Genomic DNA, 57,671 nt, shown 5'->3' on the forward strand with positions numbered 1-57,671 from the left:
GGCCTCCTCCAGCGTCTGCACGTACTCCGCGACCTCGCTGTCCTCCGCGGCCAGCTGGTCCACCCCGACCTGCCAGGCGCGCGCGTCCTCGGGCAGCTCGCCCAGCGGGATCCGCAGGTCGAGCAGGTCCTCCAGGCGGTTGAGCAGCGCCAGCGTGGCCTTCGGGTTGGGCGGCTGGGAGACGTAGTGCGGGACGGCCGCCCAGAGCGAGACCGCCGGGACGCCCGCGTGCGTGCACGCCTCCTGGAGGACGCCGACGATGCCCGTCGGGCCCTCGTACTTGGTCTCCTCCAGGTCCATCCGCTGCGCCAGGTCCGAGTCCGAGGTGACCCCGCTGACCGGCACCGGACGCGTGTGCGGGGTGTCACCGAGCAGCGCGCCCAGGACGACCACCAGCTCGACGCCCAGCTCGTGGGCGAAGCCCAGCAGCTCGTTGCAGAACGAGCGCCAGCGCATGGACGGCTCGATGCCTCTGACCAGCACCAGGTCCCGCGGCTTCTCGCCGCCGACGCGGACCACCGACAGCCGTGTCGTCGGCCAGGTGATCTTGCGCACGCCGCCGTCCATCCACACCGTGGGGCGGTTCACCTGGAAGTCGTAGTAGTCCTCGGCGTCGAGCGCCGCGAACACCTCGCCCTTCCACTCGCGCTCCAGATGCGCGACCGCGGTGGAGGCGGCGTCGCCGGCATCGTTCCAGCCTTCGAACGCGGCCACCATGACTGGGTCGATCAGCTCGGGAACCCCCTCCAGCTCGATCACCCAGTGCCTCCTTCCGACGTGCCCTCGCGTACGCCCCAACCTTACGGCGTGAGGCGGGGGCGCCCGCAGCCCCCTTGCACGGGGGAGTGAACGGATCACTGCCCCGTTCGCCGCCCTCGAACACCACCGGTTCCGGGAAGCGGGCAAGCGCTTCACAGGCTGCTGCGCAGCCACTGCTCGACGCTCGCGATGTGCACGGTCGCCCAGGACCGGGCCGCCTCCGCGTCCCGGTCGCGCAGCGCGGCCAGGATCGCCCGGTGCTCCCGCAGGGTCCGGGCGACCGCGTCCTCCTGGGTCAGGCCGCGCCAGATCCGCGCCCTGGTGGTCGGCCCCGACAGCCCGTCAAGCAGCGAGCACAGCACCGAGTTTCCCGAGCTCTGCACGATGCCGCGGTGGAACTCCAGATCGCAGGCGACCAGCTCCTCCACCGACGGCTCGACGCCGAGCGCGTCCAACTGGGCGTCCAGCGCATCCAGTTGCTGCTCGCTGATCCGGGAGGCCGCCATCGCGGTCGCGGCCGGCTCCAGGATCCGGCGCACCGCGAGGAACTCCAGGACCGTGTCGTCGCGGTGGAAGTCCACGACGAAGCTCATCGCCTCCAGCAGCAACTGGGGGTCCAGGCTGGTGACATACGTGCCGTCGCCCTGCCGGACGTCGAGGATCCGGATCAGCGACAGCGCCCGCACCGCCTCCCGCAACGAGTTGCGGGACAGGCCCAGTTCGGCGGCGAGTTCGCTCTCCTTGGGCAACCGCTCTCCGGGGCGCAGCGCACCGGAGACGATCATGTCCTTGATCTTCTCGATCGCCTCATCGGTGACTGCCATACCGGCCTCCCTGTCGCTCAGACATCCGATGTCTCGGTCACATTATGCGGCCTGGTCAGCCGTCCGCGGTCAGCCTTCGTCCCGGACCGCGGTACTTCGCGGCCCCGCTCAGACGAGCCTGTCGCCGCACTCCCTGACCGGCCCGCCCGGGCGCCGCGCGGCGAGCCGGGCGAGGACGAACCGCATCGCCAGCACGGACTTGCCCGAGCCCGGCCCGCCCAGGACCACCAGTCGGCGGCCGGGGAGGCCGGCGAACCACGCGGCCAGGTCCTCGACCCGCCACGCCCGTGGCGCCGGGAGCCGGCCGCCGCGCCCCACGTTCTCCGGATGGTCGGCGAGCCGCCGGTCCGCGGGCGCCCAGCCCACCTCGATCGGCTCCGGGTCCTGCAGCCGCCGCAGCCGGGCCTCCGCCGCCCACTGCTCCCGTACGGCCTCGGCCAGCGCGTCGGCGGCCCGGCACCGGTCCTCCTCGGCCGACCGCGGGGCCGGATCCGCGTCGCCGCGCAGTACGTCGGCCACGAGCGCGGCGACCGATACCAGGGTGCCGACGCCGAAACCAGGACGCCCTCGGTGGAGGCGTCGTCCCACGAGAACCGCAGCACGCCCGTGAGGGCGGCGAGCGCCGCGGCGCACGCCGATAACCCCAGGCGCCGCCGCACCCGGGCACTGTGCCATCCGCCGTGCATACGCCGGTCCCGGTTCGTGCCGTTACGGCACCGCCTGCCGTCGTGCCGTAACGCCCCGTTCCAGCCGCAGCACCTTTGATAAACCCGCTGTTCGAAACACGTGTGAGGGAGCGTGCGGGGGTGTTCGGGGGGCGGCTGGTGGTGCGATGTGCCGTGCGGGCAGTTACCGGAGGCACGAGGCGAGGGCATACCGCCTTTCCGGCGGGCATGCGAGAGGGGCGGCTCCCCAGGGGATGAGAGCCGCCCCTCTCGCATGCCCGCCCCCGGTACGGCGGGGCCGGGTCTTCAGCGGTTGCCGGGACGGTCAGGGGAGGACCCGGCAGCCGCCTGTTCCTGGTGTCACTTCTTGTCGAGCAGGTCCTGGACCCTGGCCCGGACGTCGTCCGTGGCCAGACCGCGGATGGTCAGGGTGGTACGGCGGCGCAGCACGTCGTCCGCGGTCTCGGCCCACTCGTGGTCGCGGGCCCAGACGACCTGCGCCCAGATCTCCGGGGCGTCCGGGTGGACGCGCTCGGCGAGCAGCGGGTCCTCGTTGGCGATGCGAGCGATGTCGAAGGCCAGCGAACCGTAGTGGGTGGCCAGGTGCTTCGCCGTGTCGGCGGCCATCCGGGGGCCCGGGGCCGGGTTGTCCACCAGCAGGCGGTGGGCGACGGCACGGGGGTTGGCGACGCCGGGCAGCGGCAGCTTCTTCGGCAGCGAGGCGATGGGCTCGAAGTCGTCGCCCAGCGGGTGGCCCGGCAGCGCCTCCAGCTTCTCCATCACGGTGCGGCCGATGTGCCGGAAGGTGGTCCACTTGCCGCCCGCGACGGACAGCATGCCGCCCCTGCCCTCGGTGACCACGGTCTCCCGCTTGGCCTTCGCGGTGTCGCCGGGGCCGCCCGGCAGCACCCGCAGACCGGCGAAGGCGTAGGTGATCAGGTCGCGCCGGAGCTGCTGGTCCCGGACGGAGAACGCGGCCTCGTCCAGGATCTGGGCTATGTCCTTCTCGGTGACGGAGACGTCCGCCGGGTCGCCCTCGTACTCCTCGTCGGTGGTGCCGAGCAGCAGCATGTCCTCCCAGGGGAGGGCGAAGGTGATGCGGTACTTGTCGATGGGGGTGGCCAGCGCGGCCTTCCAGGGGGAGGTGCGCTTCAGGACCAGGTGGGCGCCCTTGGAGAGACGGATGGACGGGGCCGCGTTCGGGTCCTCCATCCGGCGCAGGTGGTCGACCCACGGGCCGGTCGCGTTGAGCACCAGGCGGGCGTTGACGCCGAACTCCTCGCCGGAGACCGCGTCCTTCAGGTCGGCGCCGGTCACCCGGCCCCGGGTGAAGCGCAGCCCGGTGACCTGGGCGTGGTTGAGGACGACCGCGCCCGCCTCGACGGCCGCGCGGACCGTCATCAGCGCCATGCGCGCGTCGTTCATCTGGTCGTCGCCGTAGACCGCGACGGCCTTGAGGTTCTCGGTGCGCAGCTCCGGCACGTCCCGCTGGGCCCTTGCGGGGGAGAGCAGGTGGCCGACGCCGTCACCGAACGCGGAGAGCGCGGAGTAGGCGAACACGCCCGCCCCGAGCTTCGCGGCGCCGTGCGGACCGCCCTTGTACACGGGGAGGTAGAACGTGAGCGGGTTCGCCAGGTGGGGGGCCACCTGGCGGGAGACCGCACGGCGCTCGAAGTGGTTCTCCGCCACCAGCTTCACCGCGCCGGTCTGCAGGTAGCGCAGACCGCCGTGGAGGAGCTTGGAGGAGGCGGAGGAGGTGGCGCCGGCGAAGTCGCCGGCGTCGACCAGTGCCACCCTGAGCCCGGACTGCGCGGCGTGCCAGGCGGTGGAGATGCCCAGGATGCCGCCGCCGATCACGAGAAGGTCGTACGACGCCTTGGAGAGCTGCTCCCTGGTCTCGGCGCGGCTCGGCAGCGAGCCGGAGGCCGGGTGCGTCCCCAGGGCAGGTACGGACTGCAGGGTGGACTGACTGGTCATGTCGGGTTCTTACTCCTCGTCAGAGCTCGATCGTGAGAGCGGTGCACGCTCTCGTCAGCTCTCGTCGTCGATCCAGCCCATGGTCCGGTCGACGGCCTTGAGCCAGTTCTTGTACTCACGGTCGCGGGTCTCCGCGTCCATGCGGGGGGTCCACTCGGCGGCCCGGCGCCAGTTGGCGCGCAGTTCGTCGGTGCTGGACCAGAAGCCGACGGCGAGGCCGGCGGCGTAGGCGGCGCCGAGGCAGGTGGTCTCGGCGACCATCGGGCGCACCACGGGTGCGTCCAGGACGTCGGCGAGGGTCTGCATCAGCAGGTTGTTGGCGGTCATGCCACCGTCGACCTTGAGGGCCACCAGCTCGTCGCCGGAGTCCTTCACCATGGCGTCCGCGATCTCGCGGGTCTGCCAGGCGGTGGCCTCCAGGACGGCGCGGGCCAGGTGCGCCTTGGTGACGTACCGGGTCAGGCCGGCGATGACACCGCGGGCGTCGGAGCGCCAGTGCGGGGCGAACAGGCCGGAGAAGGCCGGCACGAAGTAGGCGCCGCCGTTGTCCTCGACCGAGAGCGCGAGCGTCTCGATCTCGGCCGCGGTGGAGATCAGGCCCATCTGGTCGCGCATCCACTGCACCAGCGAGCCGGTGACGGCGATCGAGCCCTCCAGCGCGTACTGGGTCGGCTGGTCGCCGATCTTGTAGCCGACCGTGGTCAGCAGGCCCGCGTAGGAGTTGATGATCTTGTCACCGGTGTTCATCACCATGAAGGTGCCGGTGCCGTAGGTGGACTTGACCTCGCCCTCGGAGAAGCAGCACTGGCCGAACAGGGCCGCCTGCTGGTCGCCGAGCGCGGAGGCGACCGGGATGCCGCCGAGCAGGTCGCCGAGCTTGCCGCCGGTGACCTCGCCGTAGACCTCGGCGGAGGACCGGATCTCGGGCAGGATCTGCAGGGGCACGCCGATGGACTCGGCGATCTTGTCGTCCCACTGCATGGTGTGCAGGTTCATGAGCAGAGTGCGGGAGGCGTTGGTCACGTCGGTGACGTGCTTGCCGCCGTTGACACCGCCGGTCAGGTTCCAGATGACCCAGGTGTCCATGGTGCCGAAGAGGATGTCGCCCGCCTCGGCGCGCTCCTTGAGGCCGTCGACGTGGTCGAGCAGCCAGCGGGCCTTGGGGCCGGCGAAGTAGGAGGCCAGCGGCAGGCCGGTCTCGCGGCGGAAGCGGTCCTGGCCGACGTTGCGGCCGAGCTCGCGGCAGAGGGCGTCGGTGCGGGTGTCCTGCCAGACGATGGCGTTGTGGACGGGCTCACCGGTGTTCTTGTCCCACAGCACGGTGGTCTCGCGCTGGTTGGTGATGCCGATGGCCTTGATGTCGTCGCGGGTGATGCCGGCCTTCTGGATGGCCCCGGCGACGACTTCCTGGACGTTGGTCCAGATCTCGTTGGCGTTGTGCTCGACCCAGCCCGGCTTCGGGAAGATCTGCTCGTGCTCCTTCTGGTCGACCGAGACGATACGGCCGTCCTTGTCGAAGACGATGCAGCGGCTGGAGGTCGTGCCCTGGTCGATCGCGGCGATGAAGGGGCCTGCGGTGTGAGCGTCGGTCACTGTGTGCTCCTCAAAGATCCGTGGTGTGTGGCGGTACGTCTGTCTCTTGGGCGAGGCCTGCCGCTCTAGGCGAAGGCGACGTTGTAGATACCCGCGGCTATGGCTCCGCCGATCAGCGGGCCGACGACCGGGATCCAGGCGTAGCTCCAGTCGGAACCACCCTTGTTGGGCAGGGGGAGGAGTGCGTGCACGATGCGCGGGCCCAGGTCACGGGCCGGGTTGATCGCGTAACCCGTCGGGCCGCCGAGCGACAGACCGATCGAGACGACCACCAGGGCGGTGATCAGGCCGCCCAGCACGCCGAGGCCGTTGCCCTTGTCGTTCAGGCCCTGGGTGAGGACCGCGAGGATCAGCACGACGGTGCCGATGATCTCCGTGGCGAGGTTCTGGACCGCGTTGCGGATCTCCGGACCGGTGGAGAAGATGCCGAGGACCGGTCCTGCGCCCTTCTCCTGGGCCTCGACGGCCTTGGCCGTGGTGGCCTGCGCGCCGGGGCCGCCGACGATCTCCTTGTCGGTGAGGTGCGCCTGGAACTGGCCGTAGTAGGCCACCCACACCAGGCTCGCGCCGATCATCGCGCCGAGCAGCTGTCCGGCGAAGTAGACCGGGACGTTGCTCCAGTCGCTGTTCTTGATGGCGAGAGCGACGGTGACGGCCGGGTTGAGGTGGGCACCGGACAGCGGTCCGGAGATGTAGACGGCCGTCAGGACGGCGAAGCCCCAACCGAAGGCGATGGCGAGCCAGCCGGCGTTACGGGCCTTGGAGGCCTTGAGCGTGACGGCGGCGCACACGCCGCCGCCGAGCAGGATGAGTATGGCGGTACCGATGGTCTCGCCGATGAAGATGTCGGAGCTGGACACCCGCGACTCCTTTGTCCTTCGTCCAGGGAAGCCGAACCCCGAGTCCCTTCGGGGTGTTGGCGCCCTCGGGGGTGAGAGCGATGTCGGCCTTTGGCGTTGTCACACTCTAGCGCGTATTGCCGGTAGGTGTTCGACAATGCCGACCGATGGACGGGAGTCTTGCTCCGGCGTTACGCGTGCGTCAAGAGTTCTGTTATCGAAAGCGCGATCGTTATTGATTGCTTCGGGTTATCGATGAGTCGGGTTGTCCGCCCGGGTGTCCTGCGTCAACTCCGCTGATCTGCCATTTTGCCCTGTTATGCCCATCTCAGGGTACGGCTGAGGCCGGTCCGCCACACGCGAACCGGCCTCGGTCGTCGATCAGGGGCGCGCCGTCAGAACCGGCCCGCGCCCAGGTCCCGCGACACCGCACGGGCGCAGTCCCGCACCGCCGCGATCAGGTCGGGCCGCAGCTCCCCGTCCTTGCAGAGCCGCTCCACCGCGCCCGTGATGCCCACCGCCCCCACCGGCATCCGGCGGCGGTCGTGGATCGGCGCCGCGACCGAGGCCACGCCCTCCCAGGTCTCCTCGACGTCGGCCGCGTAGCCGCGGGCCCGCGTGATGTCCAGGATGTGCTCGAAGGCGTCCAGGTCACAAGTGGTGCGGTCGGTGAAGGGCTTGCGGTCGGCCTCCAGCGCCTCGCTGTGCGCCACCGGGTCGTAGGCCGACAGCACCTTGCCGAGGGCCGTGGAGTGCAGCGGCTGCATGGCGCCGATCTCCAGCACCTGCCGGCTGTCGTCGGGCCGGAAGACGTGGTGCACGATCAGCACGCCCTGCTGGTGGAGCACGCCCAGGTAGACGCTCTCCCCGCTGGAGCGGGCCAGGTCGTCCGTCCATACCAGCGCCCGCGCCCGCAGCTCGTGGATGTCCAGGTAGGTGGTGCCCAGCCGGAGCAGCTCGGCGCCCAGTTGGTAGCGCCCCGAGACGTCGTCCTGCTCGACGAACCCCTCCTGTTGGAGGGTGCGGAGTATGCCGTGGGCGGTGCCCTTGGCGAGGCCCAGCGACGAGGCGATGTCCGACAGTCCGAGCCGTCGCTCGCCGCCCGCGAGCAGCCGCAGCATCGCGGCCGCCCGTTCGAGCGACTGGATGTTCCGTGCCATCGCCGTTCTGCCTCCGTCCCCTGTGACCCTCGCCGTCACGACGTCGTAACCATCGTTCGGCAATGCCGAACACTACCGGTCCATGCCGACTCACCGCTAATGGTCGGTCGACATCCGTTACTTCCCGCGTGGCCCACCCTTCGGTGTCCGGCCACACACATCCGCCCCGCACCATGACCTGTGAGCGGCCAAAACGCCATGGCCGGCGTCATACTGCCCGCCCCGCCGGTCACTCGTCCGCCACATGGACGCCCTGCCCATCCAAGCCCACTCCCGGTTACGCTGGCGCCGTGCGTCCATAGCCGGGTCCACCCGGGGAAACCGCATAGCCGACAGCCGTCGCATCCAAGGGAGCCCTTCATGGCCTCGTTGCCGCCGTCCCCTTCCGCCGACAGCCGGACCCGGGTGTCCGCGCTCCGGGAGGCGCTCGCCACACGCGTGGTGGTCGCCGACGGAGCCATGGGCACCATGCTCCAGGCGCAGGACCCCACCCTGGAGGACTTCGAGAATCTCGAGGGCTGCAACGAGATCCTCAACCTCACCCGCCCCGACATCGTCCGCTCGGTCCACGAGGCGTACTTCGACGTCGGCGTGGACTGCGTCGAGACCAACACCTTCGGGGCCAACCACGCCGCGATGGCCGAGTACGACATCGCCGACCGCGTCCACGAGCTCTCCGAGTCCGGTGCCCGCATCGCCCGCGAGGTCGCCGACGGCTACACCGCACGGGACGGCCGGCAGCGTTGGGTCCTCGGCTCCATCGGCCCCGGCACCAAGCTGCCCACCCTCGGCCACGTGCCGTACGCCACCATCCGCGACGGCTTCCAGCAGAACGCCGAGGGCCTGCTCACCGGCGGTGCCGACGCCCTGATCGTCGAGACCACCCAGGACCTCCTGCAGACCAAGGCCTCCGTCCTCGGCGCCCGCCGCGCCATGGAAGCCCTCGGTACCGAGGTCCCGCTCCTGGTCTCCATGGCCTTCGAGACCACCGGCACCATGCTGCTCGGCTCCGAGATCGGTGCCGCGCTCACCGCCCTGGAGCCGCTCGGCATCGACATGATCGGCCTGAACTGCTCGACCGGCCCCGCCGAGATGAGCGAGCACCTGCGCTACCTCACCCGGCATTCCCGCATCCCGCTGCTGTGCATGCCGAACGCCGGACTGCCGGTCCTCACCAAGGACGGCGCCCACTTCCCGCTCGGCCCGGAGGGCCTGGCCGAGGCCCAGGACAACTTCGTCCGCGACTACGGCCTCTCCCTCATCGGCGGCTGCTGCGGCACCACGCCCGAGCACCTGCGCCAGGTCGTGGAGAAGGTCCGGGGCGTCACCCCGCCCGAGCGCAGCCCGCGCCCCGAGCCCGGCGCCGCCTCCCTCTACCAGACGGTCCCGTTCCGCCAGGACACCTCCTACCTGGCCATCGGCGAGCGCACCAACGCCAACGGCTCCAAGAAGTTCCGCGAGGCCATGCTGGCGGCTCGCTGGGACGACTGTGTGGAGATGGCCCGCGAGCAGATCCGCGAGGGCGCCCACATGCTGGACCTCTGCGTGGACTACGTCGGCCGGGACGGCGTCGCCGACATGGAGGAACTGGCCGGCCGCTTCGCCACCGCCTCCACCCTGCCGATCGTCCTCGACTCCACCGAGGTCGAGGTCATCCGGGCCGGTCTGGAGAAGCTCGGCGGCCGCGCGGTCATCAACTCCGTCAACTACGAGGACGGCGACGGCCCGGAGTCCCGCTTCGCGAAGGTCACCGAGCTCGCCCGCGAGCACGGCGCGGCGCTGATCGCGTTGACCATCGACGAGGAGGGCCAGGCCCGCACCCCCGAGAAGAAGGTCGAGATCGCCGAACGGCTCATCGACGACCTCACCGGGAACTGGGGCATCCACGAGTCGGACATCCTCATCGACACCCTGACCTTCACGATCTGCACCGGCCAGGAGGAGTCCCGCAAGGACGGCATCGCCACCATCGAGGCGATCCGCGAGCTCAAGCGCCGCCACCCGGACGTCCAGACCACCCTCGGCCTGTCCAACATCTCCTTCGGCCTCAACCCGGCCGCCCGCATCCTGCTGAACTCCGTCTTCCTCGACGAATGCGTCAGGGCGGGCCTGGACTCGGCGATCGTGCACGCCAGCAAGATCCTGCCGATCGCCCGGTTCAGCGAGGAGGAGGTGCAGACCGCCCTCGACCTCATCCACGACCGCCGCGCCGAGGGCTACGACCCGCTCCAGAAGCTCATGCAGCTCTTCGAGGGCGCCACCGCCAAGTCCCTGAAGGCCGGCAAGGCCGAGGAACTGGCCGCCCTCCCGCTGGAGGAGCGCCTCAAGCGCCGCATCATCGACGGCGAGAAGAACGGTCTCGAAGCCGACCTCGACGAGGCGCTCCAGACCCGCGCCGCCCTGGACATCGTCAACGAGACCCTCCTGGACGGCATGAAGGTCGTCGGCGAGCTGTTCGGCTCCGGCCAGATGCAGCTGCCGTTCGTCCTCCAGTCCGCCGAGGTCATGAAGGCCGCGGTCGCCCACCTCGAACCGCACATGGAGAAGTCGGACGCCGAGGGCAAGGGCACCATCGTGCTCGCCACCGTGCGCGGCGACGTCCACGACATCGGCAAGAACCTCGTCGACATCATCCTGTCCAACAACGGCTACAACGTCGTCAACCTCGGCATCAAGCAGCCCGTCTCCGCGATCCTGGAGGCCGCCGACGAGCACAGGGCCGACGTCATCGGCATGTCCGGCCTGCTCGTCAAGTCCACGGTGATCATGAAGGAGAACCTGGAGGAGCTCAATCAGCGCGGCCTCGCCGCCACCTACCCGGTCATCCTCGGCGGCGCCGCCCTCACCCGTGCCTACGTCGAGCAGGACCTGCACGAGCTCTACGAGGGCGAGGTCCGCTACGCCCGCGACGCCTTCGAGGGCCTGCGCCTCATGGACGCCCTCATCGGCGTCAAGCGCGGCCTGCCCGGCGCCGTCCTGCCGGAACTGAAGCAGCGCCGGGTCCGGCAGGCGGCCGCCGTCGAGGTCGAGGAGCGGCCGGAGGAGGGCCATGTCCGCTCCGACGTCGCCGTCGACAACCCGGTGCCCACCCCGCCGTTCTGGGACACCCGCGTCATCAAGGGCATCCAGCTCAAGGAGTACGCCAGCTGGCTCGACGAGGGCGCCCTCTTCAAGGGCCAGTGGGGCCTCAAGCAGGCCCGCACCGGCGAGGGACCGTCGTACGAGGAACTCGTCGAGACCGAGGGCCGGCCCCGGCTGCGCGGCCTCCTCGACAAGCTCCAGACGGAGAACCTGCTCGAAGCCGCCGTCGTCTACGGCTACTTCCCCTGCGTCTCCAAGGACGACGACCTGATCATCCTGGACGAACAGGGCAACGAGCGCACCCGGTTCACCTTCCCGCGCCAGCGCCGCGGCCGCCGGCTCTGCCTCGCCGACTTCTTCCGTCCGGAGGAGTCCGGCGAGACGGACGTGGTCGGCCTCCAGGTCGTCACCGTCGGCTCCCGCATCGGCGAGCAGACCGCCAAGCTGTTCGAGGCCAACTCCTACCGCGACTACCTCGAACTGCACGGCCTGTCCGTCCAGCTGGCCGAGGCCCTCGCCGAGTACTGGCACGCACGCGTGCGCTCCGAACTCGGCTTCGCCGGCGAGGATCCGGCCGACGTCGAGGACATGTTCGCCCTGAAGTACCGGGGCGCCCGCTTCTCCCTCGGCTACGGCGCCTGCCCCGACCTGGAGGACCGCGCCAAGATCGCCGACCTGCTCCGGCCCGAGCGGATCGGCGTCCACCTGTCCGAGGAGTTCCAGCTGCACCCCGAGCAGTCCACGGACGCCATCGTGATCCACCACCCGGAGGCGAAGTACTTCAACGCCCGGTGAGCCGTGTGGCACGCCGAGACGCGTGCCACACAGCACACTGATCGGATAAGTCGTACACTGGTCGGTCCACAGCAGGCCGGTTCCCCGCATGGGAACCGGCCTGGTCGTCCCTCAAGGAGGTGTGTGGATTGACCAGCACGGTCCCCGCGCTCGGAACCCGTACGGCGGAAGGCTCGGCCCTCCAGGCGGTGCTCCTCGACATGGACGGCACCCTGGTGGACACCGAGGGCTTCTGGTGGGACGTCGAGGTCGAGATCTTCGCCCGCCTCGGCCACACCCTCGACGACTCCTGGCGCCATGTCGTGGTCGGCGGCCCCATGACCCGCAGCGCCGGGTTCCTCATCGAGGCCACCGGCGCCGCCATCACGCTCGCCGAGGTCAGCGTGCTGCTCAACGAGGGCTTCGAGGCGCGCATCGGCACCGCCCTGCCGCTGATGCCGGGCGCACAGCGGCTGCTCGCCGAGCTGTACGAGCAGCAGATCCCCACCGCCCTGGTCTCCGCCTCGCACCGGCGCATCATCGACCGTGTCCTGACCTCGCTGGGCCCCCAGCACTTCAGCCTGTCCGTCGCCGGCGACGAGGTCTCGCGCACCAAGCCCTACCCGGACCCGTACCTGCTCGCCGCCGCCGGGCTGGGGGTGGACCCGGCCCGATGCGCGGTCGTCGAGGACACCGCGACCGGCGTCGCCGCCGCCGAGGCGGCCGGCTGCCAGGTCGTCGCCGTCCCGTCGGTCGCGCCGATCGCCCCGGCCGCACGGCGTACCGTGGTGACCTCCCTGGAAGAGGTCGACCTGGCTTTTCTGCGCGGCCTGATGACGGAAATGGGCTAGCCGTTCACCCAGCGTACAAAGTCCATTGGACGAAATCCCGGCGCCTGTCATTCAACGGAATTCGCAACTGTTCAACCGGCTGAATTCCGATAGCCCATCACATAAATGCACGTGTGACGTTCCTCACGTGCAGGACGCTCGACAACGTTGCCCGACTGTGCAGCCCACCCCCGTTCGGGGGGGAACGGGGTGACCTTGTGTCCCGATTGGGGAGACGCTGCACTAATCCTGCCGCTGTCGGGTTTTCGGTCCGTCCACAACCGGTTCCCCTGCGTGATGGCCCCTCAACTCACGCCGCTGCCAACCGTCCTGCGGCCGCGGACTAATCTCGTCGCGAGAACATCGCCGTAACCCCCGTGATCCGCTTCGACACCCCATGTATGCGGGATACACGGACACGAACAGCTCTGGAGAACTTCGAGCATGAACCGTAAGACTTTGGTGCTGCCGGCCGTGGTCGGCCTGCTCACTCCGGTGCTCGCCGCGTGCGGTGGGTCCGACAGTGGGAGCAGCAGCAGCGACGCGATCGTCGTCGGCACCACCGACGGGTTCACTGCCACGAAGGACGCCCCCGCGCCGATCGACCCCGCGTACTCCTACGACGTCGGCGGCTGGAACATCCTGCGCCAGACCGTGCAGACCCTCATGTCCCAGCCCAAGGGCGAGGGCGACCCGGTTCCCGACGCCGCAGAGAGCTGCTCCTTCACCGACAGCGGCAGCGAGCGCTACGCCTGCAAGCTGCGCGAGGGCCTGAAGTTCTCCGACGGCAACGCCGTCACCGCCGAGGACGTCAAGTGGTCCATCGAGCGCGCCCTGCGCATCAAGTCGGACACCGGCGTCTATGCCCTCCTCTCGAACATCGACACCATCGAGACCCAGGGCGACCGCGAGGTCATCTTCCACCTCAAGACCGCCGACGCCACCTTCCCGTACAAGCTGTCCACTCCGGTCGCGGGCATCGTGAACCCGAAGGACTACGAGAAGGACAAGCTCCGCGACGGCTTCGACATCGACGGCTCCGGCCCCTACACCTTCAAGGCCGACGTCAAGAACGACGAACTCGTCTCCGCCACCTTCACCAAGAACCCGAACTACAAGGGCAGCGTGAAGGTGAACAACGAGCAGGTCGTCCTGCGCTCGTACAAGGACGCCGACGCCATGGGCGAGGCGATCGACAAGGGCGACATCGACGTCATGACCCGCACCATGTCGCCGGCCCAGATCAACAAGCTCGACGCCGGCACCGACAAGAACGTCGACCTCGTCGAGATGTCCGGCCTGGAGATCCGCTACCTCGGCTTCAACACCGACGCGCCGACCGTCAAGGCCAAGGCCGTCCGCCAGGCCATGGCCCAGGTCATCAACCGCGACGAACTCGTCGCCAAGGTGTACGGCTCCCAGGCCGAGCCGCTGTACTCGCTGGTCCCGGCCTCCATCACCGGCCACTCCAACTCGTTCTTCAACAAGTACGGCGACCCCAGCGTCACCAAGGCCAAGAGCCTGCTGACCGCGGCGAACATCACCACCCCGGTGAAGCTCACCCTGCACTACACGACCGACCACTACGGTCCGGCCACCAAGCAGGAGTTCGAGGTCCTCAAGCAGCAGCTCAACGACAGCGGCCTGTTCGACGTCAGCATCGAGGGCACCCCCTGGTCGTCCTACCAGACCAACGAGCGCAAGGGCGACTACGACGTCTACGGCATGGGCTGGTTCCCCGACTTCCCCGACGCCGACAACTTCCTCGCGCCGTTCCTCGACAAGGACAACTTCCTCAAGTCGCCCTACCTCAACAACCGGATCATCAACACCCTGATCCCCGAATCCCGCCGCGAGGCCGACCGCGCCAGCGCCACCGGCAGCCTGACCGAGATCCAGGACGACGTCGCCAACGACGTCCCGGTGCTGCCCCTGTGGCAGGGCAAGCAGTACGTCGCCGCCCGCAGCGACATCACGGGCGTCGCCTACGCCCTCAACTCCTCCGCCAGCCTCCAGCTGTGGGAGCTCGGCCGCGGCTCCAGCAGCTGACACCCGGTCGTACGACAGGAAGGGCGCCCCGCTCCACGAGCAGGGCGCCCTTCCCGTCGTACCGCCCGCCTACTGCGCGCCCGGGCGCACCAGGCCACTCTCGTACGCGTACACCGCGGCCTGCACCCGGTCCCGCAGCCCCAGCTTGGTCAGCACATGCCCCACATGCGTCTTCACCGTGGTCTCGCTGACGAACAGGTCGGCCGCGATCTCCGCGTTCGACAGCCCGCGCGCCACCAGCTTCAGCACCTCCACCTCACGGTCGGTGAGGGTGTGCAGGGTGTCCGGCACCGGCTCCTCACCGGACGGCAGATGCGTCGCGTACTTGTCCAGCAGCCGGCGCGTGATGCTCGGCGCCAGCATCGCCTCGCCGTTCGCCACCACCCGGATCGCCTGCACCAGCTCGTTGGCCGGCGCGTCCTTCAGCAGGAAGCCGCTGGCCCCCGCGCGCAGCGCCTCCACCACGTACTCGTCCAGATCGAACGTGGTCAGCACCAGCACCTTCGCCGGGCCGTCCCGGCCGGGGCCGGTGATCTGCCGGGTCGCCTCCACGCCGTCCATCCGCGGCATCCGGATGTCCATCAGCACGACGTCGGGCTGGAGGGCGCGCACCTGGTCGAGTGCCTGCAGGCCGTCTCCGGCCTCGCCCACGACCGCGATGTCCTGCTCGGCCTCCAGAATCATCCGGAACCCGGTACGCAGCAGCGGCTGGTCGTCGACCAGTAGGACGCGGATGGCCACGGTGAGTCTCCTTCTGCTAGTCCGCGCCCATTCTGCCCTGCGCCACGCCCCCGGACCCGGCCGACCTCACCGGCAGCGGATACGGCGGGGGAGTACCGCCGAACTCCGGGCAGTGCGCCTGGTGGTCGCACCAGCCGCACAGCTTCGTCGGACGCGGCCGCCACTCACCCGACTCCGTCGCCTCCCGGATCGCCTCCCACAGCGCGAGCAGCTTGCGTTCCACCCGCTGGAGATCGGCGAGGACCGGGTCGTACGTCAGCACGTCACCGCTGCCGAGATAGACCAGCTGCAGCCGCCTCGGCACCACGTTCTTCAGCCGCCACACCACCAGCGCGTAGAACTTCATCTGGAACAGCGCACCCTCGGCGTACTCCGGCCGCGGTGCCTTGCCCGTCTTGTAGTCGACGATCCGCACCTCACCCGTCGCGGCCACGTCGACCCGGTCGATGATCCCGCGCAGCCGCAGCCCCGACTCCAGCTCCGTCTCCACGAACAGCTCCCGCTCCACGGGCTCCAGCCGGACCGGATCCTCCAGCGTGAACCAGCGCTCGACCAGCTGCTCCGCCTCACCCAGCCAGCGCGCCAGCCGCTCGCCCCGCGGATCCTCCGCGAACAACTCCCCGAGCTCCGGCCTGGACTCCCGCAGCCGGTCCCACTGCCCCGGGATCAGCGACTTGGCCCGCGGCGCCGTCCGCTCCACCGCGGGCGCGTCGAAGAGCCGCTCCAGAACCGCGTGCACCAGCGTCCCCCGCGTCGCCGCCTCGCTCGGCTTCTCCGGCAGCCGGTCGATCACCCGGAACCGGTACAGCAACGGACACTGCATGAAGTCACTGGCCCGCGAGGGCGACAGCGAGGCGGGCGGCGCCGCCGCCTTCCCCGCCACCCCGGTGACCGGCTCTTCCCCCTGCGCGACGACCGCGCCCCGATCCCGCGCGGCGTCCCCGATGCTGCTGTCCATGACCACAGACCATACGGCCCGCCACTGACAGTCACCCAACCCGCACCACGGCCCGGCCAACACAGGGGGTGCCGGGGCGGAACACGCCACGACGGCCGCATACCATCGACCGGAGAAGACGCATCTAACGAGGGGACACCGTGGACGTGAGCGGCGGCAGCGGGCAGCCCCGGTCGGACAACGCCGAACCGGCGCAGCAGACGACCGGCGAGGAGCCCGCGCCCCCGGCCCCGCAGACACCGGAGAAGCCGGACGAGCCGCAGACGACGCCGGCACCGGAGAAACCGGAGACCACCGGGGCACCGGAACCCGCCCCCGCACCGCACACCGACGCGACCCCCGAACCCGAAGAACCCCGACCGGCCCCCGCGCAGCCCGGTGCGGCCGGCATGGCCAAGGGACAGCCGCCGCAGCGGCCCAAGGAACCCGGCGGCGGACTGCTCATGGGCCGCCCCTTCGGCGTCCCCGTGTACGTCGCCCCCAGCTGGTTCGTCGTCGCCGCGCTGATCACCTGGGTCTTCGGCGGCCAGCTCGACCGCGTACTGCCCGAACTCGGCGCCGCCCGCTACCTCGTCTCCCTCTTCTTCGCCATCGCCTTCTACGCCTCCGTCCTGATCCACGAACTCGCCCACACGGTCGCCGCGATCCGCTTCAAACTCCCCGTCCGCCGCATCCAGCTCCAGTTCTTCGGCGGCGTCTCGGAGATCGAGAAGGAGGCGGAGACCCCCGGACGCGAATTCGTGCTGGCCTTCGTCGGCCCGCTGCTCTCCCTCGTCCTCTCCGGCCTCTTCTACCTCGCCATGCAGCCCGTCGAGCCCGGCACCGTCCCCGGCGTCCTGCTGGCCGGCCTGATGGTCTCCAACCTCATCGTCGCCGCCTTCAACCTGCTCCCCGGCCTCCCCCTCGACGGCGGCCGGATGCTCCGCGCCGTCGTATGGAAGATCACCGGCAGGCCCATGAGCGGCACCGTCGCCGCCGCCTGGGTCGGCCGCGCCCTCGCCGTCTCCGTCCTCATCGGCCTCCCCCTGCTCAACCACTGGGGCGCCTTCGGCGGCGGCACCGACGACAGCAGCGGCATGGACGCCGTCACCGACGCCCTGCTCGCCGCCATCCTCGCCGCGATCATCTGGACCGGCGCCGGCAACAGCCTGCGCATGGCCCGCCTCCGCGAACACCTCCCGGAACTGCGCGCCCGCACCCTCACCCGCCGCGCCGTCCCCGTCGAGACCGACACCCCGCTCTCCGAGGCCCTGCGCCGCGCCAACGCCGCCGGCGCCCGCGCCCTGGTCGTCGTCGACGCCGACGGCAACCCGCTCTCCCTCGTCCGCGAGGCCGCGATCGTCGGCGTACCGGAACACCGCCGCCCCTGGGTCGCCGTCAGCGGCCTCGCCCAGGACCTCACCGACGGCATGCGCGTCTCCGCGGAACTGGCCGGAGAAGACCTCCTCGACGTCCTGCGCGCCACCCCCGCCACCGAATACCTGGTCGTCGAGGAGACCGGCGAGATCTACGGCGTCCTGTCCGCAGCCGACGTCGAACGCGCCTTCGTCAGGGCAATGGCGAGGCCGGCCTGAGACGCCCCGGCCTGGAAGCACCCCGGCCCGGACGCGCCCCGTAAGGGGCGCTGGGGGTCCCCCCGGCCGAAGGCTGGGGGAGGAACTGCGCGAGCAACCACAACGCACCCGCACCGTTCCCACGACGGAAGGCGCCCTTTGTTGGTCCGAGCCGCCCGCAGGGCCCGGTAGGCTGTTCACATGTCCGAACCGACCGGTGCCGCCCGCAGGCGCGGGCCCTTCAAGGTCGGGGACCAGGTACAGCTGACCGACCCCAAGGGTCGCCACTACACGTTCACGCTCGAAGCCGGGAAGAACTTCCACACCCACAAGGGCTCCTTCCCGCACGACGAACTGATCGGCGCTCCCGAGGGCAGCGTTGTCCGCACCACCGGCAACGTCGCCTACCTCGCGCTGCGCCCCCTGCTCCCCGACTACGTCCTGTCCATGCCCCGCGGGGCAGCCGTCGTCTACCCCAAGGACGCGGGGCAGATCCTCTCCTTCGCCGACATCTTCCCCGGCGCCCGCGTCGTCGAAGCCGGCGTCGGCTCCGGCTCGCTCAGCAGCTTCCTGCTGCGCGCCATCGGCGACCAGGGCATGCTGCACAGCTACGAGCGCCGTGCGGACTTCGCCGAGATCGCCCAGCAGAACGTCGAGCGCTACTTCGGCGGCCCCCACCCGGCCTGGCAGCTCACCGTGGGCGACCTCCAGGACAACCTCTCGGACACCGACGTCGACCGCGTCATCCTCGACATGCTCGCCCCCTGGGAATGCCTGGAGGCCGTCTCCAAGGCCCTCGTCCCCGGCGGCATCCTGTGCTGCTACGTCGCCACCACCACCCAGCTCGCCCGGACCGTCGAGTCCATCCGCGAGATCGGCTGCTTCAACGAGCCGACCTCCTGGGAGACGATGATCCGCAACTGGCACGTGGAAGGCCTCGCCGTCCGCCCCGACCACCGGATGATCGGCCACACCGGCTTCCTGCTCACCGCCCGCCGCCTCGCCGACGGCGTCGAGCCGCCCATGCGCCGCCGCCGCCCCGCCAAGGGCGCCTACGGCGAGGACTACGACGGCCCCAACGCCGACGGCGGCGCCGGCCGCTGAGCCCCACCCCGCCGCCGCTTCAACGCACGAGCGCCGCGGCCGAGTTCCCGGACCCCACGGGAACTCGGCCGCGGCGCTCACCCGTTGACGCCGCCGACGCGGCGCGGCACCCCACCAGCCACGAAAGCCCACCCCCGCCGTTCCCTCCCGCTGTGACGTGTGGCACGATGCAGGCCACCCCCCCACCGGCACAGGCCTCACAGGAGACACTCCTAGTGCAGCAATCCGTGGTCCCGGAGCTCGCTCACACCGACACCCGCCCCATGCACTGGCTGGCCACCGCCGCTGCCGTGGCCGGCGTCGTCGCTCTGTCGTCCCTCTTCCAGCCGGGCTCGGCCAAAGCCGCCCAGTCCACCGCCGGAACCGCGACGAAGCCCGCCCCCGTGGCCGCCGCGCCGCCCAGCACCACCGGCGTGGACTTCCCCCTGGACTGCGGCCCCGTGAAGGAGCTGGTCGTCAAGAAGGCCTCCGGAGACCTCGACGGCGACGGCAGACCGGAAACCGTGGTGGTCGTCCACTGCGACTCGGCCATGGGCACCCCGCCCGACGGCGTCTACGTCCTAACCCAGGCCGCCGGCGCCACCAGCCCCCGCGTCGTCGCCACCCTGGTCGACCCCAAGGACCGGTACACCGTGACCGACTTCGCCGTCGGCGGCGGAGCGGTCACCGCCACCCTGCTCGGCTATTCCTCGGACAATGTGCCCAGTTGCTGCCCGGACCTGAAGTCCAACGCCAAGTGGCAGTGGAACGGCCACGCGTTCGTCCGCTCCACCCCCGCCGCCGCCCACAGCGTCTGACGGCCACACCGGCCGAGCCGGCCCGAGGGGCCGGCCGCCCACGCCACGCGGAGTGGCCGGAAGGTCACTCCGCGTCCGGCCCGTACACCTCGACACGGTCCGCGACCCGACGCACATGGATGCACTCGCCCGGACACTCCCGCGCCGAATCCACCACGTCCGTGAGCAACGGCAGCGGCACCGGCACCGTCGCCCCCTTCGCCTGCAGCAGCTCGTCGTCCGCGCCCTTCACATAGGCCAGGCCGTCGATGTCCAGCTCGAACACCTCGGGGGCGTACTGGGCACAGATCCCGTCACCCGTACACAGATCCTGGTCGATCCAGACCTCGAGCGCCTCACCGTCGGCCAGGGCCTCCTGCTGCACGGTCATCTCTCCTGCCGTCGAAAGCGCCGGACGGCCGGACCCGGGGGTCACCCGGTCCCGCCCCGGCGGGTGTTGAACGACTTCGACCCTACCTCCGGCCCGCAGCCACCCGCGCACCCTCCTCGCACACCCTCCGGGGCGCCCCCGCCCGCTCCCTCAGCCCGCGCGCACGGCGCCCGCACCGCGCGGCAAGGCGGCGTCCGGCCACCTGACCGATCGACTTGAGCCAACCCGCGCCCCGTGTCCGCGAACACGCACCACATCCGACCGGTCGCTCTGTGTAAGAGATCCGCCATCGGGGCACAACCCCTGAACCGGCACTGGAGCGGACAACTCCGGTCAGTCACGAAGGGTTTTGACCACTCCAGGCCTGGAACACGCCGCTTCTGAATCGCGTTGAGTGGGTATCCACCCGGCACGAGGGAGAACGCAATGGGTGACCGACGACACACCTTGACAGTCTTTGTGATCTAGGGGTTTCAATCGACACCCACCCAGGTAGGGTCTGGAAGCGTCCAGCTCCCCTTGGAGGAGGTGAGGACCGTGGCAGCCCACGACGACGACATGAACCGCGGCATCCGCCCGGGACGAGGGTCCGACGACCCGTCCGAGCAGATCGCCTATCTTGAGCAGGAGATCGCCGTCCTGCGACGCAAGCTCGCCGACTCTCCGCGACACACGAGGATTCTCGAAGAGCGGATCGTCGAGCTGCAGACGAACCTGGCCGGCGTGTCCGCCCAGAACGAGCGACTCGCGAACACCCTCCGCGAGGCCCGCGACCAGATCGTGGCCCTCAAGGAAGAAGTCGACCGACTCGCACAGCCGCCGGCCGGCTTCGGTGTCTTCCTCACAGCGAACGAGGACGGCACCGCCGACATCTTCACCGGCGGCCGCAAACTGCGGGTGAACGTCAGCCCAAGCGTTGACCTGGACGACCTCAGGCGCGGCCAGGAAGTCATGCTCAACGAAGCGCTCAACGTGGTCGAGGCCATGGAGTACGAGCGCGTCGGCGACATCGTCACCCTCAAGGAGATCCTCGAGGACGGCGAGCGCGCCCTCGTCCTGGGGCACACCGACGAAGAACGGGTGGTACGGCTCGCCGAACCCCTGCTCGACGTGAACATCCGCCCCGGCGACGCCCTGCTGCTCGAACCCCGCTCCGGCTACGTCTACGAGATCGTTCCCAAGAGCGAGGTCGAGGAACTCGTCCTCGAAGAGGTCCCCGACATCGGCTACGAGCAGATCGGCGGTCTCGGCGGCCAGATCGAGGCCATCCGCGACGCCGTCGAGCTCCCGTACCTCTACCCGGACCTGTTCAAGGAGCACGAACTGCGCCCGCCCAAGGGCGTCCTGCTCTACGGGCCCCCCGGATGCGGCAAGACACTCATCGCCAAGGCCGTCGCCAACTCGCTGGCCAAAAAGGTCGCCGAAGTCACCGGCCAGGCCGCCGGCAAGAGCTTCTTCCTCAACATCAAGGGCCCCGAGCTCCTGAACAAGTACGTCGGCGAGACCGAGCGGCAGATCCGCCTCGTCTTCCAGCGCGCCCGGGAGAAGGCCAGCGAGGGCACCCCCGTCATCGTCTTCTTCGACGAGATGGAATCCCTCTTCCGAACCCGCGGCTCCGGCGTCAGCTCGGACGTGGAGAACACCATCGTCCCCCAGCTGCTCGCCGAGATCGACGGTGTCGAAGGCCTCCAGAACGTGGTCGTCATCGGCGCCTCCAACCGCGAGGACATGATCGACCCCGCGATCCTCCGCCCCGGCCGCCTCGACGTGAAGATCAAGATCGAGCGTCCCGACGCCGAGGCAGCCAAGGACATCTTCGGCAAGTACCTCACCGAACGCCTCCCGCTCCACTCCGACGACCTCGGAGAACACGGCGGCAGCAAGGCCACCACCGTCGAAAGCATGATCCAGACGGCAGTGGAACACATGTACGCCGAATCCGAGGAAAACCGCTTCCTGGAAGTCACCTACGCCAACGGAGACAAGGAAGTCCTCTACTTCAAGGACTTCAACTCCGGCGCCATGATCGAAAACATCGTCGGACGCGCCAAGAAGATGGCCATCAAGGACTTCCTCGAGCACAACCAGAAGGGCCTCCGCGTCTCCCACCTCCTCCAGGCCTGCGTGGACGAGTTCAAGGAGAACGAGGACCTGCCCAACACCACCAACCCCGACGACTGGGCCCGGATCTCCGGAAAGAAGGGCGAACGGATCGTCTACATCCGTACCCTCATCACCGGAAAGCAGGGCGCGGACACCGGACGCTCCATCGACACGGTGGCAAACACCGGACAGTACCTGTAAAACACAGGGCGGCTGCGGGTGCCCTCACCGGGTACCCGCAGCCGACTGTTTTTCCGGCCAAAACCGGAACCGAGGCGAGCAAGGCAATGACGCAAATGATCTCCCCACCAGCGCAGAGGCGTTCTAGGCTCTTTCCTACCGCCGAGTCGCGCAGTGCGGGGACGGGCACCGCACACGCACCGGAGCGCCAGCGGTACGCGAGCGCAGCCCACGACCGAGGGCTCCGCCGGGCAAGGAGGGCCGCATGACCGTACGGCGAGTAATGGGCATCGAGACGGAGTACGGAATCTCCGTCCCCGGCCACCCCAACGCCAATGCCATGCTCACCTCGTCCCAGATCGTCAACGCCTACGCGGCGGCGATGCACCGGGCCCGCCGGGCCCGCTGGGACTTCGAGGAGGAGAACCCGCTGCGGGACGCCCGAGGCTTCGACCTCGCACGCGAGGCCGCCGACGCCAGCCAGCTCACCGACGAGGACATCGGCCTCGCCAACGTGATCCTCACCAACGGCGCCCGCCTCTACGTCGACCACGCACACCCCGAATACAGCGCCCCCGAGGTCACCAACCCCCGCGACGCCGTCCTCTGGGACAAGGCCGGCGAACGCATCATGGCCGAAGCCGCCGAACGAGCCGCCGCACTCCCCGGCGCCCAGCCCATCCACCTCTACAAGAACAACACCGACAACAAGGGCGCCTCCTACGGCACGCACGAGAACTACCTGATGAAGCGGGAAACCCCCTTCTCCGACATCGTGCGCCACCTCACCCCCTTCTTCGTCTCCCGTCAGGTCGTCACCGGCGCCGGCCGCGTCGGCATCGGCCAGGACGGCCACGAACACGGCTTCCAGCTCAGCCAGCGCGCCGACTACTTCGAGGTCGAGGTCGGCCTCGAGACCACCCTCAAACGGCCCATCATCAACACCCGCGACGAACCCCACGCCGACGCGGAGAAATACCGCCGCCTCCACGTGATCATCGGCGACGCGAACCTGTCGGAGATCTCGACCTACCTGAAGCTGGGCACGACGGCCCTGGTCCTGTCGATGATCGAAGACGGCTTCATCGCCGTCGACCTCGCCGTCGACCAGCCCGTACGCACCCTCCACCAGGTCTCCCACGACCCCACCCTCAAGCGCCTCGTCACCCTCCGCAGCGGACGCACACTCACCGCCGTCCAGCTCCAGATGGAGTACTACGAGCTGTCGCGCAAATACGTGGAGGAGCGGTACGGCGCCGACGCCGACGACCAGACCCGCGACGTCCTGCAGCGCTGGGAGGACACCCTCAACCGCCTGGAGAACGACCCCATGAGTCTCTCCGGCGAACTTGACTGGGTGGCCAAGAAGGAGCTCATGGAGGGCTACCGCCGCCGCGACGAGCTCGACTGGGACGCCGCCAAGCTGCACCTCCTCGACCTCCAGTACGCCGACGTACGGGCCGAGAAGGGCCTCTACAACCGCCTCGCCGCCCGCGGACGCATGAAGCGGCTCCTGGACGAGGCCGACGTGGAACGCGCCCGCACCAGCCCGCCAGAGGACACCCGGGCCTACTTCCGCGGCCGCTGCCTGGAGCAGTACGCCGACGACGTCGCCGCCGCGAGCTGGGACTCGGTCATCTTCGACCTCCCCGGCCGCGACAGCCTCCAGCGCGTCCCAACCCTGGAACCGCTACGCGGAACGCGAAATCACGTCAAGGCGCTCCTGGACCGCTGCCGTACCGCAGAAGACCTGGTCAGGGTCCTCTCCGGCGGCTGAACGGATACCCGGAGCACACCGGGCGGCCGGGGTCAAAACCCCGGTGCCCGGGAATCATCGAGGTGGCCCCCGTACGTTGGAGAAACTGCGGGGCCGATGTCGGACCCGGCTTGTAGGGTCTGATCATCACCGATCGGCAGGAAAGCCGACCTGTCGACCATGTCGGGCGAACTGAGCGGGGTGAGTGTCATGGCAACCAAGGACACCGGCGGCGGGCAGCAGAAGGCGACGCACTCCACCGAGGAGGTCGAGGAGCAGGCGGCAGAGTCGCAGGGCTCCGAGGACCTCAAGGAACGGCACGAGAAGCTGAGCGACGACGTCGACTCGGTTCTGGACGAGATTGACGATGTCCTCGAGGAGAATGCAGAGGACTTCGTGCGCTCATTCGTTCAGAAGGGCGGCGAATAGCCTTCGAATCGAAGGTGGTGGGGGCGTTTCGGGTGGCGAACGAAGAAAGTGTGAAGCGCTGCGTGCGGTGTGGGGAACATAAGCCGCACGCAGCGTTCGACAGCAAGCGGTCGAATCTCGATGGGTTGCAGCGCCATTGCCGGGGCTGCAGGACCAGGTACCGCTGCCGAGCCCCGGAACCGCCCGGCCGCGCACACGTGCCTGACGGATACAAGCGTTGCCGCGGGTGCGGTGAAGCGAAGCCACACAGCGAGTGGCACCGAAAGGGTAACGGCCTGGCCAGCCGCTGTAAGGCCTGTAGGGCAGCGGTGGGGCCCGCAGAGCATCTTCGACGCAAGTACGGGCTCACCGAATCCGAACGTGACGAGTTGATCGCCTCCCAAGGCGACGTCTGCTGTATCTGTCTATCCGCCCCCGCCGTGCATGTGGATCACTGCCACAAGACGGGTAGGGTCCGAGGCGTACTGTGCTTCAACTGCAATTCGGCCATCGGTCTGTTGAGGGACGACCCCGAGACGCTCAACCGAGCCGCCGACTACCTGGAAGGAAACGCGTGGAAGCCAACACTCGTAGCACCGGGCGTCTACCAGCTGCCTTCCTGACGCCTGGGTCCTCTTCGTTCATGGACTTTCTCGGTGAGCACCAGCCGGAGTTGCTGCCCGGCAGGCGGCAGTTGCCGCCGACGCAGGGGGTGATCGAGGCGCCGCACGGGACGACGATCGTGGCGGTGACGTTCCCCGGGGGCGTGGTGCTCGCCGGTGACCGTCGGGCCACGATGGGCAATGTGATCGCGCAGCGGGACATCGAGAAGGTGTTCCCGGCGGACGAGTACTCGGCCGTCGGTATCGCCGGCACCGCCGGTCTAGCCGTGGAGATGGTGAAGCTCTTCCAGCTGGAGCTGGAGCACTTCGAGAAGGTCGAGGGCGCCCAGCTGTCGCTGGAGGGCAAGGCGAACCGGCTGTCGACGATGATCAGGTCCAACCTGGGCATGGCCATGCAGGGGCTGGCCGTGGTCCCGCTGTTCGCCGGGTTCGACGTGGACCGGGAGAAGGGGCGGATCTTCTCGTACGACGTGACGGGCGGCCGTTCCGAGGAGCACCACTTCGCGGCCACGGGGTCCGGCTCGATCTTCGCGCGCGGTGCGATGAAGAAGCTGTTCCGTGACGACCTGTCCGAGGAGCAGGCGACCACACTGGTGGTGCAGGCTCTGTACGACGCGGCCGACGACGACTCCGCGACCGGTGGTCCGGATGTCGCCCGCCGGATCTACCCGATCATCACCGTGATCACCGACGGCGGTTTCCGCCGGCTCACCGACGACGAGTCCTCCGAGCTGGCCCGTGCGGTGCTGGCGCGCCGGCTGGAGGAGCCGGACGGTCCGCGCGCGGCGCTGCTGTAGGACGTCGGCGTTCTTATCAAGGTGATCCCAGTGACTTCGACGGAACCCTAAGGAAGGGGACGGATACCGGTGTCGACGCCGTTCTATGTCTCACCTCAGCAGGCGATGGCGGACCGTGCCGAGTACGCCCGCAAGGGCATCGCGCGTGGCCGCAGTCTGGTTGTGCTCCAGTACGCCGACGGCATCGTGTTCGTCGGTGAGAACCCGTCCCGTGCGCTGCACAAGTTCAGCGAGATCTATGACCGGATCGGTTTCGCGGCCGCCGGTAAGTACAACGAGTACGAGAATCTGCGGATCGGTGGGGTGCGGTACGCCGATCTGCGTGGTTACACCTATGACCGTGACGATGTGACGGCGCGGGGTCTTGCGAACGTGTACGCGCAGACGCTGGGCACGATCTTCTCGTCGGCGGCGGAGAAGCCGTACGAGGTGGAGCTGGTCGTGGCGGAGGTGGGGGAGACTCCGGAGGGTGACCAGATCTATCGGTTGCCGCATGATGGTTCGATCGTGGACGAGCACGGTTCGGTGGCGGTCGGTGGCAGTGCGGAGCAGATCAGTACGTATCTGGACCGTGAGCACCGGGAGGGTATGACCCTGGCGGAGGCTCTGAAGCTGGCTGTGACGGCGTTGTCGCGGGAGTCGAACGGTACGCAGCGGGAGATTCCGGCGGAGCGGCTGGAGGTCGCGGTGCTGGACCGGACGCGTCCGCAGCAGCGGAAGTTCAAGCGGATCGTCGGTCCGCAGTTGTCGCGGCTGCTGGAGTCGGGCGGTGCGGCCACGGCGGTGGAGGCTGACGAGGCCGAGGAGTCCGGCGGAGACGTCGAGTAGTCGTTCGTATCGGTCCCGCTCTGCGCGCCCCGTCCGGTGGTCACCGGACGGGGCGCGGGCGTTTGTGGTTGGGGGCTACGACGGCTGCGGGGGCGCTGTGGAGCCGCGTACGACCAGTTCGACGGGGATGTCTCCGTGTTCGGGTTCGCGGCCGTCGAGGACGGCGAGGAGGGCTTGCATGCCGCGTTCGCCGAAGAGTTCGGCGTCGAGGCGGACGGTGGTGAGTTCGGGGTCGATGGCGGTGGCGAGGGCGAGGTCGTCGAGGCCGGTGACGGAGATGTCGTCGGGGATGCGCAGGCCTTGGCGGCGGAGGGCTTTGTAGGCGCCGGCGGCGAGTTTGTCGTCGTCGCAGACGAGGGCGGTGGGGCGGGGGCCGGGTGCGGCGAGGGCGGTTTCGGTGGCGGTGTGGGCGTCCTCGATGGAGATCGGGGCGCGGACCGTGCGTACCGAGGTGCCGGGGACTCGCGCGGTGCGGGCGGCCAGTTCGCGTGCGCGTACTTCGAAGGTCCAGGAGGGGACGTCGGCGGCCAGGTGGAGGAAGTGGCGGTGGCCGAGGCCGAGGAGGTGGTCGGCGACCTGGCGTACGCCGTCGGCGATGTCGAGGTTGACGGTTGCGGCGCCGAGGCTGCCGTGGGGGTCGCTGTCGAGCATGACGAGGGGGAGTTGGTCGCCGCGGATGGCGGTGAGGGCGTCGGCTGCCATGGAGGAGGCGATGACGCCGTCGAGGGCGGCCTGGGCGGAGGCGAAGGGGTCGCGGGCGGGGCCGATGCCTTCGGGGGAGGGGTAGAGGACGACGCCGAAGCCGTGTGCGGAGGCGATGCGGGCGGCGCCGGTGTAGACGCCTGCGAAGAATTCGGTGGTGAGGGCGGGGACGACGAGGAGGACGGTGCGGGTGTGGCCGAGGCGGAGGTTGCGGGCGGCGAGGTTGGGGCGGTAGCCGAGGTCGCGGGCGGCTTCGCGGACGCGTTGGGCGGTGGTTTCGGAGACGCGGCCGCGCCATTTGTCGCCGAGCACGAGCGACACGGCTGCCTGGGAGACGCCGGCGGCTTGGGCGACGTCGCGGCTCGTGGGGCGCGTGCTGCTGGGTGGCACGGGGGGTGGGCTCCTTCGTCTGGACGTGTGAACAGCGCACATGGTACGTATGGGAGGCGAGGTTATACGTAAAACGTGGAGGTGGGACATGGCCGCGGGGTACCTGGAGATCCTCAGGGCGAGGCACGCGGCCCGGCTGCTGACGGGGACGCTGGTGGGACGGCTGCCGAACGCGACGGCCGCGATCGCGATCGTGCTGTTCGTGCGGGCGGAGGGCGGTACGTACAGCCTGGCGGGGGCGCTCGCGGCGGTGTACGGGGTGGCCAACGCGGTGGGGCAGCCGGTGCTGGGGCGGCTGGTGGACCTGTGCGGGCAGCCGCGGGTCCAGTTGCCCGCGGCGCTCGCGTCGGCCGTCGCGATGGCCGTGTTCGCCTTCGTGGGTACCGGGTCGCCGGCGGTCGCGTACGTGGCCGTGGCGGCGGCCGGGTTGTTCGCCCCGCCACTGGAGGGTGGTCTGCGAGCCCTGTGGCCGAGTGTCCTCGGTGCCGAGGAGCAGGTGCACACGGCGTATGCGATGGATGCGGTGGCGCAGGAAGTCATGTTCACGGTGGGGCCGTTGCTGGTGACGTTGTGCGTGTCGTTGTGGTCGGCGCAGGCGGCGCTGCTCGTCGTGAACGTGGTGGGGGTTCTGGGGGCGCTGTCGGTCGTGGTCTCGCCGCCGTCGAGGGCGTGGCGTTCGGCGCCGCGTGACGCGCACTGGCTGGGGGCGCTGCGTTCGTCCGGGCTGCTGGCGCTGCTGGCGGCGTTCCTGTTCGTGGGGATGGCGCTGGGTTCCATCACGGTGGCGTCGGTGCCGTACGCGGACGGCCACGGCGGTGACGCGGTGTACGGCTGGATGATGGCGGCTCTGGGGATGGGTGCGCTGCTGGGGGGCAGTGTCTACGGGGCGCGGCGGTGGGCGGGGGAGCCGGCGCGGCGACTGCGGGTGCTGGTGGCTCTTCTGGCGGTGTGTTATCTGCCGTTGATGCTGATGCCGGGAGCGTTGGCCATGGTGTTGCTCACGGTGTTGGCCGGGGTGTTCCTGGCGCCGGCGATCGCGTGTGCGTTCGTGCTGGTGGACCGGCATGCGCCGGTCGGTACGGTCACCGAGGCGTTCTCCTGGCTTGTGACGACGTTCACAGTGGGGGCGTCGGTGGGAACGGGCCTGGCGGGACCGGTGGTCGAGGCGGGCGGGGCCCTGTGGGGGTTCGCCGTGCCGGGTGCGGCGGGGGGTGTGTCGTTGCTGGTCCTGACGGTCACGGGGCGGGTCCTCGCAGCTCCCGGTGGGGGTGCGGTGGTTGCGGCCGGTTCGGAAAATGATCCAAATCGTGCTGCCGAACCCCGTTTCAGCTCAGGGGATCGGGCGTAATGTTCAGTCATGGACCGCCGCATTTTCGGGCTGGAGAACGAGTACGGCGTCACGTGCACGTTCAGGGGACAGCGCCGCCTGTCGCCTGACGAGGTGGCGCGGTACCTCTTCCGCCGTGTCGTGTCATGGGGCCGTAGCAGCAATGTCTTTCTGCGGAACGGCGCCCGGCTCTATCTCGACGTGGGCTCACATCCGGAATACGCGACACCCGAGTGTGACAATGTGACCGAACTGGTCACCCACGACAAGGCCGGCGAGCGCATTCTCGAAGGGCTGTTGGTGGACGCCGAACGACGCCTGCATGAGGAAGGAATCGCGGGCGACGTCTACCTTTTCAAGAACAACACGGACTCGGCGGGCAACTCCTACGGTTGCCACGAGAACTATCTGGTGGCGCGGCACGGGGAGTTCTCCCGGCTCGCGGACATCCTCATTCCGTTCCTGGTGACCCGGCAGCTGCTGTGCGGCGCCGGCAAGGTGCTGCAGACGCCGCGCGGTGCGGTGTACTGCGTGAGCCAGCGGGCGGAGCACATCTGGGAGGGCGTCTCCTCGGCGACGACGCGTTCCCGGCCGATCATCAACACGCGCGACGAGCCGCACGCGGACGCGGAGCGCTACCGCCGGCTGCATGTCATCGTCGGCGACTCGAACATGTCCGAGACGACGATGCTGCTGAAGGTCGGCGCCACCGACCTGGTGCTGCGCATGATCGAGGCGGGCACGGTGATGCGGGACCTGACCCTGGAGAACCCGATCCGGGCGATCCGCGAGGTCAGCCACGACATCACGGGCCGGCGCAAGGTGCGTCTGGCCAGCGGCCGGGAGGCCTCCGCCCTCGAGGTGCAGCGGGAGTACTACGAGAAGGCCGTGGACTTCTGCGAGCGCCGCGGTATCCGGACCGGCACGGTCGAGCAGGTGCTGGAGCTGTGGGGCCGGACGCTGGACGCGATCGAGGCCGAGGACCTGGACCGGATCGGCACCGAGATCGACTGGGTGATGAAGTACAAGCTCATCGAGCGGTACCGGGCCAAGCACAACATGACCATGTCGCATCCGCGCGTGGCGCAGATAGACCTCGCTTATCACGACATTCACCGTCGTCGGGGTCTGTATTACCTGCTGGAGAAGAAGGGTCAAGCCGCGCGGATCTGCAATGACTTGAAGATCTTCGAGGGCAAGTCGGTACCGCCGCAGACGACTCGGGCCCGGTTGCGCGGTGACTTCATCCGGCGGGCGCAGGAGCAGCGCCGGGACTTCACGGTCGACTGGGTGCATCTGAAGCTCAACGACCAGGCGCAGCGCACGGTGTTGTGCAAGGATCCGTTCCGTTCGGTCGACGACCGGGTGGAGAAGCTCATCGCCGGTATGTGAGAGATCGGCTCAGAACGCCACACGGGCGCCGTACGTTTTCCGTACGGCGCCCTTCTCACGTCGTAGAGTTGCGCGCACGCCATCCGCAAGATCGACCGATTACGAGGCTCTTCCGTGCGCCGACGCTCTCTTCTCCTTGCCGCTGTTCCCGCGGGGCTGGTCACGCTCGCCGGGTGTGGTGACAACTCGTCCTCCTCCAGCAAGGCCAGCGCCTCGCCGTCGGCCTCCGCCTCGGTGCCGCCGCCGAAGATCGTGGACGGGCCGTTGCCGGCGATCACGGCGGGCACGAAGTTCGACGAGAAGCCGACGGTCGCCAAGGGCAGCGGGGATCCGTCGAAGAACCTGGCGGTCAAGACGGTGATCGCGGGCGGTGGCAAGGCGGTCGCGGAGAACGACTTCATCCAGGCCAACTACCTGGGGCAGATCTGGTCGACGGCCAAGGTCTTCGACCAGTCGTACGACCGTACGCCGCTGCTGATGCAGCTGGCCGCGGGCAGCATCATCGACGGCTGGCGGTACGGGCTGGCCGGGAAGAAGGTCGGCAGCCGGGTGCTGATGGCCGTGCCGCCGACCTGGGGGTACGGCAGCGCGGGCAACTCGCAGGCGGGGATCAAGGGCACGGACACACTGGTGTTCGTGGTGGACATCCTGAACTCGTTCAACTCGAAGAGCTCCAGCACGGGCAAGGAGGTCGCGCAGAGCGACGCCGCGCTGCCGAAGATCGGCACGAACACGGACGGCAAGGCCCCGTCGATCGACATCCCGAAGGCGGACCCGCCGAAGAAGCTGGTGTCGAACTACGTGCTGGAGGGCGACGGCCCGGCGGTGCAGTCGGCGCAGACCATCCTGTGCCAGTTCAAGGGCGAGGTCTGGGAGAGCGGCAAGGCCTTCGAGCAGACGTACGAGACCGGGCGGCTGGCCCAGTTCTCGATCGCGCAGATGCAGGAGGTTCTCAAGGGGCTGGCGCAGGGGATCACCGGCAAGAAGGTGGGCAGCCGGATCCTGGTCGTCACGCCGCCGGACCTGGCCTACGGGAACAACCCGCCGAGCGGCGGCGTGGTGAAGAAGGGTTCGACGCTGGTGTTCACGGTGGACATTCTTGCGGCGATGTAGTCGCGCGGGCGTGACCCGGGCGGGGATGAAAGACTGTCCGGGTTCAGTGTCGTACACAAGCAGGAGCCCTAGACGTGAGCATCGACAAGCCCGAGATCGACTTCCCCGAGGGCGAGGCCCCGGCCGACCTGGAGATCAAGGACATCTGGGAGGGTGACGGCGAGGTGGCCCAGGCGGGTCAGACCGTCACCGTGCACTACGTGGGTGTCGCGTTCAGCACCGGTGAGGAGTTCGACGCCAGCTGGAACCGGGGCGCGCCGTTCCGCTTCCCGCTGGGCGGTGGCCGGGTCATCAAGGGCTGGGACCAGGGTGTGCAGGGCATGAAGGTCGGCGGGCGTCGCCAGCTGACCATCCCGGCCCACCTCGCCTACGGCGACCAGAGCCCGACACCGGCGATCAAGCCCGGCGAGACGCTGATCTTCGTCGTGGACCTGATCGCGGTCTGATTCCCCGCCCCGCCCCGGCCCGGCGCCCTCGGGCGCCGACCGGTCGTGGCCGGAAACCGGCTGGACGAGGGCCCGTGCCGTGCGCGCGGGCCCTCGGTGTTTGTCGGGTCGTGTCCGTTTCGGACCTCGTCATTTGTACTGGCTTTTGCCGTGACACTCCGGAGCGGTACGGTCATCGGTCAGAAGCACCATAAGGAAGGCGAAGGGCGTCGATGGCCATTGCCAAGGCCGAGCGGCTGATGAACCTGGCGCTGTGCCTGCTGGGGACGCGGCGGCCGCTCAGCAAGCGTGAGCTGCGGGACTCCATCGAGGCGTACGTCGAGGCCTCCGGGCCGGGCAGGGGTGCGGCGGGCAGCGACGACTCCTTCAGCCGGATGTTCGAGCGCGACAAGGACGACCTCCGCGAACTCGGGCTGGTGATCGAGACCGTCGAGAACCTGGACGGCGAGGTCGGCTACCTGGCGCGCCGTGACAGCAACCGCCTGCCGCCCATCACCCTGGACGCCGAGGAGGCCGCCGCCCTCGGTCTCGCCGCCAAGGTCTGGCAGCAGGCCCGGCTCGCCGGCGCCGCCAGCGGCGCCCTGCAGAAGCTGCGCGCGGCCGGGCTGCCCGAGGACGTCGACCCGTACGAGGCGCACGGCGCCCTGGAGCCGCGCATCCCGGTGCACGAGGCCGCCTTCGAGCCGCTGATGCTGGCCTGCCGGGACCGCCGCCCGGTCGTCTTCGACTACCGCAAGGCCACCGCCGCCCACCCCGGGACCAGGAACGTGGAGCCCTGGGCCCTGGAGTGCTGGCGCGGCCACTGGTACCTGGCGGGCTGGGACCGTGACCGGGGCGCCGAGCGGGTGTTCCGGCTGTCCCGGATCACCGGGAAGGTCCGCTCCCGGGGCACCGCCTTCACCGCGCCGGTCCCGGACGTCGTCACCGTCCGCGAGACCGTGGCGAGCTGGGCCGGTGAGATCGCGGACCGCTCCGCGCTGATCCGGCTGCGCTCCGGGTCCGGGTACCCCCTTCGGGCGAAGGCCACCGCGGTGCGGGAACTCGGAGACGGGTGGGACGAGTTGGAGATTCCGTACGGGCACGGGCTGGACGCCTGGCTGGTGGAGTTCGGGCCGGACGTGATGGTCCTGGAGCCGGCCGAGCTGCGGGCGGACGTCGTGGACCGGCTGCGTGCCGTGGCCAAGGGCTGAGGGGGAGCGGAGCAAGGCAGTGGCAGGCAAACCGGTCAGGCCCGTGAACGCCATCGACCAGACCCGGCGGATGCTCTCCCTGGTGACCTACCTGCGCGAGCGCCCCGGCGCCCGGATCGCGGACGTGGCGCGCGCCTTCGGTATCACCGAGGACGAGCTGGTCTCCGACCTCGACGTGCTGCCCATGTGCGGCACCAGCTTCCGGGGCGGCGATCTGCTGGACATCGACACCGACGGTGAGCGGATCTGGTGGCACAACGCGGCCGCGCTCGGCGAGGAGGCCGCCGAACCGCTCAGGCTCGCCGCCGACGAGGCGACCGCCCTCCTGGTCGCCGCCCGCGCGGTGGCCACCCTGCCCGGCTTGCGCGAGGGCGACCGGCAGGCGCTGCTGCGGGCCACCGCCAAGGTGGAGACCGCGGCCGGCGAGGCGGGCGACGCCAGCGCCCGGCTGTCGGTGACCTTCGAGTCCGAGGGCGGGGTCTTCGCCGACGTCGACCGGGCGATCGCCGAGCGCCGCCGGCTGTGGATCCGCTACTACTCACCGGCCCGCGACGAGGTCACCGAGCGCGAGATCGACCCCATCCGCCTGGTCAGCGTCGGCCACACCTATGTGGAGGCCTGGTGCCGCCGCTCCGAGGCCCGGCGTACCTTCCGCCTCGACCGGGTGGCGGAGATCAAGATCCTGGACGAGCCGTCCGCGCCCCCCGAGATCGAGCTGCGCGACCTGTCCGAGGCGCTGGTGCAGCCGGCCGCCGAGGACCCCGAGGTGGTCGTCGAGGTCGGCCCGGGCGGCCGCTGGGTCGCCGAGTACTACCCGCACGACAGCGCGGATGAGCTTCCCGACGGCGGGCTGCGTATCACCCTGCGCACCCCCGATCCGGCCTCCCTGCGCCGGCTGGCGCTCAGGCTCGGCGGCGACGGCCGGATCGTGTCACCGCCCGAGCTGGCCGAGGCCGCCCGCCGGGCGGCCCGCGAGGCACTGGCGGCGTACGACCACGTCGGGCACGGCGACGAGGAAGGGCATGAGTGAGCCGGAGTGGCGCGCCGGTGTCGAGGGGGTGACCGCGCGGCGGCCCGCACGGTCGAGCACGGTCGCCCCCCTCGACACCGGCCGAGGCGCGCCGAAGGCGAACGATCAAGAAGGAGGGGCGAGGGTTTTGAACGAGTCATCGGGGGTTCTGGACGAGTCTTCGGGTTCCGGTGGCGCGGGCGCGCGGGAGATGACGGTCGCGGCCGCCTTCGCCGGGATGAGAAGAGTGGTCCCCGTGGTGTTCAGAGCCGGCTGCCCGGACTGCCGGGGCAGTTTCGAGCTCACCGCGAGCGCCCTGCGCCTGGCCATCGGAGCCACCAGCAAGACGACGTTCTACTCGTTCACCTGCCCCGACTGCGGGGCCGCCGTCCGCAAGCCCGCCGGCGAGCGGATCGTCGAACTGCTCACCGGCGGCGGGGTCCGCACCCTGCGGCTGCACCCCACCGTCTAGGCTCGCCCCATGTTCTGGGCGATGGTCGCGGTAGCTGTGGGTTTCGTGGGTCTCGCCGTGCTCGGCGTGCTCGCCGTCCGGGTCTTCCTGGAGGCGCGGCGGCTGGGCGCGCAGGTCGCGGACTCGGCACGGCGCATCAACCGGGCCGCGGAGGACCTGGAGCGGGCGGCCGAGAGCGCCGCCCGCACTGTCGACGCACTGTGACGCCCGCTGTGGAAGCGATGTGAGTAGTGGGCCATAAGCGGTTTGCGTCACTTCGCCCTGTCACGGTGCCCGCAGGGAAAGGTACGCTGCTGACGCGGCACGGAGAACGAGGCCCGTTCCGCGGACCGGGAGTACGCACGGGGATTGCCTCACGTTTACCCCTGAGCGTTACGATCGCTGAGAGCACGATCACTCGGACGCATGTCCGACGGATCGGACAGCATCCCACCCAGCCGCCTCGGTGAGAAGGTAAAGACTTATGTTCGGAAGGCTCGGCGCCCCCGAGATCATTCTCATCCTCGTCGTCGTCATCCTGCTGTTCGGCGCGAAGAAGCTTCCCGACATGGCGCGCTCGCTCGGCAAGTCCGCTCGCATCCTCAAGAGCGAGGCCAAGGCGATGAAGGAAGACGGCAACACCACGACCTCCGCCCAGGCCCCCGCCTCCGGTGAGCAGTCCCAGGCCCAGCGCACCATCCAGGCGGCCCCCGGCGACGTGACCAGCGCCCGCCCGGTCAACGAGCCGTCGGACACCACCCAGCGCTGACGCAAGGCCGGTAGCCCCCGGCCTGCCGCACGAGATGAGGACGTGGGTTGCCAAAGTCTGCCCGCAATCAGGAGAAGGATCCCGAGGGGCGGATGCCTCTCGCGGATCACCTTCGTGAGCTCCGCAACCGGCTCGCGAAGGCCATGCTGGCCATCATCGTCATCACGGTGGTCGCCGCCTTCTTCTACAACAACATCATCGACTTCCTCACCAAGCCGATCCTCGACTCGGTCGGTTGCCACCACACCTTCTCGGAGATGAACACGACGAAAGGTGACGAGCAGTGCGCGCAGATCACCATCAACGGTCTGCTCGCGCCCTTCACCCTCGCCCTCCAGGTCTCCCTGATGGCGGGTGTGGTGTTCGCCTCGCCGGTCTGGCTGTACCAGCTGTGGGCCTTCGTCGCCCCCGGTCTGCACCGGCACGAGAAGAAGTACGCCTACGCGTTCGTCGGCACCGGCGTCCCGCTCTTCTTCGGCGGCGCCTTCTTCGCCTACAAGGTCCTGCCGACCACCGCGAAGGTGCTCATCGGCTTCACCCCGCACGGCGTGAGCAACCTGCTGCCGCTCGACGACCTGCTGCAGCTGGTCACCCGCATGGTGATCGTCTTCGGTCTCTCCTTCGAGCTGCCGCTGCTCCTGGTGTTCCTCAATCTCACCGGAATCATCACCGGCAGGCGCATGCTCGGCTGGTGGCGGGCCATGATCCTCGGCATCACGATCTTCGCGGCCGTGGCCACCCCGAGCACCGACCCGCTCTCCATGCTGGCGCTCGCCGGACCGATCTGGGTGCTGTACTTCGGCGCGGTCGCGTTCTCCCTCCTCAACGACCGGCGCAGGCGCCGCCGCGACGACGACGGCCTCGACGACGACGAGGCCTCCGACCTCGACCTCACCCCCGAGGACATCGGCGAGATCGAGACCGTCTCCGCCAGCCGCGCGCTGCCCGAGGGCCCGGACCGGGTCAACGGATACGACGACGTGACCTGACACAGGGCGACCACAGCCACCGGAGGTGCCCGCGTCCCACGACGCGGGCACCTCTTTGTTGTCCGTTGTCCCATGTTCCGGATAATGATCGTCCTGTTGTCAGTGGGGACCGGTACGCTCGAAAGCACGATGACAGAGGACCTCTCACCGGCCGAGCGGTATGCGGCGGCCCGCAAGCGGGCCGCCGAGCAGGCCACCGCGCTCGCGTCGTTCCGCGAGATGTACGACTTCGGCCTCGACCCCTTCCAGATCGAGGCCTGCCAGGCGCTCGAAGCCGGAAAGGGCGTACTGGTGGCCGCCCCCACCGGCTCCGGCAAGACGATCGTCGGCGAGTTCGCCGTCCACCTCGCCCTCATGCAGGGCAAGAAGTGCTTCTACACGACACCCATCAAGGCACTGTCGAACCAGAAGTACGCCGACCTCTGCCGCCGCTACGGCGACGGCATGGTCGGTCTCCTCACCGGCGACAACAGCATCAACCCGGACGCCGCCGTGGTCGTCATGACCACCGAGGTCCTGCGGAACATGCTGTACGCGGGCTCCCAGACCCTCATCGGCCTCGGCTACGTGGTCATGGACGAGGTCCACTACCTCTCCGACCGCTTCCGCGGCGCCGTCTGGGAAGAGGTGATCATCCACCTCCCGGAGTCCGTGACCCTGGTCTCCCTGTCGGCCACCGTCTCCAACGCCGAGGAGTTCGGCGACTGGCTCGACACCGTCCGCGGCGACACCGAGGTCATCGTCTCCGAGCACCGGCCCGTCCCGCTGTTCCAGCACGTGCTCGCCGGACGCCGGATGTACGACCTGTTCGAGGAGGGCGAGGGCCACAAGAAGGCCGTCAACCCCGACCTCGCCCGGCTGGCCCGCATGGAGGCACAGCGTCCGTCGTACCAGGACCGCAGACGCGGCCGCGCCATGCGCGAGGCCGACCGGGAGCGGGAGCGCCGGCAGCGGTCCCGGGTGTGGACACCGGGCCGCCCCGAGGTCATCGAACGGCTCGACAGCGAGGGCCTGCTGCCCGCCATCACCTTCATCTTCAGCCGCGCCGCCTGCGAAGCCGCCGTCCAGCAGTGCCTGTACGCCGGCCTCCGGCTCAACGACGACGAGGCACGGGAAAAGGTGCGCGCCCTCGTCGAGGAGCGGACCTCCTCCATCCCGCCGGAGGACCTGCACGTCCTCGGCTACTACGAGTGGCTCGAAGGCCTGGAGCGCGGTATCGCCGCCCACCACGCCGGCATGCTCCCGACCTTCAAGGAGGTCGTCGAGGAACTCTTCGTACGCGGCCTGGTGAAGGCCGTGTTCGCCACCGAGACCCTCGCGCTCGGCATCAACATGCCCGCCCGCTCGGTGGTGTTGGAGAAGCTCGTCAAGTGGAACGGCGAGCAGCACGCCGACATCACCCCGGGCGAGTACACCCAGCTGACCGGCCGTGCGGGCCGCCGCGGCATCGACGTCGAGGGCCACGCGGTGGTGCTCTGGCAGCGCGGCATGAGCCCCGAGCACCTCGCCGGGCTCGCCGGCACCCGCACCTATCCGTTGCGGTCCAGCTTCAAGCCGTCGTACAACATGGCGGTCAACCTGGTCGAGCAGTTCGGGCGGCACCGCTCGCGGGAGTTGCTCGAGACGTCGTTCGCGCAGTTCCAGGCCGACAAGTCGGTCGTCGGGATCTCCCGCCAGGTCCAGCGCAACGAAGAAGGGCTCGCCGGCTACAAGGAGTCCATGACCTGCCACCTCGGCGACTTCGAGGAGTACGCGCGCCTGCGGCGGGAGCTGAAGGACCGCGAGACCGAACTGGCCCGGCAGGGCGCCTCCCAGCGGCGCGCCGAGGCGGCCGTCGCCCTGGAGAAGCTCAAACCGGGCGACGTCATCCACGTCCCGACCGGCAAGTACGCCGGCCTCGCGCTGGTGCTGGACCCCGGGCTGCCCGCCGGGCGGTCCAACGGCCACCGCGGCTTCGAACAGCACGACGGGCCACGGCCGTTGGTGCTCACGGCCGAGCGGCAGGTCAAGCGGCTCGCCTCCATCGACTTCCCGGTGCCGGTCGAGGCGCTGGAGCGGATGCGGATCCCCAAGTCCTTCAACCCCCGCTCCCCGCAGTCCCGTCGGGACCTCGCCTCCGCGCTGCGCACCAAGGCCGGGCACATCCCGCCGGAGCGGGCCCGCAAGAAGCGGTCACAGGCGGCCGACGACCGCGAGATCGCCCGGCTGCGCACCGCGATCCGCGCGCACCCCTGCCACGGCTGCAACGACCGCGAGGACCATGCCCGTTGGGCCGAGCGCTACCACCGGCTGATCCGGGACACCTCGCAGCTGGAGCGGCGCATCGAGGGCCGGACCAACACCATCGCCCGGACCTTCGACCGGATCGTGGCGCTCCTGACCGAGCTGGACTACCTGCGCGGCGACGAGGTCACCGAACACGGCAAGCGGCTCGCCCGCCTCTACGGCGAACTCGACCTGCTCGCCAGCGAATGCCTGCGGGCCGGCGTCTGGGAGGGCCTCGGCCCCGCCGAACTCGCCGCGTGCGTCTCGGCGCTGGTGTACGAGGCCCGGGTCGGCGACGACGCCATGGCGCCCAAGCTGCCCTCCGGCAAGGCCAAGGCCGCGCTCGGCGAGATGGTGCGGATCTGGGGGCGCCTCGACGCCCTTGAGGAGGACTTCCGGATCAACCAGACCGAGGGCGTCGGACAGCGCGAGCCGGACCTCGGCTTCGCCTGGGCCGCCTACATGTGGGCGTCCGGGATGGGCCTGGACGAGGTGCTGCGGGAGGCGGAGATGCCGGCCGGCGACTTCGTCCGCTGGTGCAAGCAGGTCATCGACGTGCTGGGGCAGATCTCGGCGGCTTCTCCTGTGGAGGGCTCGACCGTGGGGAAGGCTGCGCGCAAGGCGGTTGATCTTGTGCTGCGGGGGGTTGTGGCCTACTCGTCGGTTGGGTGACGGATTCGTTGGCGGGTGCGGGTGCGGTGTGGCTGGTCGCGCAGTTCCCCGCGCCCCTGACGGGGCGCTTTTCCTAGGCCTCTTTCAAGAAGGCTCGCCAGCTTCCGTGGTGGGTGATGTCTTCGGCGTCTACGAGCGCGCTCGGTTCGCACAGGAAGCCGGGGACGCTGGTGCCGTCCGCCAGTTCCACGGTGCCCAGCGTCATCGGGCGGGGGATCGTCGCGAGCAGGCGGCCCAGGCCCTCCGGGGGAAGGGTCCACACCTCCGTCTCGATGGCCGCGCCACCCCCGCCGACATGGACCAGACCCGGTTTCGGTGGGCTCGTCCGGAGGGCGTGGCAGCGGTACGCGGGTGCCGTCGTCGTCGTGCGGTCCAGTACCGCCCCCAGCGCCAGGAGCTGCGGGTTCAGGGGCTGGCCCGTCAGGTGGGCGCCGACCACCGCGAGGCTCACCCTCGGTTCCAGGGCGCGGGCGATCGTGGCGAGGCGGGTGTCCGTGAACGCCGGGCCGATCAGCATCACGCCGAACGGCAGGCCGTCCACCTCGCCCGCCGGGACCGCCAGCGCCGCCAGGTCGAAGAGGTTCGTGGAGTTGGTGAAGCGGCCCAGGCGGGCGTTGGCGCCCAGCGGGTCGGAGGCCACCTCGGCGAGGGTGGGATGGCCGGGGGCGGTGGGCAGCAGCAGGGCGTCCGCGTCGGCGAGTTCGGCCAGGGCGCGGGTGCGCAGGTCCGCCAGGCGGTCCTGGTCGGTGAAGAGCCGGTGGGCCGGGATGTCGCGGGCCCGGGTGATGATGCCGGCGACGGTGGGGTCGAGGCCCTCGCCGCCGGATGAGATCAACTTGTCGATAAAAGGACCCACCGCCGTGTAGCGCTCGGCCACGAACGCGCCCTCGTAGAGCATCGCCGCCGCCTCGGTGAACGGGGTCAGGTCGAGCGGGCGGACCGAGGCGCCCGCGGCCCTCAGACGGTCCACCGCCTCCGCGTAGGCCTCCGCCCAGCCCTCGTCCAGCTCGCCGAGCTGGGAGAGCGGCGGGACCGCGATCCGCCAGGGGCCCGGGGCCCGCTGGGGGAGCGGCGGGAGCGTGCGGTCCGGTGGGGCCGCCATGTACGACAGGGCCTGCTCCGCCTCCGCGAGGGTGCGGGCGAACACCGTCACGCAGTCGACGGACGCGCAGGCCGGGACGACACCGGCCGTCGGGACGAGGCCGCGGGTGGGTTTCAGGCCGACGATGCCGTTGAAGGCGGCCGGGACCCGGCCCGAGCCGGCGGTGTCCGTGCCGAGGGCGAGGTCGACGATGCCGAGGGCCACGGCGACGGCCGAGCCGGAGCTGGAGCCGCCGCTGATCCGGAGGGGGTCGATCGCGTTGCGGACCGCGCCGTGCGGGGAGCGGGTACCGACCAGGCCGGTCGCGAACTGGTCGAGGTTGGTGGTGCCGAGGGCGAGTGCGCCGGCCGCGCGCAGGCGGGCCACCACGGGGGCGTCGGCCTGCGGTTCGTACGCGTACGCCGGGCAGCCCGCCGTCGTGGGCAGCCCGTGCACGTCGATGTTGCCCTTGGCGGCGAACAGGCGGCCCGCCAGGGGGAGGTGTTCCCCCGCGGCCACCCGCTCGTCGATCGCACGGGCCTCCGCCTCGGCTTCCTCCCGCGGGCGCAGGTCGATCCAGATCTCGGGCCGGTCGACGGCCTCGATGCGTGCGTAGGCGGCACGGACCCGGGAGACGGTGCTGGACATGGTCTTGCTCCTGTCGCTCAGTTCGCGGCCGGGGCCAGGACGAGCAGGGCCGTCCCCGCCTCCACCTGGTCGCCGGGCCGGGCCAGGATCTCCGTCACCACACCGGGCATCGGCGCGTGCACCCTGGACTCCATCTTCATCGCCTCCAGGGCGAGGAGCGGCTGGCCCGCCGTCACCTCGTCGCCCGGCGCTACGTTCAACTGCCATACCGAGGCCGCGAACTCGGCCTCCACCAGGTGGCCGCCCGGCGGGACGGACACCTCGGCCGGTGCGGCCGCCGGTGTGACCGAGGCCTCCGCCCTCGCGAACTCGCCCGCCGCTTCCCACGCGTCGCGCTCCGCTCCGAAGGCCGTCTGCTGCCGTGACCGGAACCTCTCGATGGACACGGCCTGTTCGGTGAGGAACGCCTCGTACGCGGAGAGGGAGAAGGTGCCTTCCTCGATGCGCGGCACGAACCGGCCGGAGGTGATGTCGGCGCGCAGGTCGAGGAGTTCGTCCGCGGACACCGGATACCACCTGATCCGGTCGAAGAACCGCAGCAGCCACGGCATGCCCGGCTCGAACGCGCCGCGCTGCTGCCAGCCCGACCACACCTGGGTCGTACGGCCCACGAACTGGTAGCCGCCCGGGCCCTCCATGCCGTAGATGCACAGGTAGGCGCCGCCGATGCCGACGGAGTTCTCGGCGGTCCAGGTGCGGGCCGGGTTGTACTTCGTGGTGACCAGGCGGTGGCGCGGGTCCAGAGGGGTGGCGACCGGGGCGCCCAGGTACACGTCGCCGAGGCCGAGGACCAGGTACTCCGCGTCGAAGACCGTGCGGTAGACGTCATCGACCGAGTCCAGGCCGTTGATCCGGCGGATGAACTCGATGTTCCACGGGCACCAGGGGGCGTCGTCGCGGACGCCCGCCATGTAGCGGGCGATCGCCTCACGGGTCGCGGGGTCGTCCCAGGAGAGGGGGAGGTGAATCGTGCGGGAGGGCACCACCAGTTCGTCGGTGGGCGGGAGCGAGGCGACGATCTCCCGCACCGTGGCGAGGAGTTCGGACTGGGGGAGAGCGGCCGGGTCCGTCTGGACCTGGAGCGAGCGGATGCCGGGGGTGAGGTCCCTGACCCCGGGCAGGTCCGCCGCCGTCACCGCTTCCATCAGGGCGTGGACGCGCATCCGCAGGGCGAGGTCCAGCTGCATGGGGCCGAACTCGACCAGCAGGTTGTCGTCGCCGCTGCGCCGGTAGGTCACGTCACCGTCCCGGGCGAGGACACCGCCGTCGACGATCTCGGGGCGGGGCGCGCCCGTGACGTCGACGGGGGTGAAGCGGACCGTGTCGCCGGGGCGGAGCTGGCCGAGCTTCCAGCGTTCGCCGCTCAGGACGGTCGCGGGGCAGACGAAACCGCCCAGGGATGGGCCGTCGGGGCCGAGCAGGACCGGCATGTCGCCGGTGTAGTCGACGGCGCCGACCGAGTACGGGGTGTCGTGGATGTTGGAGGGGTGCAGGCCCGCCTCGCCGCCGTCGGTGCGTGCCCAGCGCGGCTTGGGGCCGACCAGGCGGACTCCGGTGCGCGCCGAGTTGAAGTGCACCTTCCACTCGGCCGCGTAGAAGTCGCGGATGTCGTCCTCGGTGAAGAACTCCGGGGCGGCATGCGGGCCTTCGACGGCCGCGAGCTGCCAGTCGGCGGTGAAGTGCGGGCGTTCGGCGACCGGCTCCCCGTCCGTCACGGCCCCGCCGTGCAGGACGTCACCCGTGCGCAGCGCCCGGCCGCCGTGGCCGCCGAACCGGCCCAGGGTGAAGGTGCTCGCGCTGCCGAGGAAGGCGGGGACGTCCAGGCCGCCGCCGGCGAACAGCACGTAGGTGCGCAGACCCTGCTCGGCAGGGGCGCCGATCTCCAGCAGGCCGCCCGCCGGGACGGTCACCGGCTCCCACTGGGCGGCCGGGGCGCCGTCGACCCTCACCGGGGCCGGGGCGCCGGTCACGCAGACGGTGGTGGGGTGGGTGAAGCGCAGGGACGGGCCCTGGAGGGTGCATTCGAGGCCGGGTGCGCCCTCCGGGTTGCCCAGGGCGCGGTTGCCCAGGCGGAAGGAGCGGTCGTCCATCGGGCCGCTCGGGGGGACGCCGACCTGCCAGTAGCCGGTGCGGCCCGGCCAGTCCTGGACCGTGGTGAGCGTGCCGGCGGCGACGACCTCGATCCGGGGCGTGGGGTCGGTGACCGTGGCGAGCGTGGCCGTGGAGTGGGCGGCGGAGTGGAAGCGGGGGTCGGCGAGCGCGGCGCGTACCAGGCCGAGGTTCGTCTCGATGCCGTCGACGCGGGTGCGGGCCAGTGCCTCGTCCAGCCGTCGCAGTGCCTCGGCGCGGTCTGACCCGTACGCGATCACCTTGGCGAGCATCGGGTCGTACGACGTCGTCACCTCGGTGCCGGTCTCCACCCAGCCGTCGACGCGCACGCCCGCCGGGAACTCCACCCGGGTCAGCAGGCCGGCGCTGGGCCGGTGTTCGCGGGAGGGGTCCTCGGCGTAGACGCGGGCCTCGACGGCGTGCCCGCGCGGTGTGCCCGGGTCGCGGACTACGTCGGTCTCGCCCCGGGCCAGGCGCAGCATCCAGGCGACCAGGTCGACGCCGTAGATCTCCTCGGTGACCGGATGTTCGACCTGGAGGCGGGTGTTGACCTCCAGGAAGTAGGCCTCCTCGCGGGCCGCGTCGTACACGAACTCGACCGTGCCGGCCGAGCGGTAGCCGACCGAGGCGCACAGATCGCGGGCGGACGCGGCGAGTTGGGCGCGGACCCGCGGGGGCAGGCCGGGGGCGGGGGCCTCCTCGACCACCTTCTGGTTGCGGCGCTGGAGGGAGCAGTCCCGGTCGCCGAAGGTGACGACCCGGCCTTCGCCGTCGCCGAAGACCTGGACCTCGACGTGGCGGGCGTGCTCGACCAGGCGTTCCAGGAAGACCCCGGCGGAGGAGAAGGACGCGGCGGCGACCCGCTGGACGCGGTCCCAGGCGTCGGTCAGTTCATCGACTGATCGGCATGCCGACATACCGATACCGCCGCCACCGCCGGTGGCCTTGAGCATGACGGGGTAGCCGATGGCGGACGCTTCGCGGCGGGCCTCGTCCAGGTCGGCCAGCAGCCCGGTGCCCGGCGCCAGGGGTACCCCCGCGGCCCGCGCGGCCGCCCGTGCGGTGTGCTTCGCGCCGAACAGCTCCAGCTGCTCGGGGGACGGGCCGACGAAGACGATCCCCGCCTCCTCGCAGCGGCGGGCGAAGGCGGCGTCCTCGGACAGGAAGCCGTAGCCGGGGTGGATCGCGCCCGCGCCGGTGTCCTTGGCCGCCTTGAGCACCAGGTCGGCGTCGAGGTACGACTCCCTCGCCGGGGCCGGGCCGAGCCGGACCGCCTCGTCGGCGAGGCGCACGTGCGGGGCCGAGCGGTCGGGGTCGGAGTAGACGGCGACCGTGCGCAGGCCCAGTTCGCGGGCGGTGCGGATGACACGTACGGCTATCTCGCCGCGGTTGGCGACCAGCAGCTTCTCGAAGGAGGTCATTCCGCGGCCCCGGCGATCGTCATCTGCACGGCCGTGGGATCGAAGCCGTTGCAGGGGTTGTTGATCTGGGGGCAGTTGGAGACCAGGACGAGGACGTCGCGTTCGGCGCGCAGGGTCAGCTTCCGGCCCGGGGCCGAGAGGCCGTCGACGATGCCGAGGGTGCCGTCCTTCTCGACGGGCACGTTCATGTACCAGTTGATGTTGGAGACCAGGTCGCGTTTGCCCAGGCCGTGACGCGCGCCCTCCGCCAGGAAGTTGTCGACACACGCGTGCTGTGACCAGGTGTGGTGGCCGTAGCGGAGGGTGTTGGACTCCTTGGAGCAGGCGCCGCCGACCGTGTCGTGCCGGCCGACCTCGTCGGCGGTCACCGTCATCAGCGGGGTGTGCTCGTTGGAGAGCAGCACGCTGCCGGTGGTGAGGAAGATGTTGCCCTGGGCGTGCACGGTGTCGGGCGCGCTGTAGCGGACCGAGGTGTCGTGGGCGTCGTAGACGAGGAAGTCGACGGCCTGGTTGCCGTGCAGGTCGGTGATGGTGAGGGTCTCGCCCCCGGGGATCACGGCGGACCAGGCCGCGCGGGCCGGGACGACGGTCTGCGTGCTCATGCGAGCCCCCTCGCGGCGAGGAATTCACGGGTGTTGAGGAAGGCGCGGCGGCCTTCGGGGGTGGCGTCCCAGAGGGGGGTACCGGGCGGGGTGGGCGCGGCGCGCCAGGCCAGGACCTCCAGGGGGGAGCTGACGTAGTCGGGGCGCGGGTCGGCCGGGTGCGGGACGTTCGCGATCAGCACGGTCACGTCCTGCTCGGTGCGGAGCGTGACGCTGCCGCCGGGGCCGGACGGGCCGGTGAAGTCCAGCGTGCCGTCCTCGCGTACCTCCACGCCCTGGAAGAACGACAGGGACGGCGGGAGGTCGCGCGGTTCCAGGCCGTTCTTGGCCGCCGCCAGCTTGAACAGCTCGCGTCCTGCGGGGGAGGGCGACTGCGGGGAGCCGTCGCCGTACCGCTCGGTGTTGCGGGCCAGGGTGGAGGTGCCGCAGAGCGCGTCGTGCCGGCCGGAGGTGTCGGCGACGACGGAGGCGAGGACCCGGCCCTGGTCGGAGAGGAGCAGTACGCCCTCACCGAGGTAGGCGTTCCACTGGACCTTGACCGTGTCGGCGACGTTCAGCCGTTCCCAGGGGCGGCCGTCGGCGTACAGCAGGAGGTGGGCACAGGCGTCGCCGACCGGGTCGGTCAGGCGCAGCTCGGTGCCGCGGGCCAGGACTCGGTGCGTGTAGTTGCCGCCCGCCACCGTCTCGGCCCACACCAGGTGTCCCGCCTCGCAGGGCGGGTCCGGCCAGTCGGCGGCCGGTACGACGGGCATGGCCTCGGCGCGGGTGCCCTCCTGGGCGCGGGCGTGCGCGCGGGCTCCGTACGTGGTCGCTGTCGCCATCGCTGACCTCCGGCTCCTTCGGCTGCGGGGGAGATTTCTGTCGCTCGACAGAAATTAGGGGCGGGTCGGGTCGGCGGCGTTGCCGTCGCGTTCCGGCCCGGTTACCGAGGGCTCACCGGGTGCGGCGGTCCAGTGGTCGCGGCGTCGGCGTGATCGCCGTACGGCGTCGTGTGCGAGGATCGAACGCATGGGGACGAGCAGTGGCCGCCGGGTCGGCCGGCCGCGGGCCGCGCAGCGACCGGACAGCGGTCTCGAGCCGCGGGCCGAACTGCTCGCGGCGGCCGCCGAGTTGTTCACCACCCGTGGCTACGCGGCCACCACCACCCGGGCCGTCGCCGAGCGGGCGGGCATGCGGCAGGCGTCGATGTACCACTACGTCTCCGGCAAGGAGGAACTCCTCGCCGAGCTGCTTGAGTCCACCGTCACGCCGTCCCTGGCCTGCGCGCGCGAGCTGCTCGCCGACGATGCGACACCGGCCGAGGAGCGGCTGCGGGTCCTGTGCCGGGCCGACGTGGAGCTGCTGTGCGCCGGGCCGCACAATCTCGGCGCGCTCTACCTGCTGCCCGAGGTGCACACCGAACGGTTCGCCGGCTTCCACGCCGTACGCGCCGAACTCAAGGACGCCTACCGGCAGCTGATCGCCGGTACGGCGGCCGGCGGGGCGCTGGCCAAGGGGGAGCTGGAGCTGCGGACCGATCTCGTCTTCGGGCTGATCGAGGGTGTCATCCTCGTCCACCGCTCCGAACCCGAGCGCCCCGCCCGCGAGTTCGCCCGCGCCACGGCCGAGGCCGCGCTGCGGATCGTGGGGGTCTGAGGAGTCTCGCGGGGCGGCGGAGGTTCCGCTCCGGAGGCTCCTTTCACTCGTCACGGTGAGTGACTTTCGTACGCTCGTGCGTGGTAACTGGATGTGTTCGAATGAATGCCCTCCGTGTAAAACGACCGAGGGTACTCCAGTCCTTCGGGCGTTTTCAGGTGCTTGCCGAATATGACACGGCGATGATCCGGTCGGACTAAGCTCGCCCGCGGCGCACCGAGTTGAGGTGAATTCGTGCGCCTGTTCCCAAACATACGGAAGATCCAGACTGCTCCATGAACCTTCCCCCCACGAGCTCCCCCGACACCCAGCCGATTCGTCTCAGAAGGCATACATGGTGAGTGTGCAATCGCCTCCCGATGGCCGTGAACTTTCCCTGGCGCGCGTGCTGTTGCTGCCCGCCATACTGATGGCCGCGGCGACCGCCGCCGCCGTCGTCCTGGTGGCGGGATCCGCCCGGGTCGCCGTCGGCGTGTGCGGGGCCGTCGGCATGCTGCTGGTGCTCGCGACGGCGGCGGAAGCGGTGCGCCGCGGCCGTAGGCTCCGGGACGCCCGGGCCGAGCACGACCGTCACAGCGCGTATCTGGAACGGCGCCTCACCGCGAGCGAGGAGGAGATCGAGCACCTCGGCCGGGAGGTCTTCCCGACCGCGCTCTACCGGCTCAAGGCCGGTGAGTCACCCAAAGAGGTGGTTCGCCAGCTCTTCGACGTCGACCCGCGGATGCGCCACGCCCCCGAGTCGCAGCGGCGGCTGATCCGCATCATGCTCGACATCGTCGACGAGGAGGACCTCCAGCGCGACTCCCTGGAGCGTTCGTTCGTCAGCGTCGCCCGGCGCGTCCAGGCCATCGTCCACCAGCAGGCCCACGAACTGCGGGAGATGGAGGAGGACCACGGCCGCAACCCCGAGGTCTTCGACGACCTGCTGCGCATCGACCACGGCACCGCGCTGATCGGACGCCTCGCCGACTCGGTCTCCGTGCTCGGCGGCGGCCGCCCCGGCCGCCAGTGGCCCAACCCCGTCGCCCTCTACAGCGTGCTGCGCGGCGCCATGTCCCGGATCCTGGAGTACCGGCGCATCGAGCTGCACTCCATCTGCCAGGTCAACATCAAGGGCACCTCCGTCGAGCCGGTCATCCACGCGGCCGCCGAACTCCTCGACAACGCCACCCGCTACTCGCCGCCCTCCACCAAGGTGCACGTCACCGCCGTCGAGGTGCAGTCCGGCGTGTGCATCGAGATCGAGGACGCCGGCGTCACCCTCAACGAGGAGGCCCGCGACCGTCTGGAGGGCCTGCTGGAGAAGGCCAAGCAGGGCAAGGACATCCAGGTCCTCGGCGAGAACCCGCGCCTCGGCCTCTCCGTCGTGGGCCGCCTGTGCAAGACGTACAACATGGACGTCTCGCTGCGCGCCTCCGCCTACGGCGGCGTCCGGGCCGTCCTCATCGTGCCCAGCGACATGATGACCACCGACCCCGCCCCCGGCATCGCCCACGGCATCGGCGCCACCGGCATCCCCAAGCCCGAACTCGGCGCCCTCGAAGGCCCCAAGCGCCCGCCCAAGCGGCGCCGGCCCACCAGCCCCCGCATCCCCGCCGGGATCTCCATGGAGGACGACGTCCCCGAGGTCACCGAATGGACGGCGGGCGGGCTGCCGCAGCGGCGCAGCCGGATGAAGACGCCGCTCAGTCAGCGGATCGCCGAGCAGGCCGCCATCGAGCGCGCCGAACGCGAGGGCAACCCGACCATCTGGTCGCAGCACAAGGAGCCCGAGCCCGAGCAGCCGGAGCCGGAGCGTCGTGAACCCGGCCTCTGGGTCGAGGCGTTCTGGGAGGGGCTCAAGAAGAACAACCCGGGTGTCCACCCCACCGACTTCACCCGGAACCCCACCAAGTACCTGCATCTGATCAACGATCCGGCCGGCACCGAGGCCGACGACGAGGGGGACCTCAAGTGATCCAGCAGCGAGGCAACTTCGACTGGATGCTCAAGCAACTCGCCGACGGCGTACCGGGCGTCGAGATGATCGTCGTGCTCTCCGCCGACGGCCTGCGCATCGCCCGGCACGGCGGCGACCCCGACGCCGCCGACCGGCTCGCCGCGGCCTGCGCGGGCGTGCAGAGCCTGGCCAGTGCCGTCGCCCAGGAACTCCCCATCAGCAACGGGGACATGAACCTCGTCCTGATCGAGATCGACAGAGGTTACTTCTACCTCATGTCCGCCGGTGCCAACGCCTACCTCGCCGTGCTCGCCGACGTCACCTGCGAACCGGGCCGGATGAGCGAGATGATGCGCGACCTCGTCGTCCGCATCGGCGCCCACCTCACCAGTCCGCCCCGGCGGAACGGGCAGACCGTATGACTCCTCCGCAACGCAAACGGCGCCAACCCAGGCCGGAACTCGCTCCGCCCCCGGTCCCGTCCGTGCCGCCGACCCCCGAGAACGGCGGCGAGGACGAGGACAACAAGAACCCCGAACGGCTCTACGTCATCAGCGGTGCCGACGGCGCCCGGGCCGAACTCGACCTGGTCACCTTAATCGTGGCGCGCGCCGCCGCACCGCCCTCCGTCACCCCGGAGCAGGCGGCGCTGCTCCGGCTCTGTCTCGCCCCGCTGTCCGTGGCCGAGCTCTCGGCCTACCTCAACCTGCCGTTCAGCGCGATGACGGCGCTGATCACCGAGCTGATCACGGCCGAACTGGTGCAGGCGCGCGCCCCGATCGTCCGCCAGGCGCTCCCCGACCGTTCACTTCTCGAAGCGGTGATGCATGGACTTCAAAAGCTCTGACACGATCCCCGGCCCCCGCACCGAGGACCATCTCCCGCACACCGCCCAGGCCGCGGTGAAGATCGTGATCGTGGGCGGCTTCGGGGTCGGCAAGACCACGATGGTCGGTTCCGTCAGCGAGATCAGACCGCTGACCACCGAGGAGACCATGACCCAGGCCGGCATCGGGGTCGACGACAACTACGGCTCCGACTCCAAGACCGCCACCACCGTGGCCATGGACTTCGGCCGCATCAGCATCACCGACCAACTGGTCCTCTACCTCTTCGGCACCCCCGGCCAGGAACGCTTCTGGTTCCTGTGGAACGGCCTGTTCGAAGGCGCCCTCGGCGCGGTCGTGCTCATCGACACCCGGCGCCTGGAGGTCAGCTTCGACGTGATGGGGCGCCTGGAGGAGCGCGGGGTGCCGTTCGTCGTCGCCGTCAACTCCTTCCCGGACGCGCCCCGTTACCCCGTCGAGGAACTGCGCACCGCGCTGGACCTGCCCCCCGACGTCCCCATCATCGAGTGCGACGCCCGCCGCCGGGCCTCCAGCCGTGACGTCCTGATGACCCTGATGCGCTTCCTGCACTCGCTCGCCATGTCCGGCGCGCTCACCTGACCCCCCTTTCGGATTTCGGACTCTCTCGAACTCTTTCGGATCTCTTCGGAGCGATCACTGTGACGCCTGAATCCCCCCTCCCGGCCGGCGCCAGCACGGACCCGGTCCCGCCGCCCGGCTGCCCGGCGCACGACCGCGGCCCCGGCGGACTGCAGCGGCTCTACGGCGCCGACGCGGACCACCTGGGCGAGCTGTACGAGAAGCTGCGCGAGGAACACGGCTCCGTGGCCCCCGTCCTGCTCCACGACGACGTACCGGTCTGGGTGGTCCTCGGGCTCACCGAGAACCTCCAGATGGTCCGCACCCCCGCCGTCTTCACCCGGGACAGCCGCATCTGGACCCCGCTGCGCGAGGGCATGGTCAAGCCCGACCACCCCCTCATGCCGCACATCGCCTGGCAGCCCATCTGCTCGCACGCCGAGGGCGACGAACACCTGCGGCTGCGGACGGCGGTCCAGGGCGCCATGACCACCATCGACCACCGCAGCATCCGCCGCCTCATCGGCCGCTACACCCAGCTGCTGGTCAACGAGTTCTGCGAGAAGGGCCGCGCCGAACTGGTCTCCCAGTACTCCGAGCACCTGCCGATGGCCGTCATGTGCGAACTGCTCGGCATGCCCGAGGAGTACAACGACCGGATCGTGGAGGCCACCCGGGACGCGCTCAAGGGCACCGAGACCGCGATCGCCAGCAACGAGTACGTCATGGGCTGCCTGACCCGGCTCACCGCCCGCCGCCGGGCCCGCCCCGAGGACGACTTCGCCAGCCACCTCGTCAACCACCCGGCCGGGCTCAATGACGACGAGGTCGCCCAGCACCTGCGGGTCGTCCTCTACGCCGCCTACGAGACCACCGCCAACCTCCTCGCCAACGCGCTGCGCATGGTCCTCACCGAGCCCGGCTTCCGTGCCCAGCTCAACGGCGGCCAGATGACCGTGCCCGAGGCCATCGAGCAGTCCCTGTGGGACGAGCCGCCGTTCAGCACCGTCTTCGCCTACTTCGCCAAGCAGGACACGGAACTCGGCGGCCAGCGCATCCGCAAGGGCGACGGACTGCTCTACGCGCCCGCGCCGGGCAACGTCGACCCGCGCGTCCGCCCCGACCTGAACGCCAACATGCAGGGCAACCGCTCCCACCTGGCCTTCGGCGGCGGCCCGCACGAATGCCCCGGCCAGGACATCGGCCGTGCCATCGCCGACGTCGGCGTCGACCAGCTGCTGACCCGGCTCTCCGACATCCAGCTCGACTGCGACGAGGAGGAGCTGCGCTGGCGCGCCTCCATCGCCTCCCGGCACCTGGTGGAACTGCCGGTGCGCTTCGACCCCAAGCCGAAGCAGGACGTCACCCTCATGCCGAGCCCGGCCCTCGTCCCCCCGCAGCGCACCGACTGGCAGGTCGGCATCCCCCGTCCGGCAGCACCGGAGCCGGTCCCCGCCCCCGAGCCCAGGCCGGCGGCGCAGGTGGCCGTGTCCGCCTCCGAGCCGGCCGGCCCGCGCGGGATCTGGCCCAGGCTGCGCCGTTGGTGGCTGGGCCGCTAGCGGCTCGGCCGCCCGGCCCAGTCCTCGTACGACTCCCACGCCTGCAGCGTCCGACCGCTGCACAGCCGGTGCTCCACCCTCGTGACCGGATCGGTGAACTCCAGCCGCCGCGCCAGCAGTTGCAGCGGCCGCCGGAAGTCGCCGTCCGGCACGGGGCCCATCACCACGGGATACAGCGGATCCCCGAGGATCGGCACACCCAACGCGCTCATGTGCACGCGCAGTTGATGGGTCTGTCCGGTGTGCGGGGTGAGCCGGTACCGCCCCAGGTCACCTCGGCGTTCGACCAGCTCGACGAGGGTCTCCGCGTTGGGTTCCCCGTCGATCTCCCGGGCCGCGGGCACCCCGCGCTCCTTCAGGATGCGACTGCGCACGGTCCGGGAAACGGCGAGCGAAGGGTCGTACGGCGCGATCGCCTCGTACTCCTTGCGCACCCGACGCTCGCTGAACAGCGTCTGGTACGCCCCCCGCTCCTCGGGCCGCACGGTGAACAGCACGAGCCCGGCGGTGAGCCGGTCCAGCCGGTGAGCGGCCCCGAGCGCGGGAATCCCCAGCTCCCGCCGCAGCCGGGCGAGAGCGGTCTCGGTGACATGACTGCCGCGGGGGGTGGTGGCGAGGAAGTGCGGCTTGTCGACGACGACGAGGTGATCGTCCCGGTGGACGACTCGGAGGAGGAAGGGGACGGGAACTTCCGAGGGCAGGTCGCGGTGGAACCATAGGTAGCGGCCGGGGGTGTAGGGGGCGTGTGCAGCGACGGATTGTCCGTCGACGTCGACGACGAACCCCGAGTTCAGCATCTCTTCCACGACTCCGGGTGCCGCTCCGGAGAGCCGGGCCACGAGATATTCGCCGACGGTGGCCCACTCCTCGGAGAAGGGCAACCGCACCCGAACAGGGTCCACCCCTTGACGCTGGGGGAGCGGGGAGGGCGGGGCAGCGGTCTTACGTCTCATTGCGGCCAAGGGTAAGTCGGACGCCCCCTCCTTGGGGGCGCGGGGAACTGCGCGACCAGCCGCACTCCACCCGCACCCGACCGACTACGCCACAGCCTCCGGCACAGCGACCGCACTTCGGGACCCCGCCCGGGTGAGCCTCCAAACGGCGCCCACCACGACTGTCCCGACCAGGAACAGCACGGTGAACCACCGGAAGTACCAGTGGCCCCCGCTGGGGTCGTACACCGCCCCCCGAGGCCACGCCAGATTCACGGTCATCACCAGCCCGTACAGCAGCGCGCCCGCGTTCACCGGCACCCCCCACCGCCCCAGCGAGAACAACGGCGCCCCGGTCTCGTCCGCCCCCTCGACCCGGAACTCCCCGCGCAGCCGCCGCACCAGCAGCGGCCCGGTCACCATCGCGTAAGCGAGGTACAGCATCACGATGCAGGTCGTCCCGATCGCCAGGAACGCGTCCGGCGACGCGAAGTTGAGCAGCAGCAGTACGGCGGCCAGCACCCCCACCACCACGGCCGGCGCCCCCGGCATCCCGGTACGCGGATTCACCCGCGCCAGCCGCCCGGCGAACGGCAGCTGCCCGTCCCGCGCCATGGAGAACAGCATCCGCGAGGCCGCTGTCTGGATCGCCAGTGTCGCCACCGCGATCGCCACCACCACGTCGGCCAGCAGCACCCGGCCCACCCCGTCCCCGAGGCTGCTGGTGAGCACGTAGCTGAGCCCGTCGACCCCGAGGTGTCCGTCGGTCAGGCTGGGCGCGGCCAGCAGGCCGCCGAGGATGACCAGCCCGCCGAGCAGGCCCGCGGCGGTCAGCGCCGTGAGGATGGTGCGCGGCGCCGTACGGCGCGGGTGGTGCGTCTCCTCGCTCATCTCGCCCGCGCTGTCGAAGCCGATCATCACGTACGCGGCCGTGAACGAGCCGACCAGGAGAGCGCCCAGCAGACCGCCCTCGGCGGCCGTACCGGTGTGGAACGTGATGCCCGGGGAGCGCTTGGAGTGGGTGAGCAGCAGTACGACGATCAGTACCGCGCCGATGATCTCGGCGGTCACCCCGACCCGGTTGATCACGGACATCACCCGGTTGTCCATGATGTTCACGAGGGTGGTCAGCACCAGCAGGACGACGCCCAGTACGGCGGCGTTGGCGGCCCCGTCGGCCGAGGTCACCGCGGTGTCGGTGCCGATCAGCTGGAAACCGGACCACAGCGCGGGCAGCACCATCTGGAGGGCGAGCGCGGCCGCCGCGACCACCACGATCTGCCCGATCACCATGATCCAGCCGGCGAACCAGCCGAAGGACGGGTTCGACAGGCGTGAGGACCACTGGTAGATGGCGCCGGAGATCGGGTAGCGGCCGGCCAGTTCGGCGAAGCAGGCGGCCACCAGCAACTGGCCGGCCAGCACGGCCGGCCAGGCCCAGAAGAAGACCGGGCCGCCGAACGCGTACCCGAAGGCGAAGAACTGGAAGACGGTCGTCAGTACGGAGATGAAGGAGAACCCGGCGGCGAACGAGGCGTACCGGCCGAGGCTGCGGTGCAGCTCCTGGCGGTAGCCGAACTCCTCCAGGGAGCGGTCGTCGGGTTCCACGGGGCGGTCGTCGAGTGTCGTCACGGCGGCACCTGCCTGTCAGGCGGACTTCCTGTCGAGGACGGAAATCGCGGATTTCCTGTCGGGCGACAGAAATTAGGGACCGGCTGTTTCGGACGCGTCACGCGGGCGTGTCCGGGGCGGGCCCAAGTCCTCACGCTCTTGCGTGGCCCGCGCAGACGCGATACATCGTGTGTATTGACGAGTCCGCTCGACTCGCGATATGTTCGGCCACGGATATTCGGAGGCGAGGAGGTCGTTGTGGCGGTGAAGCGGCGCAAGCTCAGCAATCCCCTGGCGCTCGTCGTCCTGACGACCCTCTGGCAGAAGCCGATGCATCCGTACGAGATAGCCCAGACCATGCGCCGCCAGGGCAAGGACACCAGCACCCGGATCAACTACGGCTCGCTCTACACGGTCATGCAGAACCTGGAGAAGCACGGCTTCGTCGAGGTCGCCGACGTGGAGCGGCAGGGCAACCGCCCGGAGCGCACGGTCTACGGCATCACCGACGCCGGGCGCGAGGAGATGGTCCACTGGCTGTCCGACCTGATGGCCGTCCCGGCCAAGGAGTACCCGATCTTCGAGACGGCGCTCTCGCTGATGGGCGCCCTGCCGCCCGACGAGGTCGCCCGCCTGCTGGAGGGGCGGCTGAGCTCCCTGGAGGTGGAGGTCGCCGGCGGCAGGGCCGTGCTGGAGAAGCTGCACGAGACGCTGCCCCGGCTCTTCGTCGTCGAGGTCGAGTACCACCTGCACATGCTGGAGGCGCAGACCGAGTGGGTCCGCGGCTTCGTGCGGGAGATACGGGACGGTTCGCTGCCGGGCGTCGAGGGCTGGCGCCGGTTCCACGAGACCGGTGAGTTCCCGCCGGAGTTCACGGAGGTGGAGCAGCAGTAGAGGAAGCTGCGAGAGAGACAGACCCCGGCAGAGCTGTTGCAGCAGCTCCGCCAGGGTCTCGAACCCCGAGCTGAACCCGCCGTGAGGCAGATCCGGGCGATCGAGGTGCGGCACACCCAGGATAGCCCGGTGCTCCTCATGCGGATCAGCTGTCATCCCCTGTCATCTGTCATCCGCTCACACAGGAGAGCCCTGTCATGAACACCCGTGCGCCCGCAGTGCAGGCGCGCCAGCTGGTCAAGACCTATCCCGGCGACGTCACCGCGCTGAACGGCATGGACGTCACCGTCGAACCCGGCACCGTCTTCGGCCTTCTCGGGCCCAACGGCGCCGGCAAGTCCACCACCGTCAAGATCCTCACCACTCTGGCCCGCCCCGACTCGGGCACCGCCACCGTGGCCGGCCACGACGTGCTGCGCCACCCCGACCGGGTGCGCCGCGCGATCGGCGTGGTCGCCCAGAACTCCGGCGCCGACCCGGTCGCCACCGGCCGGGAGAACCTCCAGCTCCAGGGCAGGCTCTACGGCCTGCGCGGCGCCGACCTGAACCGCCGGGTCGACGAGCTGCTGGACCGCTTCACCCTCACCGAGGCCGCCGGCCGCCAGGTCAAGGGCTACTCCGGCGGCATGCGGCGCCGGCTCGACGTGGCTCTCGGCCTGGTCCACCGCCCCGAGGTGCTCTTCCTGGACGAGCCCACCACCGGTCTCGACCCCGAGGCCCGGACCGCGATGTGGGACGAGATCGGCCGGCTGGCAGGCCAGGAGGGCCTGACCATCCTGCTCACCACGCACTACCTGGAGGAGGCCGACCGGCTCGCCGAGCGGATCGCGATCGTCGACCGCGGCCGGGTCGTGGTCGAGGGCACCCCGGACTCCCTCAAAGGCGAACTGCGCGGCGACGCCGTCCACGTGGAGCTGCGGGAGGCACCCGGGGAAGCCGGCCGCACCCTGCTCACAGGCGCGCTGACCGGGCTGTCGGGCGTGCACGAGGCGCTGTTCGACGGGCGCCGGATCAGCGCCCGCGCCGACGACGGGGCAGCCGCGATGCCTGCGCTGCTGGCCGCCCTGGAGCGGGCCGGGGTGACCGTGGTCGCCGCGACCGTCGCCCGGCCCTCCCTCGACGACGTCTACCTGCGGTACGCGGGCCGTCGGTACGCCGAGGCCGACACCGCCGACGGCTCCGGCGCCCTCGCCCTGACCGGAGGTGCGCGATGAGCAACGCCGTGTCCCAGACCTGGTTCATGACCCAGCGTCAGCTGGTGGTGTTCGCCCGGCAGCCGGCGTTCGCCGTCATCACCCTGATTCAACCGGTGATCTGGCTGTTCCTGTTCGGCAACCTGTTCAAGAAGGTCGTCGAGCTCGGCGGCTTCGGCACCACGTCCTACCTCGACTACCTGGTGCCGGGCGTGGTCGTGATGAGCGCCCTCAGCTCCAACATGTGGGCGGGCATGGGCACCTTGGAGGAGATCCAGCGCGGCACCCTCAACCGCTTCCTGACCACACCGGTCAGCAGGGCCGCGCTGATGAACGGCAACGTGGTGAACAACGGCCTGGTCACCGCAGGCCAGTCGCTGATCATCGTGCTGCTCGGCCTGCTGGGCGGCGCCGACTACCCCGGCGGGACCGGTGGCATAGCCGTCCTGCTGGTGTCCGCCGTGCTGCTCGGCACGATCTTCGGCGCGCTGTCCAACGCGCTCGGCATGCTGGTGCGGGAGCGGGAGTCGATCATCGGGATCAACACCTTCCTGCTGCTCCCGCTGACCTTCCTCTCCAGCGCCTTCATGGCACCGTCCCAGATGCCCGGCTGGATGCGGCACATAGCCGACTTCAACCCGCTCAACTGGGCGATGGTGGCGAGCCGTTCGGCGCTGTCGGCGGACCCCGACTGGGGTGCGGTGCTCGGCCGCGGCGGGGCGCTGCTGGCGCTGGCGGTGGCGGCCGTGTGGCTGTCGATCAGGACCTTCAGGTCGTACCAGCGGTCGGTGTGACCGACGCGTCGTACCGGCGGTCGGTGTGACCGGCGAAGAGCGGCGGCACTTCTCGTGAGGTGCCGCCGGTCCGCGGTGTGGCCGGTCTGCTCAGGCCGCGGCGGCGCCGCCCTCCTGCTCCGCCTCGATCCGGGCGTTCCACTCGCGCTTGGAGGCCTGCCAGCCGTCCTCGTTGTGCCCGAGGCGCCAGTAGCCGGAGATCGACAGGTCCTCGCGCGGGATCTGGCGCTCCACGCGCAGCAGCGCCCGCAGCTCCTTCACGAAGCTCGCCTCGCCGTGTACGAAGGCGTGCACCCGGCCCTCCGGGAAGTCCAGCGCCCGTACGGCGGCGACCAGGGCCTC

General features: G+C 70.3%; 50 protein-coding genes (2 of these 50 cut by a window edge). 32 read left to right on the plus strand and 18 right to left on the minus strand.

The window, feature by feature from the left end:
• The 7 genes from ACZ4UV_RS43200 to ACZ4UV_RS43230 form a co-directional block, all read right to left on the minus strand.
• Positions 1-759 carry the 5' portion of a PAC2 family protein gene (locus ACZ4UV_RS43200; protein WP_451021200.1) on the minus strand. The gene continues 276 nt to the left of window position 1, outside the view, so the window shows 759 of its 1,035 coding nt (coding positions 1-759); the start codon lies at positions 757-759; its stop codon lies beyond the left edge, outside the window.
• Between the two features lie 152 nt (positions 760-911).
• Positions 912-1,583 (minus strand): FadR/GntR family transcriptional regulator, encoded by a 672-nt coding sequence (locus ACZ4UV_RS43205; protein WP_293998511.1) that lies wholly within the window; start codon positions 1,581-1,583, stop codon positions 912-914.
• A 108-nt stretch (positions 1,584-1,691) separates the two neighbouring features.
• Positions 1,692-2,171 (minus strand): hypothetical protein, encoded by a 480-nt coding sequence (locus ACZ4UV_RS43210; protein WP_467845823.1) that lies wholly within the window; start codon positions 2,169-2,171, stop codon positions 1,692-1,694.
• A 437-nt stretch (positions 2,172-2,608) separates the two neighbouring features.
• On the minus strand, positions 2,609-4,225 hold the full coding sequence (locus ACZ4UV_RS43215; protein ID WP_390046180.1) for a glycerol-3-phosphate dehydrogenase/oxidase: 1,617 nt from the start codon (positions 4,223-4,225) through the stop codon (positions 2,609-2,611).
• A 54-nt stretch (positions 4,226-4,279) separates the two neighbouring features.
• On the minus strand, positions 4,280-5,818 hold the full coding sequence (gene glpK / locus ACZ4UV_RS43220; RefSeq protein ID WP_093505058.1) for a glycerol kinase GlpK: 1,539 nt from the start codon (positions 5,816-5,818) through the stop codon (positions 4,280-4,282).
• A 65-nt stretch (positions 5,819-5,883) separates the two neighbouring features.
• Positions 5,884-6,678, minus strand: coding sequence for an MIP/aquaporin family protein (locus tag ACZ4UV_RS43225; protein WP_189264814.1), 795 nt, complete (start codon positions 6,676-6,678; stop codon positions 5,884-5,886).
• Between the two features lie 374 nt (positions 6,679-7,052).
• Positions 7,053-7,817, minus strand: a complete 765-nt coding sequence (locus ACZ4UV_RS43230; protein ID WP_351490182.1) for an IclR family transcriptional regulator — start codon at positions 7,815-7,817, stop codon at positions 7,053-7,055.
• A gap of 360 nt (positions 7,818-8,177) precedes the next feature.
• Between ACZ4UV_RS43230 and metH the strand changes: the two genes are divergently transcribed.
• From metH to ACZ4UV_RS43245, 3 genes are all read left to right on the plus strand, one after another.
• A complete protein-coding gene (gene metH / locus ACZ4UV_RS43235) occupies positions 8,178-11,693 on the plus strand; it encodes a methionine synthase (RefSeq protein ID WP_451017790.1) in 3,516 nt (1,171 codons plus the stop codon).
• A 128-nt stretch (positions 11,694-11,821) separates the two neighbouring features.
• Positions 11,822-12,523 carry an HAD family hydrolase gene (locus ACZ4UV_RS43240; RefSeq protein ID WP_451017789.1) on the plus strand — a complete coding sequence of 234 codons (702 nt, stop codon included), beginning with the start codon at positions 11,822-11,824 and terminating at the stop codon, positions 12,521-12,523.
• Positions 12,524-12,946: 423 nt separating this feature from the next.
• On the plus strand, positions 12,947-14,551 hold the full coding sequence (locus ACZ4UV_RS43245) for an ABC transporter substrate-binding protein (protein WP_390046188.1): 1,605 nt from the start codon (positions 12,947-12,949) through the stop codon (positions 14,549-14,551).
• A gap of 69 nt (positions 14,552-14,620) precedes the next feature.
• Here ACZ4UV_RS43245 and ACZ4UV_RS43250 read toward each other — a convergent pair whose 3' ends face one another.
• Positions 14,621-15,292, minus strand: coding sequence for a response regulator (locus ACZ4UV_RS43250; RefSeq protein ID WP_030608351.1), 672 nt, complete (start codon positions 15,290-15,292; stop codon positions 14,621-14,623).
• A 16-nt stretch (positions 15,293-15,308) separates the two neighbouring features.
• Positions 15,309-16,250: a RecB family exonuclease gene (locus tag ACZ4UV_RS43255; RefSeq protein WP_351490194.1), complete on the minus strand. Its 942-nt coding sequence runs from the start codon at positions 16,248-16,250 to the stop codon at positions 15,309-15,311.
• 140 nt (positions 16,251-16,390) lie between these two features.
• Between ACZ4UV_RS43255 and ACZ4UV_RS43260 the strand changes: the two genes are divergently transcribed.
• The 3 genes from ACZ4UV_RS43260 (at position 16,391) to ACZ4UV_RS43270 (ending at position 19,704) form a co-directional block, all read left to right on the plus strand.
• A complete protein-coding gene (locus ACZ4UV_RS43260; protein ID WP_451017787.1) occupies positions 16,391-17,824 on the plus strand; it encodes a site-2 protease family protein in 1,434 nt (477 codons plus the stop codon).
• A gap of 180 nt (positions 17,825-18,004) precedes the next feature.
• Positions 18,005-18,907, plus strand: a complete 903-nt coding sequence (locus ACZ4UV_RS43265) for a tRNA (adenine-N1)-methyltransferase (RefSeq protein ID WP_089103073.1) — start codon at positions 18,005-18,007, stop codon at positions 18,905-18,907.
• A gap of 215 nt (positions 18,908-19,122) precedes the next feature.
• On the plus strand, positions 19,123-19,704 hold the full coding sequence (locus ACZ4UV_RS43270) for a hypothetical protein (RefSeq protein ID WP_451017785.1): 582 nt from the start codon (positions 19,123-19,125) through the stop codon (positions 19,702-19,704).
• 64 nt (positions 19,705-19,768) lie between these two features.
• On the opposite strand, the gene ACZ4UV_RS43275 is transcribed toward ACZ4UV_RS43270, so the two are convergent.
• Entirely contained in the window at positions 19,769-20,074 is a 306-nt protein-coding gene (locus ACZ4UV_RS43275; protein WP_390046195.1) for a ferredoxin, read from the minus strand.
• Between the two features lie 537 nt (positions 20,075-20,611).
• On the opposite strand from ACZ4UV_RS43275, the gene arc reads away from it, so the two are divergent.
• The 6 genes from arc (at position 20,612) to prcA (ending at position 26,769) form a co-directional block, all read left to right on the plus strand.
• Positions 20,612-22,378 (plus strand): proteasome ATPase, encoded by a 1,767-nt coding sequence (arc, locus tag ACZ4UV_RS43280; protein ID WP_294002788.1) that lies wholly within the window; start codon positions 20,612-20,614, stop codon positions 22,376-22,378.
• Positions 22,379-22,622: 244 nt separating this feature from the next.
• Complete coding sequence (gene dop / locus ACZ4UV_RS43285) at positions 22,623-24,134, plus strand: depupylase/deamidase Dop (protein WP_351490205.1); 1,512 nt, start codon at positions 22,623-22,625, stop codon at positions 24,132-24,134.
• 189 nt (positions 24,135-24,323) lie between these two features.
• Positions 24,324-24,542 (plus strand): ubiquitin-like protein Pup, encoded by a 219-nt coding sequence (locus ACZ4UV_RS43290; protein WP_234531430.1) that lies wholly within the window; start codon positions 24,324-24,326, stop codon positions 24,540-24,542.
• A gap of 308 nt (positions 24,543-24,850) precedes the next feature.
• Complete coding sequence (locus ACZ4UV_RS43295) at positions 24,851-25,144, plus strand: endonuclease VII domain-containing protein (RefSeq protein WP_351490207.1); 294 nt, start codon at positions 24,851-24,853, stop codon at positions 25,142-25,144.
• Positions 25,096-25,941: a proteasome subunit beta gene (gene prcB, locus ACZ4UV_RS43300; protein ID WP_451017783.1), complete on the plus strand. Its 846-nt coding sequence runs from the start codon at positions 25,096-25,098 to the stop codon at positions 25,939-25,941. Before ACZ4UV_RS43295 ends, prcB begins: the two co-directional genes overlap by 49 nt.
• A 69-nt stretch (positions 25,942-26,010) precedes the next feature.
• A complete protein-coding gene (gene prcA / locus ACZ4UV_RS43305; protein WP_451017782.1) occupies positions 26,011-26,769 on the plus strand; it encodes a proteasome subunit alpha in 759 nt (252 codons plus the stop codon).
• Positions 26,770-26,844: 75 nt separating this feature from the next.
• Here prcA and ACZ4UV_RS43310 read toward each other — a convergent pair whose 3' ends face one another.
• A complete protein-coding gene (locus ACZ4UV_RS43310) occupies positions 26,845-27,861 on the minus strand; it encodes a LacI family DNA-binding transcriptional regulator (protein ID WP_451017781.1) in 1,017 nt (338 codons plus the stop codon).
• An 88-nt stretch (positions 27,862-27,949) separates the two neighbouring features.
• On the opposite strand from ACZ4UV_RS43310, the gene ACZ4UV_RS43315 reads away from it, so the two are divergent.
• The 11 genes from ACZ4UV_RS43315 to ACZ4UV_RS43365 all read left to right on the plus strand — a co-directional run bounded on the left by ACZ4UV_RS43315 (position 27,950) and on the right by ACZ4UV_RS43365 (position 39,484).
• Positions 27,950-29,209: an MFS transporter gene (locus tag ACZ4UV_RS43315; protein WP_451017780.1), complete on the plus strand. Its 1,260-nt coding sequence runs from the start codon at positions 27,950-27,952 to the stop codon at positions 29,207-29,209.
• 9 nt (positions 29,210-29,218) lie between these two features.
• Positions 29,219-30,580: a Pup--protein ligase gene (gene pafA / locus ACZ4UV_RS43320; RefSeq protein ID WP_028801611.1), complete on the plus strand. Its 1,362-nt coding sequence runs from the start codon at positions 29,219-29,221 to the stop codon at positions 30,578-30,580.
• Positions 30,581-30,694: 114 nt separating this feature from the next.
• A complete protein-coding gene (locus ACZ4UV_RS43325; RefSeq protein WP_390046207.1) occupies positions 30,695-31,693 on the plus strand; it encodes an FKBP-type peptidyl-prolyl cis-trans isomerase in 999 nt (332 codons plus the stop codon).
• Positions 31,694-31,767: 74 nt separating this feature from the next.
• Positions 31,768-32,139 (plus strand): FKBP-type peptidyl-prolyl cis-trans isomerase, encoded by a 372-nt coding sequence (locus ACZ4UV_RS43330; RefSeq protein ID WP_351490214.1) that lies wholly within the window; start codon positions 31,768-31,770, stop codon positions 32,137-32,139.
• Between the two features lie 212 nt (positions 32,140-32,351).
• Positions 32,352-33,329 carry a helix-turn-helix transcriptional regulator gene (locus ACZ4UV_RS43335; RefSeq protein ID WP_451017778.1) on the plus strand — a complete coding sequence of 326 codons (978 nt, stop codon included), beginning with the start codon at positions 32,352-32,354 and terminating at the stop codon, positions 33,327-33,329.
• Positions 33,330-33,348: 19 nt separating this feature from the next.
• On the plus strand, positions 33,349-34,359 hold the full coding sequence (locus tag ACZ4UV_RS43340) for a helix-turn-helix transcriptional regulator (RefSeq protein WP_351490218.1): 1,011 nt from the start codon (positions 33,349-33,351) through the stop codon (positions 34,357-34,359).
• 190 nt (positions 34,360-34,549) lie between these two features.
• On the plus strand, positions 34,550-34,810 hold the full coding sequence (locus ACZ4UV_RS43345; RefSeq protein ID WP_351490293.1) for a CpXC domain-containing protein: 261 nt from the start codon (positions 34,550-34,552) through the stop codon (positions 34,808-34,810).
• A 9-nt stretch (positions 34,811-34,819) separates the two neighbouring features.
• The gene (locus ACZ4UV_RS43350) at positions 34,820-35,014 is read left to right on the plus strand and encodes a hypothetical protein (RefSeq protein WP_294002768.1); all 195 of its coding nucleotides are present in this window, start codon (positions 34,820-34,822) and stop codon (positions 35,012-35,014) included.
• A 259-nt stretch (positions 35,015-35,273) separates the two neighbouring features.
• The gene (gene tatA / locus ACZ4UV_RS43355; protein ID WP_181806521.1) at positions 35,274-35,558 is read left to right on the plus strand and encodes a Sec-independent protein translocase subunit TatA; all 285 of its coding nucleotides are present in this window, start codon (positions 35,274-35,276) and stop codon (positions 35,556-35,558) included.
• 47 nt (positions 35,559-35,605) lie between these two features.
• Positions 35,606-36,547, plus strand: coding sequence for a twin-arginine translocase subunit TatC (gene tatC / locus ACZ4UV_RS43360; RefSeq protein WP_451017208.1), 942 nt, complete (start codon positions 35,606-35,608; stop codon positions 36,545-36,547).
• Between the two features lie 84 nt (positions 36,548-36,631).
• On the plus strand, positions 36,632-39,484 hold the full coding sequence (locus ACZ4UV_RS43365; protein ID WP_390046214.1) for a DEAD/DEAH box helicase: 2,853 nt from the start codon (positions 36,632-36,634) through the stop codon (positions 39,482-39,484).
• A gap of 73 nt (positions 39,485-39,557) precedes the next feature.
• Here the strand turns inward: ACZ4UV_RS43365 and atzF are convergent, their stop codons facing one another.
• From atzF to ACZ4UV_RS43385, 4 genes are read right to left on the minus strand one after another with little or no spacing between them, the layout of a single operon-like run.
• Complete coding sequence (gene atzF / locus ACZ4UV_RS43370) at positions 39,558-41,213, minus strand: allophanate hydrolase (protein WP_467845869.1); 1,656 nt, start codon at positions 41,211-41,213, stop codon at positions 39,558-39,560.
• A gap of 17 nt (positions 41,214-41,230) precedes the next feature.
• The gene (locus ACZ4UV_RS43375; RefSeq protein WP_451017206.1) at positions 41,231-44,743 is read right to left on the minus strand and encodes a 5-oxoprolinase/urea amidolyase family protein; all 3,513 of its coding nucleotides are present in this window, start codon (positions 44,741-44,743) and stop codon (positions 41,231-41,233) included.
• The gene (locus ACZ4UV_RS43380) at positions 44,740-45,345 is read right to left on the minus strand and encodes an urea amidolyase associated protein UAAP2 (RefSeq protein WP_451017205.1); all 606 of its coding nucleotides are present in this window, start codon (positions 45,343-45,345) and stop codon (positions 44,740-44,742) included. Before ACZ4UV_RS43380 ends, ACZ4UV_RS43375 begins: the two co-directional genes overlap by 4 nt.
• A complete protein-coding gene (locus ACZ4UV_RS43385) occupies positions 45,342-46,166 on the minus strand; it encodes an urea amidolyase associated protein UAAP1 (RefSeq protein ID WP_351490230.1) in 825 nt (274 codons plus the stop codon). Before ACZ4UV_RS43385 ends, ACZ4UV_RS43380 begins: the two co-directional genes overlap by 4 nt.
• Positions 46,167-46,353: 187 nt before the next feature.
• Between ACZ4UV_RS43385 and ACZ4UV_RS43390 the strand changes: the two genes are divergently transcribed.
• From ACZ4UV_RS43390 to ACZ4UV_RS43415, 6 genes are all read left to right on the plus strand, one after another.
• On the plus strand, positions 46,354-46,980 hold the full coding sequence (locus ACZ4UV_RS43390; RefSeq protein WP_351490233.1) for a TetR/AcrR family transcriptional regulator: 627 nt from the start codon (positions 46,354-46,356) through the stop codon (positions 46,978-46,980).
• A 334-nt stretch (positions 46,981-47,314) separates the two neighbouring features.
• A complete protein-coding gene (locus ACZ4UV_RS43395) occupies positions 47,315-48,937 on the plus strand; it encodes a sensor histidine kinase (protein ID WP_390046224.1) in 1,623 nt (540 codons plus the stop codon).
• Positions 48,934-49,341, plus strand: a complete 408-nt coding sequence (locus ACZ4UV_RS43400) for a roadblock/LC7 domain-containing protein (protein WP_089103096.1) — start codon at positions 48,934-48,936, stop codon at positions 49,339-49,341. The genes ACZ4UV_RS43395 and ACZ4UV_RS43400 overlap by 4 nt, the downstream gene beginning before the upstream one ends.
• A complete protein-coding gene (locus tag ACZ4UV_RS43405; RefSeq protein WP_451017203.1) occupies positions 49,338-49,766 on the plus strand; it encodes a DUF742 domain-containing protein in 429 nt (142 codons plus the stop codon). The genes ACZ4UV_RS43400 and ACZ4UV_RS43405 overlap by 4 nt, the downstream gene beginning before the upstream one ends.
• Positions 49,747-50,367: a GTP-binding protein gene (locus ACZ4UV_RS43410; protein ID WP_390046228.1), complete on the plus strand. Its 621-nt coding sequence runs from the start codon at positions 49,747-49,749 to the stop codon at positions 50,365-50,367. Before ACZ4UV_RS43405 ends, ACZ4UV_RS43410 begins: the two co-directional genes overlap by 20 nt.
• Before the next feature lie 59 nt (positions 50,368-50,426).
• The gene (locus ACZ4UV_RS43415; protein ID WP_451017202.1) at positions 50,427-51,905 is read left to right on the plus strand and encodes a cytochrome P450; all 1,479 of its coding nucleotides are present in this window, start codon (positions 50,427-50,429) and stop codon (positions 51,903-51,905) included.
• Here the strand turns inward: ACZ4UV_RS43415 and ACZ4UV_RS43420 are convergent.
• Together ACZ4UV_RS43420 and ACZ4UV_RS43425 are read right to left on the minus strand one after the other, a co-directional pair.
• Positions 51,902-52,858, minus strand: coding sequence for an RluA family pseudouridine synthase (locus ACZ4UV_RS43420; protein ID WP_467845886.1), 957 nt, complete (start codon positions 52,856-52,858; stop codon positions 51,902-51,904). The genes ACZ4UV_RS43415 and ACZ4UV_RS43420 overlap by 4 nt on opposite strands.
• 84 nt (positions 52,859-52,942) lie before the next feature.
• A complete protein-coding gene (locus tag ACZ4UV_RS43425; protein ID WP_467845888.1) occupies positions 52,943-54,469 on the minus strand; it encodes an amino acid permease in 1,527 nt (508 codons plus the stop codon).
• A 237-nt stretch (positions 54,470-54,706) separates the two neighbouring features.
• Here ACZ4UV_RS43425 and ACZ4UV_RS43430 point away from each other — a divergent pair, with 237 nt between their 5' ends.
• From ACZ4UV_RS43430 to ACZ4UV_RS43440, 3 genes are all read left to right on the plus strand, one after another.
• A complete protein-coding gene (locus ACZ4UV_RS43430) occupies positions 54,707-55,342 on the plus strand; it encodes a PadR family transcriptional regulator (RefSeq protein WP_294002736.1) in 636 nt (211 codons plus the stop codon).
• A 197-nt stretch (positions 55,343-55,539) separates the two neighbouring features.
• Positions 55,540-56,556: an ABC transporter ATP-binding protein gene (locus tag ACZ4UV_RS43435; RefSeq protein ID WP_390046238.1), complete on the plus strand. Its 1,017-nt coding sequence runs from the start codon at positions 55,540-55,542 to the stop codon at positions 56,554-56,556.
• Positions 56,553-57,329, plus strand: a complete 777-nt coding sequence (locus ACZ4UV_RS43440; RefSeq protein WP_451017199.1) for an ABC transporter permease — start codon at positions 56,553-56,555, stop codon at positions 57,327-57,329. Before ACZ4UV_RS43435 ends, ACZ4UV_RS43440 begins: the two co-directional genes overlap by 4 nt.
• Positions 57,330-57,419: 90 nt before the next feature.
• On the opposite strand, the gene ACZ4UV_RS43445 is transcribed toward ACZ4UV_RS43440, so the two are convergent.
• Positions 57,420-57,671 carry the end of a siderophore-interacting protein gene (locus ACZ4UV_RS43445; protein ID WP_451017198.1) on the minus strand. It continues 594 nt past the right edge of the window, so only the last 252 of its 846 coding nucleotides appear in the window; its start codon lies off the right edge, out of view; the stop codon is at positions 57,420-57,422.

This window comes from Streptomyces sp. NPDC028289 (assembly GCF_055565975.1).

Excerpts from the sequence above, each read along its gene's own strand:
- ACZ4UV_RS43205 (WP_293998511.1), bottom strand. The coding sequence starts at position 1,583 with ATGGCAGTCACCGATGAGGCGATCGAGAAGATCAAGGACATGATCGTC.
- ACZ4UV_RS43215 (WP_390046180.1), bottom strand. The coding sequence starts at position 4,225 with ATGACCAGTCAGTCCACCCTGCAGTCCGTACCTGCCCTGGGGACGCAC.
- ACZ4UV_RS43230 (WP_351490182.1), bottom strand. The coding sequence starts at position 7,817 with ATGGCACGGAACATCCAGTCGCTCGAACGGGCGGCCGCGATGCTGCGG.
- metH (WP_451017790.1), top strand. The coding sequence starts at position 8,178 with ATGGCCTCGTTGCCGCCGTCCCCTTCCGCCGACAGCCGGACCCGGGTG.
- ACZ4UV_RS43245 (WP_390046188.1), top strand. The coding sequence starts at position 12,947 with ATGAACCGTAAGACTTTGGTGCTGCCGGCCGTGGTCGGCCTGCTCACT.
- ACZ4UV_RS43255 (WP_351490194.1), bottom strand. The coding sequence starts at position 16,250 with ATGGACAGCAGCATCGGGGACGCCGCGCGGGATCGGGGCGCGGTCGTC.
- ACZ4UV_RS43265 (WP_089103073.1), top strand. The coding sequence starts at position 18,005 with ATGTCCGAACCGACCGGTGCCGCCCGCAGGCGCGGGCCCTTCAAGGTC.
- ACZ4UV_RS43275 (WP_390046195.1), bottom strand. The coding sequence starts at position 20,074 with ATGACCGTGCAGCAGGAGGCCCTGGCCGACGGTGAGGCGCTCGAGGTC.
- dop (WP_351490205.1), top strand. The coding sequence starts at position 22,623 with ATGACCGTACGGCGAGTAATGGGCATCGAGACGGAGTACGGAATCTCC.
- ACZ4UV_RS43290 (WP_234531430.1), top strand. The coding sequence starts at position 24,324 with ATGGCAACCAAGGACACCGGCGGCGGGCAGCAGAAGGCGACGCACTCC.
- ACZ4UV_RS43315 (WP_451017780.1), top strand. The coding sequence starts at position 27,950 with ATGGCCGCGGGGTACCTGGAGATCCTCAGGGCGAGGCACGCGGCCCGG.
- pafA (WP_028801611.1), top strand. The coding sequence starts at position 29,219 with ATGGACCGCCGCATTTTCGGGCTGGAGAACGAGTACGGCGTCACGTGC.
- ACZ4UV_RS43335 (WP_451017778.1), top strand. The coding sequence starts at position 32,352 with ATGGCCATTGCCAAGGCCGAGCGGCTGATGAACCTGGCGCTGTGCCTG.
- ACZ4UV_RS43345 (WP_351490293.1), top strand. The coding sequence starts at position 34,550 with ATGACGGTCGCGGCCGCCTTCGCCGGGATGAGAAGAGTGGTCCCCGTG.
- ACZ4UV_RS43350 (WP_294002768.1), top strand. The coding sequence starts at position 34,820 with ATGTTCTGGGCGATGGTCGCGGTAGCTGTGGGTTTCGTGGGTCTCGCC.
- tatA (WP_181806521.1), top strand. The coding sequence starts at position 35,274 with ATGTTCGGAAGGCTCGGCGCCCCCGAGATCATTCTCATCCTCGTCGTC.
- ACZ4UV_RS43365 (WP_390046214.1), top strand. The coding sequence starts at position 36,632 with ATGATCGTCCTGTTGTCAGTGGGGACCGGTACGCTCGAAAGCACGATG.
- atzF (WP_467845869.1), bottom strand. The coding sequence starts at position 41,213 with ATGTCCAGCACCGTCTCCCGGGTCCGTGCCGCCTACGCACGCATCGAG.
- ACZ4UV_RS43375 (WP_451017206.1), bottom strand. The coding sequence starts at position 44,743 with ATGACCTCCTTCGAGAAGCTGCTGGTCGCCAACCGCGGCGAGATAGCC.
- ACZ4UV_RS43380 (WP_451017205.1), bottom strand. The coding sequence starts at position 45,345 with ATGAGCACGCAGACCGTCGTCCCGGCCCGCGCGGCCTGGTCCGCCGTG.
- ACZ4UV_RS43385 (WP_351490230.1), bottom strand. The coding sequence starts at position 46,166 with ATGGCGACAGCGACCACGTACGGAGCCCGCGCGCACGCCCGCGCCCAG.
- ACZ4UV_RS43390 (WP_351490233.1), top strand. The coding sequence starts at position 46,354 with ATGGGGACGAGCAGTGGCCGCCGGGTCGGCCGGCCGCGGGCCGCGCAG.
- ACZ4UV_RS43395 (WP_390046224.1), top strand. The coding sequence starts at position 47,315 with ATGGTGAGTGTGCAATCGCCTCCCGATGGCCGTGAACTTTCCCTGGCG.
- ACZ4UV_RS43405 (WP_451017203.1), top strand. The coding sequence starts at position 49,338 with ATGACTCCTCCGCAACGCAAACGGCGCCAACCCAGGCCGGAACTCGCT.
- ACZ4UV_RS43410 (WP_390046228.1), top strand. The coding sequence starts at position 49,747 with ATGGACTTCAAAAGCTCTGACACGATCCCCGGCCCCCGCACCGAGGAC.
- ACZ4UV_RS43420 (WP_467845886.1), bottom strand. The coding sequence starts at position 52,858 with ATGAGACGTAAGACCGCTGCCCCGCCCTCCCCGCTCCCCCAGCGTCAA.
- ACZ4UV_RS43435 (WP_390046238.1), top strand. The coding sequence starts at position 55,540 with ATGAACACCCGTGCGCCCGCAGTGCAGGCGCGCCAGCTGGTCAAGACC.
- ACZ4UV_RS43440 (WP_451017199.1), top strand. The coding sequence starts at position 56,553 with ATGAGCAACGCCGTGTCCCAGACCTGGTTCATGACCCAGCGTCAGCTG.